This window comes from Mycobacterium sp. NPDC051804 (assembly GCF_044452905.1).
In the GTDB taxonomy this organism is placed as follows: domain Bacteria; phylum Actinomycetota; class Actinomycetes; order Mycobacteriales; family Mycobacteriaceae; genus Mycobacterium.
The window spans coordinates 1-57,671 of the sequence record NZ_JBITCD010000009.1; the positions used below are offsets into that span (position 1 = coordinate 1).

Here is a 57,671-nt window from a genome sequence, read left to right on the forward strand (position 1 = left end):
GCAGCCAGCCGGGCAACCCCTTGCTGCACTGGCACCGGCCACCGCACCGCCACCTTGGCGCCGCGATAGTCCGCCACCGGCGGATAAGGCCGATCGGTGGGCAGGTCCACCCGCTCCGGCAGATCAGCCAACGCAGCCTGCCAGTAAGCCAGCTGGCCGGCGATCCGGCTGTCGGGATCATCGAGATCACCCAGCTGCGCGCGCTGCCACAACGTGTAATCGACATACTGCACCGGCAACGGGGCCCAGCTGGGACCGTGTCCGGCGCACCGTGCGGCATACGCCGCGCCCAAATCGCCCACCAGCGGAGCGATCGACCAGCCGTCCGCGGCAATGTGGTGCACCACCGCCACCAACACATGCTCATCCACACCGAGCGTGAAAAGCGTTGCCCGCAAAGGAATTTCAGCAGCCAGATCAAACGCACGGCGCGCCACCGCGCCGACGGCGTCCTCCAGTCGGCTTTCCGGCCAGTCGATGGCATCAACAACTTGCCACCCCACCTCGATGGCGTCGACCGTCACCACCGACTGCTCCGGAATGCCGCCCGGCGCCAGGAACAGCGTGCGCAAACTCTCGTGACGGGCGACCACATCGCCAATGGCCGCACCCAACGCCGGAACGTTGAGGTTCCCCCTCAACCGCAACGCCACCGCCAGGTTGTCAACCGAGGATGGCCCCTGCAACTGATCGAGGAACCACAACCGGTTCTGGGCAAACGACAACGGCACCACCGCAGGGCGCTCCAGCGGCACCAACGGCTCCAGCCCATCCCCCTCGCCGATGCGCGGCGCCAACTCGACCACGCTGGGCGCCTCGAACAAGGCACGAACCGACAGTCCGGAGTCCAAGCTTGTATTCACCGCGGCGATCAACCGCATCGCCAGCAGCGAGTCGCCACCCAGTTCAAAGAACGACTCGTCGATACCCACCCGCTCCACGCCCAACACCTCGGCGAAGATGCCGGCCAGAATTTCCTCGGTGGGCGTCGAAGGAGCGCGGTATCGGTCGGCGCTGGGGTACTCAGGAGCCGGCAACGACCGCTTGTCGAGCTTGCCGTTGACCGTCAACGGCAACACATCGATCAACACCACCGCGGACGGCACCATATAACTTGGCAACCGCTCACTCAGGGCACCGCGGACCGCACTGAGGTCCACCGCGTCGACTGCCGACTCGGTCAAATACCCTACGAGGCGCTTGTCACCTGGACGGTCCTCGCGGACGATCACCGCCACCTGATCCACTCCGGGCAGGGCGCTGAGCGCGGCTTGGACTTCACCGATCTCGATGCGATGCCCGCGAATCTTGACCTGCTCGTCAGCGCGACCCACGTAACGCAATTGTCCGTCAGAGCCCCACCACACGAGATCCCCGGTGCGGTACATGCGTTGTCCGGGCCCCTCGGAACCGGCGAACGGGCAGGCCACAAATCGTGAGGCAGTCAACGGAGATCGACGCGCGTACCCGACCGCCAGCTGCGGCCCGGCCAGATACAGCTCGCCGACCACCCCCTCCGGTACCGGACGCAACCAGCTGTCCAGCACGAAGAACGCCGCACCCGGCAGCGGCGCGCCGATCGGCACGATCCCCGAACCCGCCTGCAGCGGCGCGCTCAACGCCACCCACATCGTGGCCTCGGTCGGGCCGTACTCGTTGATCATCACCCGACCCGGCGCCCAACGGTCCACCACGTCCGGCGGGCAGGGCTCGCCACCGACTAGCAACGTCACCGTTTCGAGCCCCTGCGGCGACAACATGCCTACCGCCGAAGGGGTTTGACACAACACACTGACCCGCTCATCGATCAATAAGGCGCGCAAGGCCTCGGGGGAAGCGGCCACCGACTCGGGCACCACCGCCAGCCGCCCCCCATGCAGCAGGGCGCCGTAGATCTCCCACCCCGAGATGTCGAAGCTGTACGAATGCCACTGCGACCAAACCTGCCCCGCGGCGGCCCAGTCGCCATGCAACGAACCCATCAGCTGGGTGACGTTGGCGTGAGTGATCGCCACACCCTTGGGCACGCCAGTCGTGCCCGAGGTGTAGATCAGGTAGGCCCAATCATCTGCGGCCGGCGCCGGCATGGGCGTGACCGGGTAGCTTTCGATGGACGCATCGTCGACATCGATGACCACCAACTGACTACCAGACAGTCGCTCAGTCAACCCGGCGGTGGTCAGTGCGGCCATCGGTTCGGCGTCGGCAATCATGAACTCGATGCGCGCCCACGGGTGCGCGGGGTCGATCGGCAGGTACGCCGCGCCGCTCTTGAGGACCCCGAGCATGGCCACGATCGCCTCGGCACAACGGGAGAAAAACAGCACCACGCATCGGCCGGGACCCGCACCAAGCCCGGCCAAGAGGTGCGCCACCCGATTGGATGCCGCATCCAACTCGGCATAGGTCCACGACCGACCCGCGCACGTCAGCGCCACCGCGTCCGGAACAGCAGCCACCTGCGCCGCGAACACCTCCGGAATCGACGCCGCTTCCGTCGCCGGCGCCGTCAACAACCCCCGGTTGCCCCACCCCTCGACTCGGACGTGCTCGCGTTCATCGAGAAAGTCAAGAGACGACAGCGGACGCTCCGGATCGGTCGTCATCGCCAGTAGCAGGCGCGTCAACCGATCCGCCACGTCAAGGACATCAAGCTCCGCAGTCGGATGGCCAGTCCCCAGGGAGCTGAGGTGAAGCTGGTTGCCATCCTTGAAGAAGACCAGTGCGGCCTGATCCCCGAAACCGGCATTGGTCAGGGTCCCGGTGGCCAAGGCGCCATCGAAGTGCCCCATATGCGCCGCGGGAATGATGTTGACGACGACCCGGTTCGGCGCACGGCCGGAGCTGCCCAGATGCGCTCTACTCTCGATCGTCTGCACCGGGAACCGCTGGTGTTGCAGCGCTTCTCTGATTTGGATGTTGACGTGTCGGCAAAAGCCGGCAATCGAGGAATCCGGCGGAGTTTTCAAGACCAGTGGTACCACGCCTGAGATCAGCCCTGGAACTGCTTGCGATTCCGGACGAACGCGCCTGCTCACCGGAAAATCGAGAACGACCTCCGAACGGTCCGTCTCGTACGCACTCACCAGGAGCGCGCAAGCCGCAGTGATCACCGACGACCGGCGTACGCCCAGGTTCCGCGATAATTCGTCGATCCGCTCGAGGAGGTGCGCATCCAGCGGAATCGGTGGAGAAAAGTCGTCGGTTGCGCTTCCAGTCTCGACCGCGTGCGGTGCGGGATAGATCGGCCTTTCGGCAGGCAGGTTACTGGCCCAGTAGGCCTGATCATCGAGATAATCGGTGGATGCTTCGTATTCGGTCTCACACTGCACCAAGTCGTGCAACGAGCCGAAAAACGCTGGGGGAATCTCTCCGCCTGCAGCAAGCGCGGAGTAAACAGCTGCGATTCGATGCAGGACCAAAGTAAGGCCGATGCCGTCGACCGCGATGTGGTGGCAGCATGCGAACAGAAAGTTCTCGTCTGCCCGCGTCTGCATTAGCGCGAACTTGAACAGTGGGCCAGACAGCGGCATCGGCATGCGCCGGATGCTGGATGCCAAGCGATGCACTTCCTCGACACGGTCCAGCGAGCGCAGAAGGTCGTAGCGCTGAAGCTCAACTACCGGGTGATCAACCGGCCGCTGGAAAACTTGGTCGGCCTCTTGGAAAAATTGAGCTCTAAGCGGTTCGGCCTCACGCACTACATGGTGAATCGTCGACTTCAGGACATCGGCATCGATCGGGCCCTCGATACGCAGAAGCCCGCCCAAATGTAACGTTGCGTCCGCGCGACCCGTTTCTTCGGCGAGCCACATCTCGAACTGTCTCCGCGAAAGCGGATAAACTCGGTCATCGAGTACCATCCGATCCCCTCAATTACTCCAAGCCTGGCCCGTTGCTCTAGGAACTCGAACCCTCCATCAGCTTGTTACGCAGATTTTTGGACCACGCGTAGCGCGGTTGCGCGCAAAGCTGTCCGAGCCCCGGCGCGATGAGCTACTCGCGCGCCGGGCGCGGCCTTCGCGAAGACCGGCCACAGGCTGTAACGCTTTTCATTGTTAACCGAGTTGCTCCTTCGAATTTACCGAAACGGGGTTTTGAGCCGTTGGTGTGGTGGAACAGATCGATGTTCTCAACTCTCCAGAATCTACTTGACCAAGTGGAACTGTTCAAAACGATACTGAAGGCGGTACAGGTCGGTCCCGACTTTCAGCAAAGTCGCTGGATGTGGTCTGTCTCACATCGCAATAGTCCTTCCACAAGGGGAATTTTGTCCGGTGTGATTTCTCTCACCTGCGGCGATAAGCCTGTCATTCGCGGTGGTCCCATGCTGCGCCAGGCAAGACCTCTGGGACGGTAGGTACGCTTGTGGCTGGCCGTACTGCGGCGAGCGAACGTCATTTCGCGATCGCGACCCCGCCCCACGACGCCGTCTACCTGCTCTCTGCACTTGCGTTGACTCCTTGAGGGCAGAAACGACGCTAGTCAGGATCGCCAGGAGTTCTAACCTGTATCGCGCGAGCATCGGCGAGTTTGCCGTCGGATTTTAAAAATGGGCCGGTCGGCCCCCGGCGGTCGGCGTGGCATCTTCTGCGCTGTGGTCCTAACTGGCTCGTTTGCCGACGCCATGCGGCGCGCTCGGCGGCACGGACTCGCCTGACGTGCTCTTTCCGCTGGTCATACGATCGGTGGATGACCGGGTCGGATTTTGGTCGTTTAAGCGAGCCTGTCGAACTGTAGTAAATCCGGACTTGGCGTCGCGGCTTCCACACCTTGAGTACGTCGAATCATCGACAGGCATCGGCAGACTGAGACCGAATCGCGACGGCAACCCCCGCCCCTTCGACGGGACAGGACCGTCCGGACCAAGTCAAGAACGACGAGCGGCTTCGGGGGCCCTGGATGACCAAAGTCCTGGTGAAAAAGTAGAGCCTCCATTGCCGGACGCCATAGTGGCCGTGCGGTAGGTACGGGGCGACTCGGGTCTGGACACCGACGCCATCAGATTGGACCATGTCGATGCGCGCATCGGGGTGCCTATAGATGCCTGTTTCGCACCTCATAGCCAATCTCTAGGGCGTTGCGCAGGCTCTCACCTTCCACGGTCCGCCGCACCCGCCGGAGGCGCTGACCTCTACGAGCCAGCGCCGTATCGCCGCCGGAGGAAGTGCCACGGGCTGAGGAGACTGAGCCGTATTTCCGCGATGCTCCAAAACGCCAGCCGACTCAAGCTAAGTTGTTGGTTCGACACACCAGTAACACACCGAAAGCAGTGCCGCATTTCACGAACACCATTCGAAGCAAATGCTTTCGGCTAAAGAAAGCTCCTGATCGAAAGGACACAGGAGATGGATCCCCAGCGAGCACTGGTAGCCGAACACAGGTGCCGTCTGTGCGGCGGTGATCTCCGCGAGGTTCTGGACTTCGGTCGCCAGCCTGTGTCGAACGCATTCGTCGGAGTCGAGAAAGCTTCCGAAGTGCCATTCTTTCGGCTCGCGGTCGGTCTTTGTACAAGCTGCACAATGGTGCAACAGCTCGACGAGATGCCGCCGAACGAGATGTACCGCTCGGACTATCCGTATCGCGCATCCGGTTCTCTGCTAATCAGGAAGCATTTTGAAGGGGTCGCTCGGCGCATCATCGAAACTTGTCCGGGCGGTCGGAGCGGATTCGTCGTTGAGATCGGCAGCAACGACGGCGTAATGCTGAAGACGCTCAGCGAGGCCGGAATCCCACATCTCGGGGTGGACCCCGCTGCCGGCGCAGCGGACGTGGCCCAATCACATGGTGTCAATGTGCGGACTGATTTCTTCAATGCGTCGACTGCGGCCGATATCCGGGCCGAGCACGGGCCGGCACATCTGATATTTTCGGCGAACACGATCAGCCACATTTCGTATCTCGACTCAATTTTTCGCGGGGTCGAATTGTTGCTTACGTCGGACGGACTGTTCGTATTTGAAGATCGCTGGCTGGGCGACATCCTGAAGCAGCTTTACTTTGACCAAATCTACGACGAACACATCTATCTCTTCTCGGTGCGCTCCGTGCAGGCGACAGCTGCTCGTTTCGGTTTTGAGCTAATCGATGTGGAACACCTTCCATTACACGGCGGTTCCATCCGCTATACGGTGGCCCGCACCGGCTCCTGTCAGCCGGCCCCCTCCGTCGCGGAATTCTTAAACCAGGAGCGATTCTTGGGGGTCGCCGAAGAAGCGACTTTTGAACGGTTCTCTGCTGAAGTCGGTCGCATCCGGACGGACCTCGTCGCCCTCCTGCGGGACTTGCGTTCCAACGGCCGACGGGTCGTTGGATACGGGGCCACATCAAGAAGCGCGACAGTCCTGAACTATTGTCAAATCGGACCGGATTTACTTCCAGCGGTATGTGATTCGACCCCGGAGAAACAGGGTTGCCTCACTCCGGGCTCGAGAATTCCGGTATGCCCACCGGAATTTTTCGCCAACCCTTACCCCGACTACGCACTGCTGTTCGCCTGGAACCACGCCGAGGAAATCATGGCCAAGGAACGATTGTTCCACGAGGCGGGCGGACGGTGGATTCTGTACGTACCGCAGGTCCACATCGTGTGACGTAAATAGGTCTAGAGCGATCCTCGATGTCGCGGCCTTCTTGCGCTGGGGCTAACGGAGACTCGGGCTTCTGGTGCTGTTCACTCTTTCGGCAGCCGACGATTTGCGAGGTGCCGCGTGAAATCGGCCAGCGCAGATCAGTCCGACGGGCGGCCCTTCGCCGATGAGCCAGCGCACCGAGATATCGCGAAACCTTCCAGTAAGTTAGCTGCGGCAGCGGTGCTGTCGGCGGGTTTGGTCATCTGTGTAGCGATCTGGCGAGCGCGGGCCAGGTAAGGCGGCGCGAGAATGGTGCGAAGGTCGGCAACCAGTGATTTCTCGGTTGTGTTCAAAAACCGCCGGGAAGCGCCTACTTTCAACCGTTTGATTGCCGCTCCCATGTACGGCTGAGTGTCCGCTATCCAGAGGATCAGCGTGGGGACGCCTGCTCGCAAGCCAGCGGCGGTGGTGCCCGTCCCGCCGTGATGCACGACCGCGCGGCAAGCGGGAAAGGCGGCCGTGTAGTTCATCGCGCGCACCACCTTGACGTGCTCGAGATCAGCGGCGTCGCCAAGGTCTGCGTGCGGTGAGCACACCAACGCGCGCTCGCCCAGCTGCGCGCAAGCCCGACCTATCATGGCGAGCGTGTCGGCGGGAGATTCGACCGGCGAGCTTCCGAAGCCGAAAAAAATCGGGGGTGTTCCCGCTGCAATCCATGACATGACTTCGTCGTCGGCATCCGTAGGCAGATCCAGGGTCAGCGCACCGACGAAGGGGCGCAGGCCTTTCCATTCCGCAGCCAGTCCGGGGAAGAAAACCTCGTCGTAGGACTGAATTTCCAGCGCGGCGATCCGTTGCGATGCGGGAACGGTTGCCTTGGGCAGTCCAAGTTGGCGGCGCTGTGCATCATCAAACTTCTTCAGCGCGCGCCACCAATACAACCACTCGTAGGCCTGCATAGCGGACCGTGCCACAGGCGTAGGCAGGGTCGGAAACAGCTGGCCGTTGGGCCTTAGCGGAAAGGTGTACAGAGTGGCCAACGGAATCTGACAAGCCTCCGCGACGTTGACAGCGGACGGGTAGCCGCCACGAGTGAGTAGTAGGTGTGCCCCGTCCGCAATCGACGCCAGCGTCCTGGCCGTGTTGTGCCAACTGTCAAGAAGTAACTCGTCGTAAGCGCGCCCTGACCTGATGATGTCTTGGATTTTCCAGGGACTTCGGAAGCTGCGGTTGAAGTTCCAGGTCGCTTCAATGACTGCTTGCGTTTCTGCCCCGCAGGCAACTCCCGACAGCCCGACTGCCTCTACGAAGCCCAACAAGTCGGGCGGGACAGCAAGACACACGTCGTGTCCGCGGTTCAACAGTTCGCGACCAAGGGCTGCGCAGGGCTCGACATCGCCACGTGTCCAATTGGTCGCCATCAGGAACTTCATATTGAGCACTATCGTCGCACTAGTTGCGCGCCGCCTGCGATTAATACGCGGGATTCATTGATCAGTCGGCGCCCGGGCCTACGTGTCGTCACCACTCAGGAAAGGCGACCACACAAAGTTGGTGCCTCCCTGAAGGAAGCGGAGGTCAATAAGCGAAATCTCTGCTGACGGTGGAACTATGTGCCGCGTGGCCATGAACGCTCGATGAGCAATTTGATCCCACAGTTAGCAGCAAATGGTATGGTCTGTACCGCTCAAACCGCCGAAGCTTTGGGCAAGGCCCGCGGGAGATCTTGATTTGAGCTGGGAGCTGAATCCGCCCGAGGCGGAAGACATTACGTGGGACGTAATCGTCGTGGGCACCGGCATGGGCGGCAGCCCGCTTGGCTATGCTCTGGCTCAATCGGGCCGCAGGGTGCTCTTTCTCGAGAAGGGGCGCTCAACACTGCCCGGTGTTTCACGAACGATCCGCTCGTCCGTACCGGAAGTGGCCGAACCTCTGGCCTGCCGTTCGACAAATGACTACCACGAAGCTTTGGCGCGGGCCGGACGCTCGACCGACGAGGTCGAAGACATCAGCGGGCGTTCCCCACGGCGGTACTTGCCGGGAATCGGAAGCGGGACTGGAGGATCGTCGGCGCTTTACGGCATGGTCTGCGAGCGATTTTTCAATCGCGATTTCACTCCCCGGCAGAATTTCTGCGATCCCGGCGATTCAACCGTGCCAGATAGCTGGCCGATCACCTACGCCGAGATGAGCCCTTGGTACGCCGCTGCCGAGCGACTCCTAGGGGTCCGCGGCGAACCTGATCCCCTGCGCCCCGAGGCGGCTGACGTCAGTCTGCCTGCGGCGCCACCATTTTCGACATTCAACCAGCCGCTGGTCGACTATCTGACGGGTCGTGGGCTGCATCCCTACCATCTGCCGATGGCCTGTGACTACACCGACGGTTGTCCTACCTGTAACGGTTATCTCTGCGACCGGTCGTGCAAGAACGACGCCGCCCGTAATTTCCTGCTACCAGCCATTGCCGAGCACGGCGCCCATCTGCTGACGGAATGTCGTGCCCTGCGCTTGCACGCCCACCACACGCAAGTTCGCGAGGTCATTTGTCAACATCGGTCCCAAATAGTGACCTTCAAGGCGAAGGTGGTGGTCCTGGCCGCTGGTGCGCTGATCACCCCGATGCTGTTACTGAATTCCCGATCGGGTGATTGGCCGCGCGGGTTGGCCAACGGCTCAGATTGGGTGGGACGCAATCTGATGCGTCATTTGGTTGACTTTTTATTGGTATGGCCGCAACCGGGCTCCAAGATCACAGGGGAAAACAGGCAGATAGGGCTGAACGACTTCTATTTCTGGGAGGGGCAAAAGTACGGCACCGTGCAGTCCGGTGGCACGCTGCCACCCATCGAGGTCCTGACCAACCACCCTGGCCGCATATACAACGCGCTCCGTCTGATGACCCCGGCGGCACGCCCGATCTACGAGCGAATCTTCGGCGGCGCGCTGCAGTTCGCCGCGATCTTGGAAGACCTGCCCTATTTGGACAACCGGGTGCTGCCCTACGAAAGCTCAATCCCAGACGGTCGCCAGCGGTTGCGACTTCAATATCGTCTTCACCCTAGCGAGATCGAACGTCGCACAACGTTTTTGCGGCTCCTGAAAGACCTATTCGAGCCGTTTCGAACCTTCCGTCTGCAGGGCGCTACGGACAACGCCGTCCTCAGCCACGTATGCGGCACGTGCCGCTTCGGGACCGATCCCGAAACTAGTGTGCTGGACCCGTATAACCGAGCGCATGAGCTGGACAACCTCTACGTGGTAGATGCCTCGTTCTTTCCATCCAGCACCGGCATTAACCCCAGCTTGACGATCGCGGCCAACGCTCTGCGGGTAGCCGAGCACGTGAACCACGTGCATTTCGCCAACTGATGACTAACGCACCTATTCGGTGCAAGGCAGCGTCGGTCGAGCGGATCACGTGGCGGTTCCGCCCCACAGCTCCGCGGAGCCTCCCAGCATGCCGGATACTTGTCAGGTAGATCGGCGTATGGACACGCGTGATCGCCACGCAGCGAAAACCTCTGAAGCTGTTGCAGCGCTCTCTATTTCACAACACCAGCCGATCTCGACGACTGGCTGGACAGGCTCAGTCGCGCGATCGTGCGCCACGTCGAATCTGGGCCTTGCTCGCACGAAACCCAGCGACACCGCCGGAAAGCGTTACATGCCGAGATGAAGTTGGTTGCCCGGAATGCCCACCTGCCCGGCCGACTCATGCCACTTCCTTAGTTCAACATCAGTGCCGCATCGACGTGCGCGGCCGCTTTTCACTCGGAGCCTCGTCCTCAAGCTTGCAATCGAAAACAGTCTCACCTGCGGCTCAATCGCCGACCAAAAGAACGGTTCGGCTGACGTTGCTAAGGCCTATCGAAAAGATAGGATCCTGCCTATGAAATTTGTGCTGGCAAGTTATGGAAGTCGTGGCGATGTCGAGCCCTGCATCGCTGTCGGCCATGAGTTGCTGCGCAGGGGGAACGAAGTGCGATTGGCTGTTGCGCCCGACATGGTCCGGTTTGTTGAGTCGGCTGGGCTTTCGACCGTCAGCTATGGGCCGGATGCGCGCGCATGGCAGGACGTGCACCGGTCTTTCATGACGCAGATGGGCCGCCCTTGGAGAGTCAAGGAACTGGGCAGGCTGTATCGCGAGAACATGGCGCTACTAGGTCGGTACCTGGCGGATGCCAACGAGACGCTGATGCTGTTGGCCAAGGACGCCGACGTACTGCTCACAGGCCCTCTCGGCGAGGATGTCGCCGCCAATGTCGCGGAGTATTACGGCGTTCCACTGGCGACGATGCACTTCGTTCCGATGCGGGCCAATGGTCAGCTCGTGGCGCGGTACGTAACTAGATTCGGCGAGTGGGTGCAATGGCGCATGCTGTTTAAGAAGGCCGAGGACAAGCAACGCCGTCAACTTGGCCTGCAAAGGGCAACAGCTCCGTCTCCGCGCAGGATCGTGGAGCGTGGGTCGCTAGAGATACAGGCTTACGACGAAGTTTGGTTCCCTGGGTTGGCAGCCGAATGGGCGGAATCAGATTGCAGGCGTCCCTTCGTCGGCACACTTTCGATGGAATTGCCGACAGACGCCGATGAGGAGATTTTGTCCTGGATTGCCGCGGGGCCGCCCCCGATTTACTTCGGTTTTGGCAGCATACCGGTCGATTTGGTCGAGTCTCCTGCCGAGGTCCTTGCCATGATCACTGATAGCTGCGCGCAGTTAGGCGAGCGAGCATTGGTTTGCTCCGGCTGGAGCGATTTCGGAAAAGTGCCTGACTCGACCACAGTCAAGGTCGTACCCGCGATGAATCATGCGGCGATCTTTCCGATTTGCCGCGCGGTCGTGCACCACGGCGGGTCTGGAACCACAGCCGCGGGTTTGCGCGCCGGTGTCCCCACTCTGATCCTTTCGACCTGGCAGGAGCAGGCGCGCTGGGGGGCTGAGGTCAAACGCCTCAAAGTCGGTACGGCCCGGCGTTTTGCGGACCTCACCCGCGAAACATTACTCGCGGATCTACGCACCATCCTCGCTCCGCAATACGCCACCCGTGCTCGCGAAATCGCCGCCCAGATGGTCAAACCGGCGGAGAGCGTGGCGACCGCAGCTGCTCTGCTGGAGAATGAAGCGCGGCTTAAGTGTGTTCGCTGATACGCAAATGCGTAAAGATAGAGGATCGGGAGAAGCCCGAGATTCCGCCGCAGTTGACCCGTCCTCCTGCGTCGTACTCGGTCAAGCCTGATGCGCGCCCACCCACGGTGAACTGCCTTCTCGCCAGCATTTCGTGGTCGCCGCGCGGCGGCCCGCCGAACTCCAGCGACCGCAGCCGGCCGACTGCACCGCGGGCGTCATCCCTGCCAAATACGCCGGAGAGAGGCAGCGGGTGGCCATCAACCTGGTTCAGCAGCCGTCAGCGTGTTGCGCCTCCGCGACCGTAATGAAAGGCTCCGCATAACACCGAAAGGCCAAGAGCTGCATGAAGTTCGTACTAGCGTGCTATGGGACGCGCGGCGATGTGGAGCCCTGCGCCGCGGTTGGCCGTGAACTGCTGCACCGCGGGCACGAAGTGCACATGGCTGTCGCCCCCGACCAAATTGGGTTCATCGAGTCGGCGGGGCTGAGTGCAACCGCCCTCGGTCCGGATCCGCGAGCGATGCTCGACGCGCACTGGGCGTTTTACAGGACGTTTTTCCGGAACTTCTGGCGAATCCGCGAAGTGAGAAGATTGTCGCGCGAAGCATGGGAACCCAAAGCCCAAGCCTGGGACGAGATGAGCAGGACACTTACCGTGCTTGCGGAGGACGCCGATCTACTATTTACCGGCCTAGTTTTCGAGGAAATCGCTGGCAACGTTGCGGAGCATTACGACATCCCCTTGGCCTCGCTGCATTACTTCCCGATACGACCCAACGGCGAGCTACTCGCGTTCCTGCCGGCGCCTCTATGTCGCTTTATTATGGTGGCGCACGAATGGCTGAACTGGCGCGGGATCAAGAAGCTTGTGAACGCACAGCGCTGCGAACTAGGACTGCCCGAGGCAACACTGCCTTCCGCGCGACAAATCACGGAACGTGGATCATTGGAAATCCAGGCCTATGACAAGGTTTGCTTCCCTGAACTGGCAGATGAGTGGGCGGGATTGAATGGACAGCGGCCCATTGTCGGCGCGCTGACGATGAATCTCCCGACCCATACGGACCAAGAGGTGGCGTCCTGGATCTCCGCGGGAACACCGCCGCTCTTCTTCGTCTTTGGCAGCACCGTGCCGGTGGAATCTACAACCGACACGCTCTCTATGATCGCCTCGGCCTGCGCTCAATTGGGCCAGCGGGCGTTGATTTGCTCCGCTGGAACCGACTTCAGCCAAGTCGCGAATCTAGACCACGTCAAGGTGGTCAGCGCAACCAATTACGCGGCCGCCTTTCCCGCCTGCCGCGCGGTAGTCCACCATGGTGGCGCAGGCACAACGGCAGCGGGTCTGCGTAGTGGGATCCCGCAGTTGATTCTCTCGACGGACCTCGATCAGACTCTCTGGGGTGTTCGCGTAAAGCGACTGAAAGTTGGTTTAGGAAAGCGGTTTTCGACCACCACACTGAGATCGTTAATGGCAGACCTGAACACCATACTGGCGCCGCAGTACGTTTCGCGCGCCCGTGAGATAGCGACCCAGATGACGAACCCGGCCGACAGCGTTGCGGCCGCCGCCGATCTAGTCGAGAGTTTCGCCCGCCTGGGCTCTATGCGCTGATCCGACGCCGGGTCGTTGGACGATCCCGTCAAAATCCACGTACAGCCGTTCGGCGTGTGCGCGTCAGACAGCGATTCCGGTGAAATATTCAGCGAAGATTATTCTTGATCACTCGTGTCTCGTCGCCGGGCGCCCATCGATCGTCGCGTCCATCCGTGGATCGTCACAGCGCTCGGTACTCTTACCCCATGTATCGGTATGGAATGTTTACAGCCCGCCTATCGCGCTGTGTCGTCCTCTGCCACAAAGCCTACGAATCTCAGGCGGGCCGTACGATCCGCGTTGTTGAAGGTTGGTAATGCCGGTCCGCATTCGTTCTGGGGGAGCGTCCCAAAAAGGCTCCGCGTCCATAAGCTCTGCGCGGCCGGATAATCGGCTCGCGCTCATCGACCACGGCTTGTATACGCAGCATCACGCAGTCGGCCGCAACGTGGTCATTCAGGTCGTGTGGCTATATGAACACGATATCGACTTCGATCGGGTGAGAAACTTCCACCAAAACCTCGGCCACGGGCTGCTGGGAAGGCGCATCGAGCGTTCGCCGCTGCCGTTCGGTTGGCATCGATGGGTCTCAGATCACGGGCCCGCTGGCTTTGATATCGAGGAGTGCGCCCGACCACCCGGCGATCTCGGTGAATGGATCGATGAACGTTCGCAAATCACCATTGATCCGGAAAAGGGGCCTGGTTGGCATCTCGGCGTCGTTCCCCTGAAGGACGGCTCTACTGCAGTCAGCCTCGTGGTTTCTCACTACCTGATCGACGGTCTCGGGCTTGCGGTGGTGGTACTTGATGCGCTTTCTGGCAACACTCGCGATCTTCGCTACCCGCCGCCTGAGTCGCGTCGTCGACTACGCGCTATGGCTGAGGACGCACGACGAACAGTGCGGGATGTTCCCGAAGTGGGCCGGGCGCTTGCTTTGGCGGCAAGACTGTCCCGTCAGCGCCGGCGGGACGGTGCAGAATCAGAGCAGTCACCACCGCCCCCCACGCGCCGAGAAGGCTCCGACGCTTTCGTCGTACCAAGCGTCACGATTCGCGTCAATTTGGATGATTGGGATGCCTGTGCGGAGGCTTTGGGCGGAACCAGCAACACCCTGACTGCCGGGTTCGCCGCGAAATTCGCTGAACACCTGGGGCGCCGACGTGCCGGTGACGGAGCCGTCACGCTGCAGCTTCCTGTGAGCGACCGTGTCGAGGGTGATACGCGTGCGAATGCGATGTCAATTGCGCGCGTCAGCATCGACCCGACCGGAGTAACAGCGGATCTTGGTGACACCCGAGCGGCGATCAAACAAGCGCTGGAAGCGCTGCGGAACACACAAGATGAGTCATTGCAGCTCGCTTGGCTTCTCGCGTTTACCCCAAGACGGGCGCTGAGGCGGATGGACGATGCGACCGTCGCTGACCCAGATTATCCTGTGTTCTGTTCTAATCTCGGTGATGTCGGTTCGATGGTGAACCGCCTCGACGGTACTGACGCCGAGTACGGCATCGTACGCGTGACTGCCCAACACGAAACGCGACAGCGGCTCGATCAAACCGGCGGCCAGATGATCTTGCAGTCTCTGCGCATCCCCGGCAGCTTTATCATCAGTGTCGACGCATATCAGCCCGGCGCTGAAAATACGAAGGCCGCCTTGCGCGTTCTGGCTGAGCGCACGCTGGCTGGATTTGGTTTGACTGGCAGGATTGAGTAGCTAATTTTGACAGAGTGCCGAATCGCCCTGTTGGCCAAAGCAATACCGCCATAGCCGGTCGGTCTAACCGTGGTAATTCCTACCGTTTGCTTTGCGTCAAACATGACAGCGACGGAAATGGCGATGAACGGGGACTGGGCTACAGCTCGCCAGTGTCGATGGCTTTCTTGACCTCCTGCGCGTGCGCCACTTGCTCTGCGGTATATCCGATACACAACGCAATTCCGGCAACGAGTACGCCGGACCCTGCCAACCACAGCAAGCCGTAGGTAATGCTCTGGTCCAGCGCATGCAACTGTGCTGAACTCATGTCCATTGCAGGTCCGGTGATTCCGCCAAGGGATTGATTGCGCGAGGTGATCACGGCCTGGACTGCGGCGAAGACTACCGGTCCCCCGAGGGTCGACAGCATCAGCGCAATCGCGGATGTAGGGCCGATGCGGTCATCCCCGACACTCGCGATGGCTGAAAGCATGAGCGGCAGGTTCGCAAGGCCGATGCCAACGGCGCCGACGACGAGCGGCAGCACCAGATTCGGAAAGTATGGGACACCCGTGTGAAGTGTCATGCTGCTTGTTACCACCGCAGCGACCACGAGCAGACAACCAGCGATTACCACCACCCTCGGTTGGAACCGCATCACCAGCCGCGACGAGGCACCCATCCCTATGGCAACGGCAATAACGAACGGGATAAATCCGAGACCGGCGTGGAGAGTGCTGTACTTCAAGACCTGCTGAACATAGAGGGCAACTAGGACGGTCAAGCTGAACAGGATTCCGCCAGCTAAAAAAATGGTCGCGAAAGTAGCCAGTCGATTTCGGTCGAAGAACAAATCAAACGGCACGATCGGGTTTTCTGCTCGCCGCTCAACTACCACAAACGCGGCGAGGGCGCTGATTGCCAGCGCACCCGAACCGAGCGTCGTCGCCGACAACCAGCCCTCCTGCGGGCCTATCGATATGCCGAAAACCGCCGCGATACAAATGAAGGTGGTCAACACGGCACCCGTGGCGTCCAGCTTCATTCGGTGCGTATGGGTTTCCTTCAGCGTGGTGCGTGCCAGCCAGATCACGATCAACCCAAGCGGCACGTTAATGATGAATATGATCCGCCATGACACATCGGTGAGTGCTCCGCCTAGCGTCAAGGCCAGTACGGCACTTATCCCCCCCATCGCTCCAAATATCGCAGTCGCAGCGTTGCGTCCGGGGCCCTTCGGGAATGTTGTCGCTACCAGTGCCAGACACGTCGGCGAAAGGATACCCGCGGCGATGCCCTGCAGTAGCCGGCCTAAAAGGAGGCTGGCCGCATCCCAAGCGATTCCGCACACCGCTGAGGCAATGGTGAACAGCGAGGCTGCGACGATAAACGTGCGCTTCCGTCCGAAGGCGTCGCCGAGACGGCCGCCCAGCAGCATCAAGCCCCCGAAGGTCAGTACGTAGGCCGTGATCACCCACCCTCGCGCGGCATCGGAAAGGCCGAGCTCGTTCTGCATCTTGGGAAGAGCGAAAATTGCTATCGTGCCGTCCATCGCGGCCACCAACCCCATGCCGCTGATAACGGTGACTGCGGCGATGAAGCGGCGACGCGACATCGAGGTCTGCAGAAACCCGCTCGTATCGCTGTGAGGAGCCGGCTCCGAGGGCATTAGATCGCTCTCTTGTTGCGCCCTACGTTCCTGACTTTGCGCTGCCTCATTGCCGGGCGTCATAGCAAACTACGCTACAGCAGTTGCGGAAAGTGCTAGTAGCGAGCCGCTGTTGAATCGTTGTACCTACCGCGCTTGAGCTTTGACGGAGCGAACTGGACCCCACCCCAGCTGTATCCGACCTGGAGGTGAGGTTGGGAATAAGGTGAAGGCGGGTGCAAAATTGGTGACGGGTGCCCCTCAAGCCTCGGAATCGCGTGGTGGTTGACATCCGCGCAACCGCAAGGCCGGCCAGTGCTATAGCGCGCCGAACCACGCCCGGCAACTGCTAACAGCTGTACCGATCACCGGTGAGGAATTTCGAGTGAGCACAATTAGAAATTTCGACTCGCGTTCAGTTTCGGGACGAAGCGATCGTGGATAAGATCGTAATGCGGCGAATAGCGTACCTCACTGATACTCAGCAGTGCGTATCTGCAAATCAGCGAATAATCCCGCGACGAGCATGAATTTCCAGGACGTCGGCGGCGTTGGCCGCGCTTTCACGCGGAGTTGTCATCCAACTGGCAATCTCGCGGGCTCGGCTTACATATTCTGGGGCGAGAATCTGGCGGAGATCCGCAACTAGTGATTCTGAAGTGCTAGATGAAAACCGCCGAGCGGTGCCAACCTTCAATCGTTTCAACTGAAGTCCAGCGATTTGCCCATCAGTTATTGACCACAGGATCAGCGCCGGCACCCCGGCCCGCAGACCGGCGGCCATGGTCCCTAAGCCTCCATGGTGGACTACGGCACGGCATGTACGAAACACAGCCGAAAGATTCACCGCCCTCACGATTTTGACGTGGTCTGCGTGTGGAGCGTGCTTGAAATTACTCCAGCCAGAGCAAACAAGAGCTCTCTCGCCTAATTCCGCGCATGCTGTGCTGATCATAGCGATGGTTTCGTCAGGGCGTTCGGCCGGAATGCTGCCGAATCCGAAATAAATCGGTGGTGTTCCCGCGGCAATAAATGACGCCACATCCTCGTCGCCGTCCGTGGGCGCGTCCATCGTCAGCGCTCCCACAAAGGGGCGTTGGGCTTTCCACTTTTCCCATTCTGCTGCCAAGCCTGGGAAACATAGTTCGTCATATGCTTGGATCTCTAATGACTTCTGTTCCGCAATTCGCCGCGGCGACGGGCCTTTCGCGTTAGGCAGCCCGAGCTGACTTCGCTGCGTGGCCTCGAGGCTCCTTGTTCCCAGCCAATTCATCCAATCGAACATGCGCATTCCGCACCGGGTTACCGTCGGTGGTACGCCGGGGATCCAGTGCCCATTGGGCCTCAGAGGAAACGTATGCAGTGTTGCGAAAGGAATGTTGTAATACTCCGCAACATTGGCAGCTAGTTGCTCATAAATAAGACCGCTTAATAACAGATCGGATCCACGCGCTAGCGAAACCAGCTTGTCGTTCAACTCCGGCCAGTGTTTCTCAACCAACTCGCGAGTTTCGCGCCATGACTTCAGCAGCTCTCCCCTGTCCTTTAAATTACCGGGAAAGCCCTTCCATAGGTTTTGGAGGAAATCCGATTTGAAAACCGTCTGAGAATCTCGCCCATAAGACACCGCCTCAAGCCCATCCGACTCGACTAGTTCGAGCAGATTCGGCGGAACCGCCATGCAGACATCGTGGCCGCGTCGCAACAACTCACGACCGACGGCCGAGCACGGCTCAATATCCCCGCGACTCCCATAGCTGGCGATCACAATCTTCAATGCAAACTACCCCCATAGAATGCCAGCCGACCCCCGCGCCCTATTAAAGGCTGCGCTCCTGATGATAGTGCAGTCACAACTACGGGTGCTTCTGGACTACGCGCTTAACAGCTGCCTGCAAGGCTCCAGTGAACCTTGTCGACTAGTTGAGCGACCCCTCACGACGCCGCAACAAAGCAATCCCTGCGGCGCACGCTACCCGCCCGGGGCCGAGTGCTGACCTGCGACGAACCTAAAGATCAGCGGGTGGATTGAAATCCAGCGCTGCTGGCGACGTTTTGCGCCATCTGGCCCGCGGCCCCGCGGATGCCCAGCGCGAAGCTGCCGAAGTAGCGGGCCATCTGGCGTGGATGCTTGAGGTAATTGGCATAGTTGGATTGCCACCAGTAGTTAATCGACATGTTCTCGCCGGCACCCCAGACGGCATGCCACCAAAAGAGAGGAATGTAGAGCATGTCGCCTGGGCCGAGCTCGACGAGCGCGCGGTCGGCGTCGGCCCAAGCGGGGTACTGAGTCGTATCTGGGGAGGCGACATTGACCCGGGAGATGTTGTTGCCGACGTTCCCGAAGGCAAAGGGATAGACGCGAGCGATTTCACGAGGTGGGCAGAGAACAACTTGTTTTTGCCCGCGGATCTGCGTGAGGAAGTTGTCGGCGTAGTCGTAGTGGAGCCCCGTAAAATTGTTGCCGGCGCCCAGCCAGAGATTCACCGCGGCATATTTGCGCTCGTCAACGAAACGGGGAAAACGAACATCGGACCAGAGCTCAGGAAGAGCGGTCCTGATCGGTAGCTGGACGGCGTAAAGCTGGCCGTCTGAGATAGCCCCGCTTGCGATCAGATCGATGTATTCGGCGAAGGAGATCTCCGAAGTGGTTGCCATTGCTCCGGTTTTCGGGTCGGGGATGTGGGTGCCAGCGCCCGTGACCTTCGACGGCTTAATGGTGCGGGTACCGACTTTCTCGGCGAGGTAGTCGTTTGTCCAACGCTCCAGTACAGGCCAGTCCTCCATCGCGCCCGAGACGATCACCGGGCGCTGCGGAACGATGAAGCGCTCCTCTAGTTCTTGCCGGCTCGGGCGGTCTAATCTCGGGACCTCAAACGTAGCGTTGACGTCGAACAACGGTTTCCCCCTCGCTGGACGGTGACCCTGAACCGCAATCGACGAAACGTATCACACGCTCCGTAGCAAATTTCGAGTTCGTTTCGTTCGAGCGTACAGCGCTCACGACCGGAGCATATCGTTCGACACAAATGGGCCAGGCCTCGCTGGTTCGGCACACGAATTGCTCGGACACAACTGACGCCCGTAACGCAGAAGCGAAATTTTCCGATATCCCGTACGCGCTGGCCACAAGCTGATCTGCGGCGCAGCAAGTAGCGGGTGTGCGGATGGAACGGAAATGCCTGGGTTAGATGAAGGCTCAGGTGGATACAGTCAAAGAATATCGTTACGGGAAGGACCCTCATGATCAACCTTTCGTTGACCAGGCTGGCGGCCGCCTTCGGCGGCCTCGCAGTTACGTTGGCCACTGGAGCCGGGATCGCCTCCGCTGCTCCTGATCTGGGCCCAGCGGTCGACACAACCTGCAGTTACCCGCAGTTGGTGTCCGCGCTCCATGCGCAAAGCCCGGCCACAGGTGCGGCATTCGACCAAGCGCCGATGTTGAAAGCCGGTTTGCAGCAGTTCCTCGCTTCAGGGCCAGCCCAACGGCAACAGATTGCCCAGCAGGTGGCCAGCGCGCCCGACATTCAGCCGTATCTCGGCGATATCCAAGGCGCCTTTGCGACCTGCAACAACTTCTAACCAAGTCAGAAGCGAACTACCTGCGTTTCGTGCGTACGGGTAGATCGTAATTTCTGCCGTTGCGTCGTTTCGGCGCGTGGTTAATTAAACCTGCGTGCATGGATTCGGAGAAAAATCTTTTCGAGGTCGCTGGATGCCCTTCTCTGGCTGAGCCGTCAGTTACGGCGCCATAGGTGGGCAGCAGCGGCCGAGAAGGGACGGTTATGGCCGTTTTGTGATGAAAAGCGTCGCGTTGTTCCGGTCAACGAGTTCCGCAGCCCAGTTGCATTCGGGTGATTACCGATGCATGGAGTCGAGTTGGGTGTGAGGCGGAAGCTGATCTGCTGTGGGCGAAGCATTTCCAACGAAATGTGATCCCGTCAGCATCAAGGGTTGTTCGGCGATGATTTGTGTGGCTTCGTCCGGCCCGGGCGCAGTCGTTCGCAGCGGCGACCCAGGCACCACAGCTGCGGACCTCGTGATGTGCCCCCGTAATTTCTGAGGCAGCCCGAAAAGGCGGGCCTGGGCCCAATGCCCAACGCCTGAAGGTCCTTACAGCGCAGCACTTTACAGACATCCGTCGGCGCTCCTAACGAAGGCCTGCGCACAACCCTGGCACCGCAAAACGTCGCTTGAAGCCGCGACATCGCCGCGCAGACGACCTAAATCTGCGCAAAGGTTGCCGTCTGCGGTAGATACCCGGTGGTCAGCCTCGAACCAGAAGCGACCACGCTGAAGGAAATGGAGCGACTGAAACTGCCAGGGCAGAGCAGTGGTCAACATGGATTCGGGGTGCGATGGGTCGATCCATCACCGTCCAGCGTCTTCAGAAGAGATTGCGTCTGATAGCTTCTTGGCGTCAAAGGGAGGGACTCGATGAGTAAGCCCAAAATGCCTGCCGTTGCGGACTACATCACGTCGCGGTTCGTGCGGCGAATTCGTAGCTGGGATTCGCGCCACAAGTACGTTGATCTAGACGAATCCGCACAACACATCATTCGCAAGGTCGACCCGTACACGTTGACCGCGGGTGACCGCATCGCCGCCCTGTGCACGAGTGTCGATTACATAGTCGACCACGGCATCCCCGGCGCCATTGTGGAGTGCGGAGTGTGGCGCGGCGGAAGCCTGCTGGCGATGGTGTTGCGCCTGCTTGAACGTGGCATTACCGACCGCGACGTTTTCGGGTACGACGTGTGGCAGGGCATGGGACCGTCCGGCTTCCCATATGAGCCCACCGACGAAGACGTGCTCTTCAACGGCGCATCGGTCAAGAATTCCATGAATCCGGGCCGAATTGGCAAGGCCCTCTACGAACAGGTCATGCCGAGAGTGACCCACTTCCAGCCCTCGCGCGATGACGTCTTCGGCCTACTGACGTCTGCCGGATACCCGTCGGAGCGGATCCACCTCGTAGCTGGTCCGGTGGAGGACACTCTTCCTGCACAGGCGCCCGAGACGATAGCCCTATTGCGCCTCGACACCGATCTGTATGAGTCCACCCGCCACGAGCTTGAACACCTCTACCCGCGGATCCCCGTCGGCGGCGTGTTGGTCATCGATGACTACGGGTACTGGAAGGGCGCGCGCAAAGCCGTCGACGACTATTTCGATGGACACCGCATTTTGCTGCATCGTGACGGCCCCTCAGTTCGATTCGCTGTCAAACAGCAGGAGCGCTGATCCGCCACTCGGCAGCCAGCTCTTTATACAGTTGAGCTCGGCGTTGGGCATCAGCGAGGTCGGTGAACTCCTCTCCGGCCAAGAATATTGTTGCGTATGTACTGCACCGTCTGCTCCGCTCGCGGTTCGTCTTGCCGGTGGGCCACCCGGGCCGGATCAGAGGCGAAGTCACGAGCCTGGAGCACTCAGCCAGCCGACAATTAATAGCGGATTCACCGAGTTCGCTATCGGCGGCGGCTCAAAATTGACCCCCTGGCGGCAGGTGAAGATTGACCCCCGGCCGGTGGTGGTTGGTGAATATTCCTCAGTAGTGGTGGCCGCGGCAGGTGTGCGGCCCAGGTACGCGGTCTTTAAGTCGGTAGCTGTCTCCTTGCAGGGTGATGACTTCGGCGTGGTGGACGAGGCGGTCGATCATGGCGGCGGCTACGACGTCGTCGCCGAACACTTCTCCCCAACGGTCGAACGCTTTCTTGGAGGTGACGATCAGCGATGCTCGTTCGTAGCGGGCCGAGACCAGTTGGAAGAACAGGTTGGCAGCTTTGAGTTCGAAGGGGATGCAGCCGACTTCATCGATGACGATGAGCGGGTAGCGGCCCAGTCGGGTGAGTTCTTGCTGGATGCGTCCGAACAGCGAGCGGCGCGAATGGATTTCCATCGCGGTACAGACTTGAAGAGCGTTGAGGAAGGCCGCCGCACACTGTGATGACGACCATGCGACCGGACGGCTATCTGCTGTCGACCTGTTGCGGTGAACCTGAGACAAACCACTCTTGCGACGGCAGTGTCAGTCAAACTTGTGCGTCGGTTTCCTGTTTGGCACACACTCAGCTGGGTGCAAGCGCGCGCTCGGCCAGCAGCCCTACGACCGACGACAAGAGTCGCGAGTAAGCGGCTGTCACGTGGGTCTGGTCGGAGTACACGAGAGTGTTGCCTACGATGACAGGACAGCGATCAGCGGTGCAGAACAGCCCGGTGACGTCCACGTAATGTCCACCGCCAACTCTGATGGCGGCGGATTCAGCCGCAATTCCCGCTTCGTTCACCGCCATCGACCGGGGGGCCGAACAAGCCGTCGTGTCATCGAGGTGGCCGGACAGGCAGATCGCCACCATCGAGTGTGGATCCGGGATCGGACCGAGCACCAGAACCTCAGCCCCGGTGCCACGGAGTTGGCGCACGAGGCGCGTCAGACCGGCCATCCACGCCGGATCATAAGATGCAAAGCCGGGCTGCCATCCGAGTTCGGGACCACCATATCCTCGCCAGACGCTCATCACCACGAGCCGAGGACGCTTGGCGTTCAACTGGGTGATGATTTCGTCGCGCCACTGCTCGCAATTGGTGTACAGCAGGCGACGGACGGGGCCGGTCACGGCCAAGTCCATCGGTGGGCAACCAGATTTGGTCAAAGTCTCCAGCCGCCAACCCTTTTGCGTGGCAACCTCGTCGAACGCTGGACTCCACATGGTGGCATTCGAATCGCCGAGCAGGGCAACCGTCGTGGCGGAGGTGGTGTCGCCCGCCGCGCAGTCCGGCTGTCCCACCTCGAAAAAAGTGCGCAAGCAGCCGTCAATAATCATGTCTTTGGGCTCGTCTGCCGCGTCGGTAAGCGTGGGGTCGAGGTTTGACGGGACTGTCTTGACCTCGGCAGCTGCGGCGACGACCGCTTGGACCTGCGCGAGCGCACCGGATATCGCAGCGTCGTAAGCCTCGATAGTGCGCCCGGTGGGTGGAGACGCAGCAGTGAAGGTCAACGGTGCGGCCGGCGCGCCCCGGCCGACCGGTGGAGGTATCGCCACCGCCACCGCCGCACAAACAGAAACTGCTGCCGCGGTGGCGACCCCGCCGACCGCAAGACTCCTAGCGGGAGATCTGCGCAAAGGTGCGGCGAATCGCAACGGGTTCTCGACCAGGTGCAATGTAATCACCGCCAGCCCGCCCGATACCAGCACCGCTACGAGGCGGCCTGCCAGCCCGAGCGAGTGGCCCATCAGGAGCGGAGCAAACAACAGCACCGGCCAATGCCAGAGGTACCACGAGTACGACACTCGGCCGATGGCTTGCATCGGTGACCACGACAGGACGCGACCACATCCCGTAGCCGATGCGGAGCAGCCGGCACCGATCACCAGTGCCGTGCCGAGCGTAGGTAACAGCGCCGCAGTACCGGGATAGGGAGTAATTTTGCTAAATGCGGTGCACGCCAGCACGATGAGGGCCAACCCTGACCAGCCCGCAATGGCGGCAAATGTTGCCGGTAATCGGTGCCACTGCGTGACTGTAAGGGCCACCAAACCGCCGACCGCTAGCTGCCACGCCCGCGTGGGCAGCGAGAAGAACGCTACCGACGGCACCAGGTATGTGGCCGCAAGCGACATCGCAAACGATACAGCCGCAATGACCGTGAGGACGACAAAGAATGGCCTCGTCGATGACGCGGCATCGCTTTTTGTGCGTCGACGCGCAAGCCGTACTAGCCAGGCCGTGCCAATTATCAGGGCCGGCCAGACAAAATAAAACTGCTCCTCCACGCCCAATGACCAATAGTGTTCGAACGGAGTCGGGAGGCCGGGGTCGAAGTAATTCTGCAGTTGCAGAATGAACCAATAGTTGCTGACATAAAGTGCGCTGGCGATACCGTCACCCATGACGGCCGGAACCTGCAGTGGGGGTAGCAGAAAGCCCGATGCGACCGCAGTGAGAACGCCTACCGTGGCCGAGGCCGGCAATAGCCGGCGGGCACGCGCCCCGTAGAAACGACGTAGCCGGACGGTACCGGCGGTGCTCACTTCGCGCCACAGTAGCCCTGTGATGAGGAAGCCCGAGATGACGAAGAAAACGTCTACGCCGACGAATCCACCACCGACGCCAGGCACCGCAGCGTGGAAGAGAACAACGGCTAACACAGCGACGGCACGCAAGCCCTCGACGTCCGGACGAAACCCCAACTTCGCCGAGCTCGGTCGCTGCGGCCCAGCACTAACACTCAACGCGTCAGCGCCACCCGCGGTGCCGCCACCTTCGGTTGCTGTCCGTTCGGCCACCCGACGCATTGTGACATTCGTCTCGTGGACAGGGAGGAAAACTCGCGCCTTAGTTGCTTTCGCCCTCGCGTTAAGAGGGCGTCAAAGCGCTTGAAAGCAGCCCTCTAGTTCGACGTGTATCGCTGGCATACTGCGAGCGTTGGGATATGCAATTACGTGACCGCGAAGCCGTTTGGAGTTTTCGAGGAACTTCCAATTTGCCCTGCATACACGTGGAGATGTTCAGGCATCATCATCTCATCGTGCTTGCAGTCCACCAAGTACGCGGTTATGTCGCCAGCAATGTAGGGTCGCCATTCCTGCAAGATGAGGGAATCATTCTCATGTTCACTTCGCGCGACGAACAAGGTCATGTCGCCATCGAAAATATCGGGCTCATGGTCCGCAAGGAAGCGCCGATTGAGATGGTGGTTGCGCACCAGAAATTCGAACAACGGCCTGGGAGGGAGAGCCGCCTCGACGACGCTTCCCTCTCGAATTAGCTGTTCTGCCTGCCGATACGTACTGAGTTCTAGCTGTTCTGGAATGCTCGTAGCGCCTGACCTCATGAATTCGTTGAGTACATAAGTTTCGACTTCACCTATGTCTGGAATTCGCTGTCGGCCGTCGCTGAATACCGGGTCCAATAGTACGAGCTGATCGACTACACATCCGCGTCGATTCAGCTCGATCGCGAGCTCATGCGCTATGAAGCCTCCGAACGACCAGCCCAACAGCTTGTAGGGACCGCCAGGATAAGCGGCGTGAAGCCTATCGGCATAGATCCTCGCCATGTCACGAATCGACTCGAGTTCAGCTTCATCACCGCCTCGGATCTGATTGATTCCAATAATCGGGCAATCGAGATAGTCGCCCAATGTCCGATACGCGTAGCTGAGCCCGTTACCTTCGTGAATACAGAACAGCGGAACTCCCGTGCCCTCCTTGAGAATCTCGACTGGCACCACCTCCACCGCGCTGTCATCTTCGCTCAACGCTTTGCTCAGACTTCTCACGGAGGGCGCCCTCAACAGGGTGCGGACTGCAAGATCGGTATTCAATGTCTTGTTGATCTCAGCGATCAGCCGCACCGCCAACAGAGAATCTCCACCCAGATAGAAGAACGAATCCTCGACGCCAACCCGTTCCAAGCCGAGTAGCTGGGCGTAGATGCCGGCCAGGATCTCCTCGGTCAGATTGGCAGGAGCGCGGTATCGTTCGCCATCCGTGTAGTCCGGGGCCGGCAGGGCACGGGTGTCCAGCTTGCCGTTGACCGTCAACGGCAGCGCATCCAGCGCCACCACCGCGGTCGGCACCATGTAGCTCGGCAACAGTTCGGCCAGCGCTGGGCGGATTCCGGCGGGGTCGGCGTTACCGGTGACATAGCCGACCAGTCGCCTGTCGCCGGGGCGGTCCTCGCGGGCGACCACTACGGCCTGATCCACCCCGTCAAGTGAGTTGAGCACCGCCCCGATCTCGCCCAGCTCGATGCGATACCCGCGGACCTTGACCTGCTCGTCAGAACGGCCGACATACCGCAGCTGCCCATCCTCACCCCAGGACACCAGATCTCCGGTGCGATACATACGTTTTCCGGAAGCACCTGACGGGCACGCTACAAACCGCGACGCTGTCAACCCCGCTCGCTGCCAATATCCAACCGCGAGCCCGGCGCCGGCCACGTACAACTCACCGACCATCCCGACAGGTACCGGACGCAACCACCCATCCAGGACGAACAACGCCGCACCCGCCGCCGGCGCACCAAGCGGCACCGCCCCCGACCGCGATGCGAGCGGCGCGCTGATAGCCGCATACACCGAGGACTCTGTCGGACCATAGGCATTGATCATCACCCGCCCTGGCGCGCACCGATCGACTAGCTCAGCCGGACAAGCCTCACCCCCGACGACCAACGTCACTGACCCCAACCTCTCAGGCGAGAGCATCCCCGCCGCCGAAGGCGTCTGGGTGAGCACGGTGACCTGCTCGCTAATCACCAAGTCGTGCAAGTCTTCTGGCGATCGGACCACTTTATCGGGCACCACCACCAGCCGCCCACCACTCAGCAGTGCACCAAAGATCTCCCACATGGAGAAATCGAAGCCGTAGGAGTGGCACTGGGTCCACACCTGGCGCCCAGCCAGGACCGCCGGTGATGACTCCGCCAAGTACGCCACGTTGCAGTGGGTGACGGCCACGCCTTTGGGAACCCCGGTGGTACCCGAGGTGTAGATCAGATACGCGATATCGTCCGGGGACGGTAGCGGCAGCGCGGTGGCGGGCTGCCTGCCAATGGCGGCGTCGTCGATATCTACGACGAAGAGTTCGTCAGACCCAGCAAGCCGCTGGACCAGGCCTTCGGTGGTCAGCACGGCCATCGGGGCGGCATCGATGAGCATGAACTCGATCCGGGCGTCCGGGTGCGCGGGATCGATCGGCACATACGCCGCGCCCGTCTTGAGCACCGCCAGCATCGCGATGATCGCCTCAGCGCTGCGCTCCACCACCAGCGCCACCCGCTCACCCCGACCCGCGCCGTGAGCAATCAACAAGTGCGCCAACCGATTCGACGCCTCATCCAGCTCGCGATACGTCACCGAGTCGCCACCACAACTCACCGCCACCGCCTCCGGAGCCCGGGCGACCTGAGCGTCGAGAAGCGCCGGAATCGACACCGCTGCGGGCGCGGGCATGGTCACTGCCGCGCGGTTGCCGACCTCCTCGAGGCAGGTCCGCTCGCCATGATCGAGCAGATCGATCGACGACAGCGGTCGTAACGGATCGGCGGTCATGGTCACCACCACCCGCTCGAAGCGCTCAATGAGCGCCTCGATGCCGGCCGCGTCGAACACCTCGGTGTCGTATTCGACCCGAACGTTCAGTCCGCGTCCGGGCGCGGCCGCGAGCGTCAGCGGGTAGTGGTTGTACTCGCGACTGCGGAACTCGGTGACTGCCAAGTCGCCGTCTCCGGACACTTCGGCGGTGTTGATGGGGTAGTTCTCGTAGACGAACATGGTGTCAAATAGTTGGTCGTGACCGGTGATTCGGTGAATCTCGCTCAACGGCAGGTGCTGATGCTCCAACGTGGCGTCGTAGGCCACGTGCAGCCGCTCGAGAAGCTCAGCGATTGTGGTTGCCGCGGTCAGCTTCGCGCGCACCGGCACCGTGTTGATCAACAAGCCCACCATTGACTCCGCACCGGCTAGCTCGGCCGGGCGCCCGGAGACCGCGGTACCGAATACGACATCCTGCTGGCCGGTCAGCAAGCTCAGCACCTGCGCGAACGCGGCCTGGAGCACTGTGTTGACAGTGCTGTGGCGCGCCCGCGCCAACTCGGTCAAAGCGCAGGTGGTCTCTTCAGGGAGTCGATATGACGCAACGCCTCGCCGGCCTAGACCTACCCGGCCTGGTGGAGAAACGAGGGTAGGTGCGTCGAACCCGTCTAACACTTGGCCCCAAGCCGTTCGGGCAGCATCTCTGTCCTGGGCGGCTAGCCAGCTCACAAACCGGCGATACGAAGTGACCGGGCGCAGGGGCTGGCGGTAATAGCCGGCGAAGATTTCGCTCAGCAGGACCGGCAGTGACCAGCCATCCATCACGATGTGGTGATTTGTGAGCACCAACCGGTGCCGTTCTGATCCGGTGCGGATCAGCGCGACCCGCAAGGGCGGCTGCCCAGTTAGGTCTCCCACGGCGGCGCGTTCGTCCGCGCACAGCCGCTGAATCTGCTCGTCCGCATCGCCGGCACCGTCGTCGCTCAAATCAACGTAGTGCCAAGGTAATTCGGGCTCAGCCTCGATCACCTGCACCGGCTCGTCGAATCGGTCGCAGAATCGAGCGACCAGGTTCGGGTGCCGCTTGACCATGCTGCGTACTGCCTCGCGCAGCCGCAGCGGCTCGAGTGCACCGGCGAGGGTGATCTCCAGCTGTACCGCATACACGTCCTCGCCGTGGTCTTGTGTGGCGCCGGCGTGAAACAGCAGCCCCTGCTGCAGCGGCGTCAACGGCAACACATCCGCGATGCGGTGCTTCTGCTCGAGCTCGTCGAGCTGAAGTTGACTCAACCGGGCGGGAAGAATATCCGAGGGCGTCAATCCGCCCCCGCCGGCGCGCACCAGCGCAGCGATCCCGCCCAGGGCGTCAAACCACAACCGGCTCAACCGATCCACCTGCGCGTGATCGAGCGCCGATTGCGCCCAGGTCCAATTGGCCTGCAACTGTGGGCCGGTGTCGGTGTCAGCGGTGGCGGCGTTGAGTTCCACGGTGTGCATCAACGGCATCGGAATCGCCGCGGACGCACGTGTGAGCGCCAACCCCTCCGGCGAGATGCGCCACAACTCCTCAGAGACTTCGGCCGCCGCCGCGCCCAGCCGGCCAAGATAGTTGAAACCGATCACCGGATCCGACCCGGCGAGCTCAACGTCAGGGTTCAGGTAACGCAACATGCCGTAGGTCAGACCGTCGGGGTGGGCGCGCAGTTGCTCTTTAGCGTTTTTGATGACCCCGCCCAACATCGGATCACCGGCGATCACCTGTGCCCAGTTCAGTCCCCCGACGCTCAAGGCGACCGGGTACTTGGTGGTGAACCAGCCCACCGTGCGCGACAGGTCCACCCCGGCACCGAGTTCCTCGTCGCGGCCGTGACCCTCCACATCAATACCGACTCGCGCTGGATTTCCAAGGAACTCGGTGACTGCCAACCCGAATGCGATCAACAGAATGTCGTGGATGCCGGCATGAAACGCTGCCGGAACCTGTCCCAGCAGCATGCGTGTCGTGTCAGTGTCCAGCTGCGCCGCAAGGTTTCCGGCGGTGGCGAACGTATCTGCGGGTTGCACCGCAGGCAGTGCGGCTGGCGTGGCGGCCACTTGTCGCCACGCGTCAACCTGGCCAACAACTTCAGGGGCGTGCGCATGCTCGGCGAGCAAGGCCGACCACCGGACGAACGACGTCCCTGCCGCGGGCAGGTTGATCGGCTGCCCACTACGATGCTGGACCCACGCGATATTCAAGTCTTCCAACAGGATCCGCCACGACACCCCATCCACCGCCAAATGGTGAACGATCAACGCCAAATGACCCGTCGCCCTGGCCCACAGTGCGGCCAGCATCGCCCCGGCGGCCGGGTTCAACTGCGACCGCGCCGCTACGACGACTTCGTCATCGAGTGCTTCCGTGGTGTACACGCAGTCGGCGGCCTGCACCGAACCACTCTCGGACACCGTCAGCGCCCAGCCCGCGGCCTCGCCGTCGTCGACGTGTAGCCGCAACATGGCATGGCGATCCAACAGTGCCTGCACCAGCACCACGACGTCGCCCTGGTTGGCGCCTGGCGGGGCCTGCACCACCATGGTCTGGTTGAACTCATCGACCGGACCGTCCACGTTGGCCAGCCAGGCCATGATCGGGGTGATCACCACTGGGCCTGCACCCTCGTCGATCACGTCGGTCGCGGCGTCGAACACCTCGACCACCCGGGCCAGTTGGGCCACGGTCCGCTCGGTGAACACATCACGGGGGCGACACAACAAACCGGCCGCGCGGGCCCGGGCCACCACCTGCATCGACAAAATGCTGTCCCCGCCCAACCCGAAGAACGAGTCGTCCACCCCGACCCGCCCCAACCCGAGAACTTGGGCGTAGATGCCGGCCAGAATCTCCTCGACCGCACTGTCCGGCGCGCGGTAGCGGTCCACGTTCTGGTATTCCGGTGCCGGCAGGGCCCGTTGGTCCAGCTTGCCGTTGACCGTCAGCGGCAGCGCGTCGAGCACCACGACCGCGGCGGGCACCATATAGCCGGGTAACCGTCTGCCCAACTGCGCCCGCAGAGTGGCCGGATCCGCGGTGCCGGTGACGTAGCCGACCAGCCTGGTGTCACCAGGGCGGTCCTCACGCATGATCACCGCCGCCTGATCCACCCCCGCGCAATCGGCCAGAGCGGTTTGGACCTCGCCCAACTCGATGCGGTACCCGCGGATCTTGACCTGATCATCACCACGTCCCAGATATCGCAACTGCCCATCAGGGCCCCACGTCACCAAATCCCCGGTGCGATACATCCGTTGTCCAGGCGCCCCGTACGGACACGGAACAAACCGCGACCCCGTCAACGACGAACGCCGCCAGTAGCCCACGCCCACCCCGGTGCCGGCCACATACAACTCCCCAACCACCCCCGGCGGTGTCGGACGCAACCAGGAATCGAGGACGAACAACCCCGCCCCGGGCGCCGGCGCACCAATCGGCACCACTCCCGCGCACGGACTCAGCGGCGCGCTGATCGCCGCGTACACCGTCGCCTCGGTCGGACCGTAGGCGTTGATCATGGTGCGACCCGATGCCCACCGCTCCACCAACTCCGTCGGGCACGCCTCCCCGGCCACCACCAACGCCGCGGACTCCAACCCCACCGGCGACAGCATCGCCGCTGCCGACGGCGTCAAGCTCACCACATCCACCCGTTCGGCAATCAACAAGGCGCGCAACTCGTCTGGTGTCCGGGCCGCCTCGTCGGGCACGACGACCAACCGGCCCCCCGACAGCAACGCCGCCAAGATCTCCCACACCGACACATCGAAGGCCAACGAGTGCCACTGCGACCACACCTGTCCGGCGAGTCGCGGGTTGTCGTCCAACGAGTCGAGCAGCCCAACGACGTTGGAGTGGGTGACCGCCACCCCCTTCGGGGTTCCGGTGGTCCCCGAGGTGTAGATCAGATAGGCGACATCTTCAGGCGCCGGGCCCACCGGCGTTGCAGTAACCGGCTGTGCGTCGATGCCGGGGTCACCGATATCGATCACCCGCAGCTCCTCATGGCCGGCCAGCCGCTCAGCGAGTGCGGCAGTGGTGAGCGCGGCCACCGGGGCGGCATCAGCAACCATGAACCCGACCCGCGCATCCGGATGCCCCGGGTCGATCGGCACATAGGCCGCCCCGCACTTGAGCACCCCTAGCACCGCGATGACCGCACGCGCCGAGCGTTCGGTCAGCAGCGCCACCCGCTGCCCCGGACCCGCACCGTAGCCAACCAGAAGGTGCGCCAACCGATTCGATGCCTCATCAACCTCGCGGTACGTCATCGAGCTGCCCTGCCAAGTCAGCGCTACCGCATCCGGCGTGCGAGCCACCTGCTCCGCGAACAACACCGGAACCGACACCCCCGCTGGTGCCGTCGCGCTCAACACCGCCCGGTGACCCACCTCATCCAGGCGCGCATAATCGGCGGCATCGAGCACATCGATCGACGACACCCGCCGCGCCGGATCAGCAGTCAACCCCACCAACACCCGACCCAACCGATCGATCAACACCCTGATACTGGCCGCATCGAACACATCAGTGCGGAACTCCACCGCTCCACAGATTCCTGCGGACTCACCGGCCTCGCTGAAACGCTCACCCAAGGAGAACGTGACATCCATCCGCGCGGTACGCGTGTCGACCGGCAACGGTGTGACGCGCAGACCGTCCAGATCGAGCTCATCGACGGGATCGTTGTTCTGCCAGGCCAACATCACCTGCACCAACGGGTGATGACTCAATGACCGGGTCGGATTGAGCCGCTCCACCAACACCTCAAACGGCACATCCTGATGCTCAAACGCGGCCAGGCTACGCGCCCGCACCTGACCTATCAACTCAGCCACGGTGGGGTCACCGGCCACCTCGACCCGCAACACCAACGTGTTGACAAAGAACCCCACCAACTCGTCCAAAGCGGGGTCGCGCCGCCCCGCGATCGGAAAACCCACCGCCACATCAGAAGTCGCGCCCAGCTTGGCCAACAACACCGCCAAAGCGGCCTGCACCACCATGAAGCTGGTCGCATTGTGCTCGCGAGCCGCCCGCGCGATCTGCAGCTGCAGCTGTGCCGGCCAATCCACCGCCACCGTGGCCCCGCAATAATCAGCCACCGCCGGATACGGCCGATCGGTCGGCAGCGCCAACCGCTCAGGTAACCACGCCAACGCCTGCTCCCAGAACGCCATCTGGGAACCGATACGACTGTGGGCATCATTCAAATCGCCGAGCTGCGCGCGCTGCCACAGCGTGTAATCGGCGTACTGCACCGGCAACGGTGCCCACCCTGGCGCCTGACCCGCGCACCGCGCGGCATACGCCACTCCCAGATCAGCCACCAGCGGTCGGATCGACCAACCATCAGCAGCGATGTGGTGCACCACCGCCACCAATACATGCTGCTCGTCGCTGATGCGGAAAAGCTTTGACCGCAACGGAATCTCGGTGGCCAATTCAAACGGCGCACCCACCAACGTGTCGATCTCCTCGCGAAGCCGATCGTCGGTCCAGCCGCCCGCATCAACGACTTCCCAACCGAAGCAGGCACGTTCGGCTGGTACGACTGCCTGCTGGGGAATCCCGTCGGGTGCGGCGAATAGGGTGCGCAGACTTTCGTGCCGGATTACGACGTCGGCCCACGCCGCCCCCCACGCCGCCGCATCCAGGCGCCCGTCGAGCTGCAAAGCCACGGCCATGTTGTACACCGCAGACGGGCCCTGCAACTGATCGATGAACCACAACCGATGCTGCCCAAACGACAACGGCACCACCGCCGGCCGCTCGACCGCCACCAGCGGCGCCATCCCACCGCCACCGGCATCGATATGTCGCGCCAACCCGGCCACCGTGGGTGCCTCGAACAAGGTGCGCACTCCAAGACGGGCATCCAGACCCTTGTTGACTGCAGCGACGACCCGCATCGCCGACAGCGAATCCCCACCGAGATCGAAGAACGAGTCGTCGACCCCGACCCGCTCCACTCCCAACACCTGCGCGTAGATGCCGACCAAGACTTCCTCAACCGCATTGGCGGGGGCTCGATACCGGTCGGCGTCGGCATATTCCGGTGCCGGTAGCGCATTGGTGTCGAGCTTGCCGTTGACGGTCAGCGGCAACGTGTCCAACGCCACGACAGCGGCCGGCACCATATAGGCGGGCAACCGCTCACTAAGCGCTCGGCGGATCGTGGCCGGGTCGGCCGTGCCAGTGATGTAGCCGACCACGCGCTTGTCGCCGGGGCGGTCTTCACGCGTGATCACCACCGCCTGCTCCACGCCGACGCAACCAGCCAGCGCGGCTTGGACTTCACCCAACTCGATGCGATACCCGCGGATCTTGACCTGCTCATCCGCCCGACCCAGATACCGCAGCTGCCCATCAGCACCCCAGGACACCAGATCCCCGGTGCGATACATCCGCTGTTCGGGCGCCCCGAATGGACACGCCACAAACCGCGACCCCGTCAACCCGGCCCGGCCCATATAGCCGACGCCCACCCCGGCACCAGCCACATACAACTCCCCGACCACCCCGATCGGCACCGGACGCAGCCGCCCATCGAGCACCAGCAGTGCCGCCCCTGCGACCGGCGAACCGATCGGCGCCACCCCCGACCCCGCCACGAGCGGCGCGCTCATCGCCGCATACACCGTCGCCTCGGTCGGACCGTAAGCGTTGATCATCACCCGCCCCGACGCCCACCGATCCACCAACCCGGCGGGGCAGGTCTCACCACCGAGCAACAACGTCACCGAGTCCAAACCCTTTGAAGGCAAGGCCGCCGCCGCCGAGGGGGTCTGGGTGAGCACGCTGACACTTTCAGCGACCAGCAAGGCGTGAAGGTCCTCCGGTGAGGCGGCCACTCCTTCGGGCACCACCACCAGCCGCCCACCGTGCAGCAGCGCGCCCCAGATCTCCCACACGGAAAAGTCGAATGCATACGAGTGACACTGCGTCCACACCTGCCGCGGCGGCAGGATGGGGTGCACACCGAACATCTGGGTCACGTTGCGGTGAGTGATCCCAACACCTTTGGGGACACCGGTGGTGCCTGAGGTGTAGATCACGTAGGCGATATCGTCTGGCGACGGCCCCGGCTGCGCGGCGCTGGACTGGGTCTCAATGGTTGGGTCGTTGACGTCGATGACGAATACGTCGTGCCGGTCCAGCCGCGCGCACAAGTCTGAGGTGGTAATCGCCGCGATCGGCGACGCATCGGCCAGCATGAATCCGATCCGTATATCCGGGTGGGCCGGGTCGATCGGCACGTACGTCGCGCCCGTCTTCAGCACCCCCAGCATGGCCACGATCGCTTCAGCGCACCGTGAAAACAGCAGCGCCACAGACTGTCCCGGACCTGCCCCGATCCCCGTCAGCAGATGCGCCCACCGATTCGATGCCTCATCGAGTTCCCGGTAGGTCACCGAGCGGCCCCCGCACCTGATCGCCACCATCTCCGGGGTGCGGGCAGCTTGGGCGGAAAACAGCACGGGTATCGACACGGACGTAGGTGCCGGCGCAGTCATCACCGCCTGATTGCCCCAGTCTTGCAGCCGGGCGTACTCATGCACGTCATGCAGATCGATCGACGACAGCCGCCGGCCAGCGTCCGCGGTCATCGCCACCACCACGCGCTCTAACCGCTCAACCAGCGCCTCGATGCTGGTCTCATCGAACACGTCGGTGCGGAACTCCACTTCTCCACCGATACCGGCCGGCCCGCCAGCCCCGTTGAAACGTTCGGTCAGCGAAAGCGCTAAATCCATACGGGCAGTTCGGGTGTCGACCGGGAGCGGTGTGATCTCCACATTACCCAAGGACATCCCGGCAGAGGCGGTGTCCTTCTGCCCGGCGAAGTTCTCCCAGGCCAGTATCACCTGAACCAACGGGTGATGAGACAGGGATCTGGTCGGGTTGAGCCGCTCCACCAATACCTCGAACGGCACATCCTGATGTTCGAGAGCGGTCAGGGTACGCTCACGCACCTGACCCATCAGTTCGCTGACCGTCGAATCCCCGGACAGCTCGACGCGCAACACCAGTGTGTTGACGAAGGACCCCACCGGCGCATTCAACGCCGGGTCACTACGCCCGGCGATCGGAAATCCCACTGCCACATCAGAACCGGCGCTGAGCTTGGCCAACAGCACCGCCAGCGCGGCCTGCACCACCATGAAACTCGTCGCGTTGTGCTCACGAGCCAACCACACCACCTGCTGGTGCAACTCTGCGGGCCACTCGACGGCGACCGTTGCTCCGCGGTAATCCGCCATGGCCGGATATGGCCGATCGCTGGGCAAAATCAGCCGCTCGGGCAGCCCCGCCAGGGTGTGCTCCCAAAACTCCAGTTGTGTTCCGATCCGGCTGTGGGGATCGTCGAGATCACCCAATTGCTCCCGCTGCCACAACGTGTAATCGATGTACTGCACCGGCAGCGGCGTCCATTCGGGAGCCCGTCCCGTACATCGGGCGGAATAGGCGGTTCCCAAATCGACCACCAGCGGAGTAATCGACCAACCATCGGCAGCAATGTGGTGCACCACCGCCACCAATACATGCTCATCGTCGTTGATACGGAACAGCTTTGCCCGCATGGGGATCTGGGTGGACAGATCAAACGGGCGACGTGCCGCGGTGTCGACAGCCTCCTGAAGACGGGAGACCGTCCAGCCGTTGGCATCAACAATGTCCCAGCCGAAGTCGGCACGCTCGACAGGCGCCACCAGCTGCTGGGGAATTCCTTCGCGTGCCACAAAAAGCGTTCGCAGGCTTTCGTGGCGGCCCACCACATCAACTAGCGCCGTGCCCAACGCCGCAACATTCAGATGTCCGCTCAACCGCAGCGCCACCGCCATGTTGTAAACCGCAGAGGGACCCTGCAACTGATCGAGGAACCATAGCCGGCTTTGGGCAAACGACAACGGCACCACCGCCGGTCGGTCCATCGCCACGAGCGGCTCCAGCCCACCCGAATTGGCTCCAACTCGAAACACCAACTGCGCGACAGTCGGTGCTTCGAAGACATCGCGCACCCCGAGACCGGCACCCAGAACCCTGTTGATTGCGGCGACCAGACGCATCGCCAGCAGCGAGTCCCCGCCCATATCGAAGAACGAGTCATCGACCCCGACCCGCTCCAACCCGAGGACCTCGGCATATGAACCTGCGAGGACCTCCTCGATGGCGCTAGCCGGGCCGCGATACCCGGCACCGTCGGTGTAGTCCGGCGCCGGCAACGCACGTTTGTCGAGCTTGCCGTTGACGGTCAACGGCAACGCGTCGATCGCCACCACCGCGGCCGGCACCATATAGTTCGGGAGTCGATCCGCCAGTTTCGCGCGCGTGACGGCCGGATCGGCCGTTCCGGTGATGTAACCGACCAGGCGTCGGCCGCCGGTGCGGTCCTCGCGGACCATCACCGCCGCGCGCTCGACCCCATCACAACCCACCAACGTTGATTCGATCTCACCGAGTTCGATGCGGTGCCCGCGAATCTTGACCTGCTCGTCGACGCGACCCAGATAAAACAGTTGGCCATCGACGCCCCAGCGCACCAGGTCCCCGGTGCGATACATCCGTGACCCGGGCGCTCCGTATGGACAGGCGACAAACCGCGACCCACTCAACCCCGGCCGACGCCAATATCCAACGCCCACACCGGTACCGGCCACATACAACTCACCGACCACACCGATGGGTGCGGAACGCAGCCAGTTGTCCAGGACGAAAAACGCCGCCCCCGGCAACGGCGCACCGATCGGCACCACTCCCGAGCCCGCCGTCAATGGCTTACTCAACGCCACCCACATCGTCGTCTCGGTCGGGCCGTACTCGTTGATCATCACCCGATCCGGCGCCCACCGATCCACCAGCTCAGCCGGGCACACTTCCCCGCCCACCAACAGCGTCACCGCATCCAAACCCTCTGGCGACAGCATCGCTGCGGCCGACGGGGTCTGACACAGGATGTCGACGTGTTCATCAATCAGCAGAGAGTGGAACGCCTCCGGCGTCGCCGCCATCGCTTCGGGCACCACCGCAAGCTGACTCCCGTGCAGCAAGGCACCGAAGATCTCCCAACCCGAGATATCAAAGCTGTAGGAGTGCCACTGCGCCCAGACTCGTTCCGGCACAGTCAAACCCGCATCCATCGTTTGGATCATCTGGGTGACGTTGTGGTGCGTAATGGCCACGCCCTTCGGGGTTCCGGTGGTGCCCGAGGTGTAGATCAGGTAGGCGATATCGTCGGGCTCCGGGCTCGGCAGAGGGGCGCTGGGTTGACTGTCTACCAACGAGTCGGCGATATCGACGACCAACAGATCCTGCCCGACAAGTCGTGACTGCAGGGCTGTGGTGGTCAGTGCCGCGATCGGTGCGGCGTCGGCGAACACGAATTCGATTCGCGCGTCGGGGTGTGCCGGATCGATCGGCACATAGGCCGCCCCGGTCTTCAGAACACCGACGATCGCAATGATGGCTTCAGCGGAACGCTCCGCCAACACCGCCACTCGTTCACCGGGGCCCGCACCATGGGTAACCATCAAGTGCGCCAACCGATTCGCGGCCTCGTCCACTTCGCTGTAACTCCACGATCGGTGTCCGGCACTGATCGCCACCGCTTCCGGGGCACGCGCCACCTGCGTGGCGAACATCGCGGGGATGGACCGCCTCGGCGGCGTCGGGCGGGTGAGCGCCAGCCGATTGCCGACCTCATGGAGACGCGTGTGCTCAACCTCGGCGAGCACATCAATCGATGACAGCCGCCGGTAGGGGTCCGCGGTCATGGCGGCCAATACCTTGTGCAGCCTTTCGACCAACCTTCCGATGCCGTCCACATCGAACACCTCGGTGTCGTACTCAACGCGAAGGCTCAGTTCGCGGCCAGGCGCGGCCGCCACCGTCAGCGGGTAATGGTTGTACTCGCGGTGAGTGATCTCGGTGATGGCCAAGTCGTGCTCGCCGGACAATGCAGCGGTGTCGATCGGATAGTTCTCGTAAATGAACAGGGTGTCGAATAACTGGTCGTGGCCAGTGAGCCGGTGAACCTCGCTCAGCGCCAGATGCTGATGCTCCAGCGTGTTGTGGTGGTCGGCCTGCAAATGCTCGAGCAACCCGACGGTGGTCGTGGCCGTTGCCAGGGTCGCGCGTACCGGGACCGTATTGATCAGCAAGCCGACCATCGACTCCGCACCGGCCAACTCGGCCGGGCGTCCAGAAACTGCGGTGCCGAACACCACATCTTGCTGGCCGGTCAACGAGCACAACAGTTGCGCGAACGCAGCCTGCAGCACCGTATTCAGTGTGGTGCGGTGCGTCCGGGCCAGCCCGACCAGCGTCCCGGTGTGCTCCTCGGAGAACCTGTACGACGTCGTTCCCCGTCGCCCCCGGCCGAGCCGGTCGGGTGAACCCACCAGCGTGGGTGTGTCGAACCGGGCCAAGACCTCGCCCCAGGCAGTCCGAGCGGCATTTAGGTCCCGCTGAGCCAGCCAGCTGACAAAGCTACGGTATTCACCGGCAGGAGGCAGCGGCTGGCGATAATAGCCGGCGATGATCTCCCGCAACAGGATTGGCGTCGACCAGCCATCCATCACGATGTGGTGGTTGGTCAAAACGAACCTGTGCAGCTCAGGGCCAGTGCGGATCAACGCCGCCCGGAAGGACGGCTGGTCAGCCAGATCTCCGATCGCGGCACGTTCGACGGCGCACACCTGTCCGATCTGTTCGTCGACATCGGCGCTAGCGCTCAGGTCCACGAAGTGCCAAGGCAATTGAGGCTCGACTTCGATGACCTGCACTGGCTCGACGAACTCTGCGCAGAACCGAGCCGCCAGATGCGGATGCCGCTTGACCACCATGTGAACTGCATCGCGCAGCCGCAGCGGCTCCAGTGGTCCGGCGACGGTCATCTGAAGCTGTACCGCATAGACATCGTCGTCGTGCGCGGTGCCAGCGTGAAACAGCAGCCCCTGCTGCAGCGGCGTCAAGGGCAACACATCTGAGACTTCGTATTGCCGGCACAGATCGTCGAGTTGCTGTTGACCCAACCGGGTCGGCAGGAAATCGCTGGGTGTCGACCCGCCTCCGCCGTATCGCACCAGCACGCAGATCCCGCCCAGTGCCTCAAACCACAACCGGCTCAACCGATCTACCTGAGCATGATTCAGCGCCGATTGCGCCCACATCCAATTCGCCTGCAGCCGTGGGCCGTCCTCGGTGTCGGCGGTGGCCGCGTTGAGCTCTAAAGTGTGCGCCAACGGCATAGGGATCGCCGCGGCCGCACCGACCCGCGCCGAACCCTCAGCGCTGAGCCGCCACCATTCGTCGGAAACATCGCGCGCCGATGCGCCCAACCTGCCCAGATAGTTGAACCCGATGACCGGATCGGCCCCGTCCAACTCGACCTCAGAACTGAGATAACGCAGCAAGCCGTAGGTCAGACCGTCTGGCAGGGCGCGCAGCTGTTCCTTCGCATTCTTGATGGCGGTGCCCAACTCCGGTGCACCGGCGGTAACCTGCGCCCATTCCAACCGACCGACACTGAGCGCCACCGGGTACTTAGTGGTGAACCAGCCCACTGTGCGCGATAGGTCCACTCCGTCGCCGATGTCCTCACACCGGCCGTGGCCCTCCACATCAATACCGATCGGCACCGGGTTGTCGAGAAACTCCGCGCACGCCAATCCAAATGCGATCAACAGAATGTCCTGCACGCCTGCGTGAAACGCCGTAGGCACCTCCGCGAGCAGCATCCGAGTGGTCTCGGTGTCCATTTGCACTGACAGCTGCCCAGCACTCGCATAGGTGTCCACCGCCGGTTGGACCGCCGGTAGTACGGCCGGGACTGCCGCCACCTGTCGCCACGTCTCGGCCCGGGCGACGACTCCCGGCGTGCGGGCATATTCGGCCAGCAGTGTTGACCACCGAGCAAACGACGTTCCACCCGCCGGAAGTTCAATTGGCTGCCCGTTGCGATGCTGGGCCCAAGCGATGTTGAGATCCTCCAACAGGATTCGCCACGACACGCCATCAACCGCGAGATGGTGAACGACCAAGACCAGCTGTCCGGAGGGGGCTACCCACGCTGCGGCCAGCATCGTCCCGGCGGCCGGGTTCAACCGCGACCGCGCCGCCACTAGGACCTCGTCATGGAGCGCGTCGACGGTGTGCACGCAGTCACACGCCTTCACCGACCCCACCTCGGGCACATGCAGCGACCATCCCCCGGCGTTATCGTCTTCGACACGCAGGCGCAACATGGCATGCCGATCCACCAAGGCCTGCAAGACCACCACCACATCGGCCTCGCTGATTCCAGCCGGGGCCTGGACCACCATGGTCTGGTTGAACTGATCGGTTGGCCCATGCAGGCTGTGCAGCCAGCCCATGATCGGGGTGGCCACCACCGTGCCGAGGTCTTGATCGATGACGTCGGTCGGGCCGTCAGACACCTCGACCACCCGGGCCAGTCGGGCCACGGTCTGTTCGACGAACACATCGCGCGGGCGACACACCAGACCCGCCGCCCGCGCCCGCGAAGCCACCTGCATCGACAAGATACTGTCCCCACCCAGTTCGAAGAACGAGTCTTCGACCCCGACTCGTTCCACCCCGAGGACATGGGCGAAGATGCCGGCCAGGATCTTTTGGACCGCGCTTTCGGGCGGGCGATAACGATTGGTGTGGGTGTATTCCGGAGCCGGAAGCGCACGAGTGTCGAGTTTGGTGTTCGGAGTCAGCGGCAACGCGTCGATCACCATCACTGCGACCGGCACCATGTAGCTGGGCAGCCGCTCGCCGAGCTGCGCGCGGAGGGATGCCGGGTCGGCGGTGCCGGTGACATAACCCACGAGGCGTTTGTCACCGGGGCGGTCCTCACGGGCGATCACGACCGCCTGCTCCACCCCCTCGCAGCCTGCCAACGCGGCCTGCACCTCACCCAACTCGATGCGGTAGCCGCGGAGCTTGACCTGCTCATCAGCCCGGCCCAGATAGCGCAGCTGCCCGTCCGCACCCCAGGACGCCAGATCCCCGGTGCGATACATCCTTTGTCCTGGCGCTCCCGCTCCAACGAACGGGCAAGCGACAAACCGTGACCCGGTCAAACCAGCCCTGTGCCAATACCCGACGCCCACACCGGTTCCCGCCACATACAGCTCGCCCACCATACCGGCAGGCACCGGACGCAACCAGATGTCTAGCACAGCAAAAGCCAAGTGCGCCAACGGCATCCCGATCGGAGAAAACCTGTTCTCGGCATCGGCGGCGACGATCTCACGCACCGAGGCATGCACCGTCGTCTCGGTGATGCCATACATATTCAGCAGCCGCGGCAACCCCGGATGTCGATCCCACCAAGCGGCAAGACGTTGCGGTTCCAGCGCTTCACCGCCGAACACCACCGTCTCCAACATGAGGTGGTCAGCCTCGGCGGCGGCCTCATCAGCGGCCTGCAGGGCATAAAACGCCGACGGCGTCTGACTCAACACACTGATCTGCTCGGCGACCAACAGCGCGTGCAACTCCTCCGGAGAGCGCACCACCGCATCGGGCACCACCACCAACCGGCCCCCAGAAAGCAGCGCACCGAAAATCTCCCACACCGAGAAATCGAACGCCAACGAATGACACTGCGACCAAACCCGTTCAGGCGCCACCTCGGCTTTTAACACCTCTAGCAACCGGGTCACGTTGCGATGCGCCACCGCAACGCCTTTGGGGGTTCCGGTGGTGCCCGAAGTGTAGATCAAATACGCGATATCGTCGGGCGCCGGACCGGGCAGCGCGGTGCCGGGGTAGGTGTCGATGACGGGGTCGTTGATATCGACGACCGACAGGTCTTGTCCGGCCAGTCGCGGTCGCAGCTCGGTTGTACTGATCACGTTCGTCGTGTCGGCGTCGACGAGGACGAACTCGATCCGCGCATCGGGGTGTGCCGGGTCGATCGGCACATAGGCCGCCCCCGTCTTCAGGACGCCCAACATCGCGATGATGGCCTCGGTTGAGCGTTCCACTAGCAGCGCCACCCGCTCACCGGGGCATACTCCGCGAGCAACCAGCATGTGCGCCAACCGATTCGACGCGTCGTCGAGGTCCCGGTAAGTGATCGAGTGGCCCTCGTAAGTGATTGCCACCGCATCGGGAGTGAGGACGACTTGCGCGGCGAACAGTGTCGTTATCGACGCCGAGATCGGAGCCGATGTCGTCAATACGGCGTGGTTGCCGACCTCTTCGAAGCGCGTGCGCTCGCTATCGTCGAGCAAATCGATCGCCGACAGTGGCCGTGATACATCGGCAGTGATCGCGTCCAGCGATCGCTCGAAGCGACTGAGCAGCGCCTGGACGCTCGCGCAGTCGAATACCTCGGTGTCGTATTCAACGCGAAGGCTCAGTTCGGTTCCCGGTGCGGCCGCCACTGTCAGCGGATAGTGGTTGTGCTCGCGGGTGTAAAACTCAGTGATTGCCAACTCGTGCTCACCCGACAAGGCGGCGATGTCGACCGGATAGTTCTCGTAGACGAACAGTGTGTCGAACAACTGGTCGTGCCCCGTGAGGCGGTGGATCTCCGGAAGCGCCAAGTGCTGGTGTTCCAGCGTGCGATGGTGGGCGGCCTGCAGCTGTTCGAGCAAGTCGGCAGTAGTGGTGGTCGGTGTCAGCGTCGCACGCACCGGCACGGTGTTGATCAACAACCCCACCATCGACTCCGCACCCACCAACTCGGCAGGCCTACCAGAGACAGCCGTGCCGAACACCACATCCTGCTGGCCGGTCAGCGAGCTCAGCAGCTGCGCCCAGCCCGCCTGCAACACCGTGTTGACGGTGGTCTGACGCGAGCGGGCAAAATCGGTCAGCGCTTTCGTAGTCTGCGCGCAGAGTTGTTGGGCGGCAACGCCTCTGGGGCCCAGCGCCGTCCGACCCGGCGGCGCCACCAGGGCGGGGGCGTCGACTCCGGCCAACACCTCACCCCATGCCGCGCGAGCGGCACCTGCGTCGCGCTGTGCCAACCAGCTGACAAACCTTCGATAGGGTACGGCCGGCAACAGGGGCTTGCGGTAATAGCCGGCGATGATTTCGCCCAGCAGGATCGGCATCGACCAGCCGTCCATCACGATGTGGTGGACGGTCAGCACGAACCGGTGCTGATCAGATCCGATGCGTATCAACGCCGCTCGGAAGGGTGACTGGTCCGCCAGACCGGCCACTGCCGCGCACTCAGCGGCGCAGACATGCTGCAGCTTCTGCTCGAAATCGGCTGCCCTTGAGTCTATTTCGTGCCAGAGCAGTGCGGGATCAGCCTCGATGATTTGTACCGGCTCGTCGAACCGGTCGCTGAACCGCGCGGCCAGATTGGGGTGGCGCCTGAGCACGGTGTGCACTGCATCCCGCAGCCGCTGCGGGTCCAGCGGTCCAACGATGGTGACCTGCAGCTGCAGTGCGTACATGTCGTCGTTGTGGCCTTGTTCGGTGCCGGCGTGGAAGAGCAGCCCCTGCTGCAGCGGCGTCAACGGCAACACATCAGCGACGGGGTACTGCTGCTGAAGCTCGTCGAGTTGCTGCTGGCTCAGCCGGGCCGGGGCAATGTCAGAGGGTGTCAGCCCGCCGCCACCGGCACGTACCACCGCGCAGATCCCATCCAGTGCCTCAAACCACAATTGACTCAACCGATTGACTTGCGTGCGATCGAGTGCAGATTGCGCCCACATCCAATTCGCCTGCAGCCGAGGGCCAATGTCGGTATCGGCGGTGGCGGCGTTGAGCTCCACCGTGTGGGTGAGCGGCATCGAAATCGCCGTTGCCGGGCCGGCCAGTTCCACGCCATTCGGACCGAGCCGCCACAGCTCATCGGAAACCTCGGCCGCGCCTGCGCCCAGCCGGCCCAGATAGTTGAATCCGATCACAGGGTCGGCGTTCTCAAGCTCTGCATCGATGTTCAGATAGCGCAGCACCCCGTAACTCAAGCCGTCGGGCAACGAGTGGAGATGTTCTTTGGCGCTCTTGACGAGCGCTCCCAGCGCGGGCTCACCAGCGGCGACCTGCGTCCAGTCCAGCCCGCCGACAGTCAACACCACCGGGTACTTGGTGGTGAACCAGCCGACGGTGCGAGTTAGGTCCACTTCGGCGGCCAGCTCCTCGTGGCGGCCGTGGCCCTCCACATCGATACCCACCTGCGCACCGCCAGCGCCGAGAAACTCGGTGACCGCCAACCCGAACGCGATCAACAAAATGTCGTGGACACCGGTGTGAAACGCCGCCGGTACCTCACCGAGAAGCATCCGAGTCGTCTCGACATCCAACTGCGCCGACAAGTGCCCCGCCGTGGCGAAGGTGTCCGCCACCGGCTGCACGGCCGGCAATAGCGCAGGGGTGGCGATCACCTGCCGCCATGCCTCGACCTGGCCAATTGCTTCGGGCGCGTAGGCATACTCCGCTAGTAGCGTCGACCACCGAGCAAACGACGTTCCGCCAGAGGGCAGTGCGATCGGCTGTCCGCTGCGATGCTGGGCCCAGGCAATGTTCAGATCCTCCAACAGGATTCGCCACGACACACCGTCGACAGCAAGATGATGAATGACCACCGACAATTGACCGGTGACACCGGCCCACACCGCCGCCAGCATCACCCCGGCAGCCGGGTTCAGCCGCGACCGCGCCGCCACCACCGCCTCGTCGTCGAGTTTCTCCACGGTGCGTACGCAGTCGGCGGCCTGCACCGAGCCGGCGTCGGGCACGTCCAACGCCCACCCACCGGCGCCGTCGGCGGCGACGCACAGCCGGAGCATGGCGTGCCGATCCAGCAACGCCTGCAACAGCATCACGACGTCGACCTCGCTCACCCCGGCCGGGGCTTGCACGACGACGGTCTGGTTGTACTGCTCGATCGGGCCGTCTACGCCCTGCAACCAGCGCATGATCGGGGTAGCCACTACCGCCCCAATGCCTTGGTCGAACGGGCGATCGGTGCTGTCGACCACCTCGACGATCCGGGCCAGCCGCGCCACGCTCTGTTCGACGAAGATGTCGGGCGGTCGACACCTCAACCCGGCCGCCCGCGCGCGCGACACCACCTGCAAGGACAAAATGCTGTCCCCGCCGAGTTCGAAGAACGACTCGTCGACCCCGACCCGCTGCAACCCGAGGACTTGGGCGTAGATGTCGGCCAAGACCTCCTCGACCGCGTTCGCCGGGGCGCGGTACCGGTCCACATCCTGATATTCCGGTGCCGGCAAGGCGCGCTTGTCCAGCTTGCCGTTCACGCTCAACGGCAGCGCATCGAGCAGCACCACCGCGGCGGGCACCATGTAGGTAGGCAGTTGCTCCATCAACATCGCGCGCGCCACGGCCGGGTCGGCGGTGCCCGTCACGTAGCCAATGAGGCGCTTGGCGCCAGGGCGGTCTTCACGGGCGATCACCACCGCCTGATCCACTCCATCCAAACGGCTCAAGGCGGCTTGGATTTCGCCCAACTCGATACGGTAACCGCGGACCTTGATCTGATCATCAACCCGGCCTACATACCGCAGCTGCCCATCAGAGCCCCAGCGCACCACATCCCCGGTGCGATACATCCTTTGTCCTGGCGTTCCCAACGGGCAGGCCACAAACCGTGACCCGGTCAACCCGCCGCGCCGCCAATACCCCCCGCTCACACCCCGACCGGCGACATACAACTCGCCCGCCACGCCGACCGGCACCGGCCGCAGCCACCGGTCCAACACAAAGAACGCTGCCCCCGAAACCGGAACACCGATCGGCGGCACCCCCGAGCCGGCCGCCAACGGAGTACTGATCGCCACATCCACCGTGGTCTCAGTCGGGCCGTACACGTTGACCATCACCCGACCCGGCGCCCACCGATCGACCACCTCAGCGGGACACGGCTCCGCACCCACTACCAGCGCCACCGACTCCAACTCCTCATGGGACAGAATCCCGGCGGCCGAAGCGGTCTGGCTCAACACACTGACCTGTTCGCGAACAAGCAACGCGTGCAGGTCTTCTGGGGAACGCCCCACGTCTTCGGGCACCACCACCAAGCGGCCGCCACCCAACAGCGCGCCGAAAATCTCCTGCACGGAGGCGTCAAACGCCAACGAATGCCACTGCGACCACACCCCGGCCGCCGGCAACGGCGCATGCAAGGACTCCATCAACGCCGTCACATTGCCGTGGGTGACCGCTACGCTCTTCGGCATACCGGTGGTACCTGAGGTGTAAATGAGGTAGGCGATGTCTGCGGCCGCTGGCATTGGAAGCGCGGCGGTGGGTTGGGCGTCAAGGGTGGGGTCACCGATATCGACGACCAGCAGCCCTTGCCCGGCCAGCCTTGGGCGCAGCTCGGCGGTGGTGATCGCGGCGATCGGCGCGGCATCGTCGAGCACGAATTTGGTTCGCGCCGGAGGATGCCCCACATCGATCGGCACATACGCAGCTCCCGATTTGAGCACGCCCAGCATGGCCACCACCGCAGCATCCGTACGCGGTACCAGCAGGGCCACCCGTTCACCTGATCCCACTCCATAGCTAATCAACAAGTGCGCCAATTGATTTGACGCCTCGTCAAGCTCGCGATACGTCATCGAGCGGCCGTCGAAGCTCAAGGCCAGCGCTTGCGGGGCATGGGCTACCTGCGTGGCGAACACCTCGGGGATCGACACCCCGCTCGCCGGCTGGCTCAACACCGCGTGATTGCCCCACCCGTGCAAGGCAAGGTGCTCAGCATCGTCGAGAACATCGACCGACGACAGCCGCCGTGATGGATCGTCGGTCAACACGGCCAATACCCGCTCAAAGCGCTCGATCAGCGTCTCGATGCTGGCGGCATCGAACACATCGGTGCGATACTCGACCGATCCGCCGATCCCGGCGAACTCACCGGCCTCGGTCCAGCGTTCGGTTAGGAAGAACGTCAAATCCATTCTGGCAGTCCGGGTATCGACTGGTAACCGAGTGACCTCCACATCAGCTAGGACTAGACCGGCGGGATCGTCGTTCTGCCATGCCAGTGTCACCTGCACCAAGGGGTGGTGAGTCAAAGACCGCGTCGGGTTGAGCCGCTCCACCAGCACCTCGAACGGCGCATCCTGGTGCTCGAACGCAGCCAAGCTGCGGGCGCGCACCTGCCCCATTAATTCGTCGACGGTGGGATCACCAGCCAGGTCGACCCGCAGTACCAAAGCGTTGACGAAAAAGCCCACCAATTCGTCGAGGGCGGGGTCGCGACGTCCGGCGACCGGAAAGGCAACCGCCACATCGTCACTGCCGCTGAGCTTCGACAACAACACCGCAAGAGCGGCCTGGACCACCATGAAACTGGTCGCGTTATGCCGGCGGGCCATCCGCGCTACCTGGTGGTGCATCCGCGCGGACAAGTTGACTTCGATGCTGGCCCCACGGTTCTCGGCTACCGGCGGATACGGCCGATCGGTGGGCAGATCCAGCCGTTCAGGCAGCCCGGCCAGAGCGCGCTCCCAATAGGCCAGCTGTATCCCGATACGACTATCGGGATCATCGACATCACCGAGCTGCTCAGCCTGCCACAACGTGTAATCGACGTACTGCACCGGCAACGGCGCCCATTGGGTTGGCTGGCCAGCGCGTCGCGCGGCATAGGCGATGGCTAAGTCGCGTACCAGCGGGGTGATCGACCAACCATCAGCAGCGATGTGGTGCACCACCGCGACCAACACATTCTCCATATCACTGACACGGAAAAGCTTCGCCCGCAACGGAATCCGGGCGGCCAGATCGAACGGCTCACGCACTGTGGTGTCAATGGCCACACCTAGTCGGCCCTCTGGCCAACTAGCGGCGTCAACGACATCCCATCCGAAGTCGGCCCGCTTGCTCGATATGACCACCTGATGGGGGATCCCGTCCTCCACGGCGAACAAAGTGCGAAGGCTTTCATGACGGGCCACCACATCGCCCAGTGCCGCCTCCAACGCCTCGGCGTCGAGACGCCCGCTCAGCCGCAACGCTACCGCCATGTTGTAAACCGCCGACGGGCCCTGCAACTGGTCGATGACCCACAACCGGTTCTGGGCGAACGACAACGGCACCAGAGCTGGTCGCTCGATCGCCACCAACGGTGCCAACCCGCCACCATCAGTACCGATGCGGGGCGCCAGCTCGGCTACCGACGGCGCCTCGAACACGGCGCGCACCGAAAGATGGCTATTCAGACTGGCGTTGACCGCGGCGACCAAGCGCATAACTGACAGCGAATCCCCACCCAATTCGAAGAACGAGTCATCAGCCCCGACCCGCTCCACCCCCAACACGTGGGCGAAAATGCCGGCCAAAATCTCCTCAATAGCACTGGCCGGCTTACGAGACTGCTCAGCGGCGATGTAGTCCGGGGCCGGAAGAGCGCGGATGTCGAGTTTGCCGTTCACCGTCAACGGCAACGCATCCAGCACCACCACCGCGGTCGGCACCATGTAGCCCGGCAGCCGCTCAGCAAGCGCGGGACGCAAACCGGCCGGGTCCGCGGTTCCGGTGATATAGCCGACCAGTCGCTTGAATCCGGGGCGGTCCTCACGGGCGATCACGACTGCCTGCTCCACGCCATCGAGTGCATTCAGTGCAGTTTGGATCTCACCCAACTCGATGCGATACCCGCGGATCTTGACCTGCTCATCGACACGACCCACATAGCGCAACTGCCCGTCGGCACCCCACCACACCAGATCCCCTGTGCGATACATCCGTTGGCCGGGCTGCCCGAACGGACACGCCACAAACCGTGATCCAGTCAAGCCGGTGCGACGCACATAGCCGACGCTCACCCCGGCGCCAGCGACGTACAGTTCCCCGATTACGCCGGCCGGCACCGCACGCAACCAGTCGTTCAGGACGAACAACGCAACACGGGGCACCGGAGCACCGATCGGCACCACATCCGATCCCGCCGTCAACCGCGCACTGATCGCCGCATACACCGTGGTCTCGGTCGGGCCGTAGCCGTTGATCATCACCCGACCCGGTGCCCATCGATCCACCACCTCGACCGGGCAGGCCTCGCCGGCCACCATCAACGCCGTCGATTCCAGACCCTGCGCCAGCAACATCCCCAGCGCTGAGGGTGTCTGGCTCAACACGCTGACCTGCTCGTCGATCAGCAAGGCGCGCAACATCTCCGGAGAGGCGGCAACTGATTCGGGTACCACCACCAGCCGGCCCCCACGCAACAGCGCTCCGTAGATCTCCCACACCGAGAAGTCGAAGGCATATGAATGGCACTGCGACCACACCTCGCCGGGTATCAGCTCGGCGCTCGGCGCCGCGAGCAGCTGGGTCACGTTGCGATGCGCAACCGCCACCCCCTTGGGCACACCAGTGGTCCCCGAGGTGTAGATCAGGTAGGCGATGTCGTCGGGAGACGGCACCGGCAACGCCGCAATGGATTCAGCTACGATGCGCGGATCGTCGACATCGATGACCAACACCTCACAGCCATCCAACCGATCAACCAACCCCGCAGTCGTCAACGCGGCCACGGGCGCGGCGTCATCGATCATGAATCGGATCCGCGACTCCGGGTGCGCCGGATCGATCGGCAGATACGCCGCCCCCGATTTGAGCACCCCCAACATCGCCACAATTGCCTCAGCGCAACGCGAAAACAGCAGTGCCACAAATCGACCCGGACCCGCGCCCAATCCAGCCAACAGATGCGCCACCCGATTCGACGCCGCATCCAGCTCGGCATAGGTCATGAAACGGCCCTGGCAGCTCAGGGACACGGCCTGCGGGTTTCGGGCCACCTGCGCAGCGAACACCGCCGGAACCGACACAGCGGTGGCTGCCTGACGGGTCAACACCGCCCGATTTCCCCAGGCCTCCAAGCCCGCGCGCTCGCTGCCGTCGAGTAGCTCGATTGATGACAGTCGCCGAGCCGGATCAGCAGTCATTGCCATCAACAGCCGCCCCAACCGGCCCGCCAGGTCAGAGACGTCGAAACGCGACCATGGCTGCCCTACACCCACCGTGCTAAGGAAAAGGTCGTTGCCGGCGGTGGAGAAGAAAAGTCCAAATCCGTCGACCACGGCGCCGTTGGTCAAAGACGCGGATGCTTCGGCACCGCCGAATGGCATCGCAAACCGAGCCGGAAGGAAATTGACCGTCACCCTGGCGGCTGATTGCTCGAAGCCGTTCAGGCGCGTTCTCCGTTCAAGGGTATGCACCGGAAAGCGCTGATGCCGCAAGGCTTCTCGAATTTGGGTGTCCACATGTCTGCTGAATCCGACAACGTGGGTATCTGGCGACACTCTTAGCACCAGCGGAACCGTTCCAGCCATCATCCCGGGAAGAGTCTTCGACTCCGGACGCACTCGTCGGCTGACCGGGAAATCCAGGACGACCTGCGAGCCCGCAGCACACCACCCCCGTACCAGCAGCGCACATGCCGCTGTGATGACCGAAGACCGGGGCACGTTTTCTACACGGCAAAATTCGTCTACGCGGTCAAGGATGACCGAATCGAGTGCGACCGATTCCGACTGCAGATATGAGCCGTGCTCGTGCGCGCCGTCGGCCAACCGAAAAGGCGGTTCGCTTTCCGCCGGAAGGTTCTGAGTCCAGTAAGCGCGATCATTTCCGAAATCGACGGACTCTTCGTATGCCGCTTCGCAGTCAACCAACTCCTGCAACGAGCCGAGAAAGCCGGCAGGGACCGGTGAACCGGAAACAATCGCCGAATAGACGGTCGCCACGCGCTGCGCAATGAGCGCAATGCCCGATCCGTCGACGACGATGTGGTGGCAGCAAGTGAACAGATAGAACTCGTCGGGCCGCACCTGAAACAGCGCGAACTTGAACAGCGGGCCGGATAGCGGCATCGGCGTGCGTTGAATCGCCGCTGCGACCGCACGGACTTCCTGCACCGGATCGCTGGTACCACTCAGGTCGTGGAACGCCAGCTCGATATCCGGGTGTTGGATGACCCGTTGCACGACCTGGCCATCCACCTCGGAAATGGCGGCCCGGATGGGTTCGGCCTCGGTTACCGCTCGCCGGATCGCCCACTCCAGGGCGTCCCGTTGTAGCCCGCCGTCAATTCTGACGAACAGGCCAAGCTGCCACTCCGTACCGAGTTGGCCCGTTTCCTGCGCAAGCCATATGTCGAGTTGGCCGCGCGTCAGCGGAAGCGCCTGGTTGTCCAACTCCATCGGCCCCCAACCCACCGGCTCAGTTATCAGAAGCCGAGTCCGCTAGCAGCTTCTCGCGCAAACACTTCTGCCGGATATCGGGCGCAGCCGCCGCCCCACAGCGTCGCAACGGCACACGGCTATGAGCCTGACCGCCGACCGACATGCGCGGATGATACCGCCGCCACCAGCGAACGTGGCCGGAATTGCTGCCGATTGGTGAGCTGCTCGCGGAACGCGTCCGCTGACAGCGCCTGAATCACGGCGCCTGAGCGTCGATGGCCTTCCGGGCTTCCTGCGCGCGCGCGACGTCCTCGGCGGTGTACCGGATGAACAATGCTGCCACGCCGAGAAGGACGACAACTCCACTCAGCCACAGCATGCCGTACGTATAGCCGTGGTCCAGTGCGTTGAGCTGCGCGGGGTTCATGTATTTCGCGGGCCCGGTGGTGCCACCCAGCTGTAGGGTCCGCGACGTGATGATGGCCTGGATGACGGCCAGCACCACCGGTCCGCCGAGGCCCTGCAATATCACTGCTATCGCCGAAGTAGGACCGATCCGGTCGACACCGACGGTGGTGATCACCGACAGCACGAGGGGGACGGAGATCATGCCGATACCGATACCGCCGACCGCAATTGGCAGCGCCAAATCCGGAAAGTAGGGTGTGCCGCGATTAAGCGTCGAGCCGTACAGCACGCCGCCGAGCAACAGGATGCAGCCGGCGATCACCACCACGCGCGGCGCGAACCGCATCACCAGCCGCGAGGAAACGCCCATCCCGACGGCGGCCCCAACCGCAAACGGAATGAAGCTGACCCCCGCGCGCAGCGTGCTGTAGCCCACGATGTCCTGCACATATACCGTCACCACGAGGATCAGGGTTGTCATCACCCCGCCGGTGAGAAACAGGGCCGCAAACGTAGCCAGTCGGTTGCGGTCGACGAATAAATCGAACGGCACGACCGGGTTCTCCGCCCTGCGCTCCACCACGGCGAACGCTACGAAAGCTGATAGGGCAGCCACGCCTGAACAGATCGTCGCGGGTGACAGCCAACCCCACTCTGGCCCCATCGAGAATCCGAGAACCACCGCGGTGAAGCCCAACGTGGTCAGCAAAGCCCCGGCGGCGTCGAGCTTCATCCGCTCCTTCTGGGTTTCGCGCAGCGCGGTGCGGGCCAGGAACAGCGCCAGCAGCCCGATCGGCGCCGCCACAGAAACCGCCAACCGCCACGACACATCGGTGAGAATCCCGCCCACCACGAGGCCCATCACCGAGCCGATGCTGACCATCGCGCCGAATACCGCCGTCGCGGTGTTCCGTAACTGCCCCTTCGGGAAGGTGGTCGCCACCAGCGCTAGACATGTCGGTGCCAGGATTGCGACACTCACGCCCTTCAGCAGCCGACCTACGATGAGGACGGCCTCATTCCAGGCAACCCCGCACATCACCGAGGAAAAGGTGGACAGGGCGACCCCGATGATGAAGGCGCGCTTGCGCCCAATGGTGTCACCCAGACGGCCGCCCACCAGCATTAGTCCGTTAGCCGCCAGCAGAGTGGCGAATATGACCCAGCTTCGTCCAGCGCTCGTCAATTCCATATCGTTCTGAACCTCGGGAAGCGCCACGATTCCGATGGTGAGCTCCATCGCCGCCATCAGCTCCATGCTGCCGAGCGCGACCATCGCTGCGATGTACCGGCGAGGCGGGAGCCGAGTCGCGGAGTTCTTGCGATGGCGTGGCGTGTTCGACTGGGCGGGCGTCGGTATCCGAAGTTTTGCCGCCTGCGTCGTCCGGTGAGATTCTGCCCGCTCGGCGTCGTGGCGAGCCGTCATTCCGGAGTACCCCCTGCAAGGACGTGCGCTGCGCGGCCGTCGTTTCGACAATCCTCGGGTCGGCGGCCTGCGCCATCTGTTAAGGCTGTCTTCCAAATCCCGCCCGGCCGAGCATACCGACAGCTACTGGAGCGCCGGGGTAAACCGTGCGATCCGCGGCGGAGAGCAGCCAACTGCAGCCTGCTCGATCGGGCGACCCGCGGGTTCACATTTTCACCGATCAATCGAGCGAACAGATGAAATACTCGCTACGTGCTGAAGGCCACCTATGGAAGCGATGCGCTTGCGCAGCTGTCCCCACTGGCAAAGCCCTCCGTGGCGGCGAAAGCTGACCCGTGACAGTTCGTATACGGCCTGCCTCCAAGCGCCGCACAATCAACGGTGATGTGCGGCCGGACAACTGGCTGACGGCGGTGGATCACGCGTTGTTCGTGGGGCAGCGTGCCACCGATTGGAAGCCAGTTATGCAAGTCGTCTGGGTTTATGAGCACCCCGTCGACTTCGACGGTCTGAGGCGCTTCCACCGCAATCTCGGACACGGGTTGTTGGGTCGGCTGATAGAGCGTTCGCCGCTGCCGTTTGCCCGGTCGCAGTGGGTCTTGGATCGCGGGCCGTCGGATGTCGATATTGCCGAGCACGCCCGCCCACGTTCTGAAGTCAGCGACTGGGCCGATGAACGCACGCAGGTTCTTGTCGATCCGGAATTGGGGCCCGGCTGGCACCTCGGCGTCCTTCCCCTCACGGACGGCTCGACCGCTATCAGCCTTGTCATTTCCCACCACGTGGCCGACGGCCTCGGGCTTGTCGTTGCACTAGTCGATGCGGCGCACGACAACCAGCGCGACCTCGGCTATGCACCGCCGCGTTCACGTAGTCGATTGGGTGCGGTGGCGCAGGATGCGGGCCGAACAGCGCGGGACGCGCCTGCGGTTGCCCGGGCTCTTGTCGCGGCGGCACAACAGGCCCGTCGTAGTCGGCAGGATGCTGCCCAATCGCCGGCGTCGCGTCCAATCGCCGTGCGTGGCGGCAACAGCGACCACCAAGTGGTCATCCCGGCTGTCACCATATGCGTCGGCTTGGATGAATGGGATGCCCGTGCGCAGGCTCTGGGTGGGACAAGTAAGACGCTTGTCGCGGGCTTGGTTGCGAAGTTCGCGGAGCTCATTGGGCGCCGACGTGCCGGTGATGGCGCCGTCACTCTGCGACTTCCCATAAGTACCCGCGCCGACGGTGACGATCGGGCGAACGCAGTTTCGTATATGGCCGTCACTGTCGACCCGACACCGGTGACGACGGATCTGACAGAGGTGCGTGCGGCCATCAACCAAGCCCTCAGAACGCTGCGCGACACGCCCGATGAGTCGTTGGAACTCGCGTCGCTGACGCCGTTCATACCGAAGCGGGCACTCAAGCGGATGAACAATGCGGCGGTGGCCGACCCGGAAATGCCGGTGTTCTGTTCGAATCTCGGCGATTTCGGCACGGTGGTCTGCCGACTCGATGGCACCGATGCTGAGTACGTCACCGGACGATTGACCACCCAACACGCAACACGAGACTACTTCGAGCGAATAGGCGGCATGATGACTGTGCAGTCGTGGCGCCTGCCCGACCACATCGTCATCAACATCGGCAGCTACCAGCCGGGCGCAGAAAACACAAAGCCGCGCTTGCGCGAGCTGGCTTGGCGCCTGCTGACTGAGTTCGGCCTGTCTGGCGAGGTCGAATAACGGATCGTGACGAACGCAGTATCAGCGCTAGGACCAGCAGTAGGCGTTCATGTCGCATAACAGCACAGGGCCTTCAATAGGATTGATGCGCAAATTGATTGGGAGGAATCATGCCTGAGAACGCAGCCCCAAAAACAGGCGACGTGCGGACGATGTACGAGGCGTACCCGTATCCGAGTCCCACGGTTGGAGATTCACTGATTCCAGACGTCGCGAATAGCCTGTTCACGGTTTTCGGCGAACAGGATGACTTGGCGGGCAAGACAATACTCGACGCCGGTTGCGGCACTGGTCAGCGCCTCCTTGCAGTGGCCCGGCGCTATCCTAAAGCTCAGTTCGTGGGGCTGGACATGACCGCGGCCTCACTCGCGGTCGCTGAAGCTCTCAGGGAAAAGCACGGAATTCGGAACGTCGAATTCTGCAGATCCGAAATGCTGGATTTCAGTCCAGGATCCCCATTCGACCTCATTCTTTCGATCGGTGTCGTACATCACTTGGAAGATCCGAGTCGCGGGATACAGTTCCTATCGTCTCTGCTCAGCGACAAAGGAATTCTGATCCTCTGGCTGTATCACTCACTGGGGGAACATCAAAGATTGCTCGATCGGCAAACCCTCTTGACGCTTTGGAATAGTTCGGAGGGATTCGACGCTGGTTTGCAAGTGCTGCGTGACTTGGGAGTGAATCTCGAGGTCAAGCAATACGGTAGCTCCGCGGCGCAGGCAAAATCCGAGGTGAGCCAGGTCAGTATCGATGTGGACGCCTACCTCCATCCCATCGTGAATGCATACCGGTTCGAAGAGATCATTGGCGTGCTCCAAGATTGCACAGAACTCGATTGGGCCTCCGTCAACAACGTCAACTTGCTCGATTCGAGCAAGTTGATCGACCTCAACGAAGTAGAAGCGGGTGACATGCGTTACCTGTGCCAGACGACAGAAGACTTGTTCGCAGTCGAGTCGCTAAGGCAGCGGTTTCGGGCTCTGAAGCCGTTGGAGAAGCTGCGAGTGCTGGAAAATCAGCTCAAGCCAACGGGTTTCACCGTCCTAGGCGGTCGAGGTGGCTCTGATCAGCATCTGTCAGCGAGAGTGCGGGCGAACGCAGTTCCCCTCTAGAGGACTCAGCGAGCCTCATCAACTTCATTACGTCCCCGATCGAAAGTCGGTCCAAGGGCCCTGCGCCCGCGGGCTTTCGCGACGACTTGATAGACCAGCTTCTTGATAGTCGGCCGGAAGGGCACCCGGTTGGAATACACGCGGTCCACGCCCATGGACACCAGCGCGCGGTAATTCTCGGACGCCACACGGAAATCGTGTTCGGCCACTCGATACTCTTCGAAAACCCGATCCAGTACAGACTCGTCCCAGGGCTCATCCCGCGCCGCCGCGAGCATCGCTTCGTATACCGCGGAGATCCAGTCTGCGCCAAAGCGTTCTTTGACTGGGCCGCAATGTCTTTGGTGCCAAAGGTCCGGCGTGAGGAATTCCTCGATCGCCTGCTCATCTCGAGGGTGGAGGTCAACCGCGAGGGTAGTGGAGATTCGCCTTAATTCCCGGCGCCAGTCGTGGAGGAGGTTGGCGTAACTGACGAACACACGCGGCAGGCCGCGCGTGCCTCTCTCAGCCAAGAGAGAGTATTTCAACCACACGGCACTGGTGAGCTCCGGCGACATCGGACCGGCCGCCGCCTGCGACGCGATGACCTCGTGCGGATCGCGCACTGGAATGACGGCCGCGACGTCGAGTCCGCTCAGACGCGCCGCCTCGAACCACATGTCGGACAGATTCGTGATATACGAATCCTTGATCACCACAATCGGCGCATCAGGCAGCCCATTGAGAAACGTTCCCATCTTGGCGATGCAAGCGGCCTTTTCGTCGGCGTCGAACCCGTTGTCTTCCAACAAGCGCAATGAGAAGTCGAACCCCGCGCTGCCCTGCTGGCGAAGGATTGTTTCGTTGAGACTGAGGGTTTCACGAGGTTCCCAATAACCACGCGGATTGTTCCAGTCGGCCCGCCTCATCCCCGCCGGAAGCGTGCCGCCAGACAGCGAGAGGACCCGCGTCAGCGCCGATGATCCGGAACGGCCGACGCCTAGTACGAACAGGACGACCCGACGGGACTCAGCCCGCGAGCTGGAGAAATCCTCCAGAACATCGGTTGCGGCTGCACTTTCGGAGGGCTTAGTTGTCCGGAGATAATCCATCCCACCGCTTCCGCATACGATTCCGGTCCTCCCCCATTG

20 protein-coding genes and 1 pseudogene are annotated in these 57,671 nt (G+C 62.6%); 10 read left to right on the forward strand and 11 right to left on the reverse strand.

The window, feature by feature from the left end; all coding sequences use genetic code 11:
* Both ACIA48_RS29970 and ACIA48_RS29975 read right to left on the reverse strand, forming a co-directional pair.
* The coding region (locus ACIA48_RS29970; RefSeq protein WP_396739925.1) for an amino acid adenylation domain-containing protein at positions 1-3,863 on the reverse strand (3,863 nt) is incomplete at its 3' end.
* 65 nt (positions 3,864-3,928) lie between these two features.
* On the reverse strand, positions 3,929-4,081 hold the full coding sequence (locus ACIA48_RS29975; RefSeq protein ID WP_396739955.1) for an MbtH family NRPS accessory protein: 153 nt from the start codon (positions 4,079-4,081) through the stop codon (positions 3,929-3,931).
* Between the two features lie 1,267 nt (positions 4,082-5,348).
* Here ACIA48_RS29975 and ACIA48_RS29980 point away from each other — a divergent pair.
* A complete protein-coding gene (locus ACIA48_RS29980; RefSeq protein WP_396739927.1) occupies positions 5,349-6,593 on the forward strand; it encodes a methyltransferase domain-containing protein in 1,245 nt (414 codons plus the stop codon).
* Between the two features lie 137 nt (positions 6,594-6,730).
* Here the strand turns inward: ACIA48_RS29980 and ACIA48_RS29985 are convergent, their stop codons facing one another.
* Positions 6,731-8,005 (reverse strand): glycosyltransferase, encoded by a 1,275-nt coding sequence (locus tag ACIA48_RS29985; RefSeq protein ID WP_396739929.1) that lies wholly within the window; start codon positions 8,003-8,005, stop codon positions 6,731-6,733.
* Between the two features lie 235 nt (positions 8,006-8,240).
* On the opposite strand from ACIA48_RS29985, the gene ACIA48_RS29990 reads away from it, so the two are divergent.
* From ACIA48_RS29990 to ACIA48_RS30005, 4 genes are all read left to right on the forward strand, one after another.
* Entirely contained in the window at positions 8,241-9,941 is a 1,701-nt protein-coding gene (locus ACIA48_RS29990) for a GMC oxidoreductase (RefSeq protein ID WP_396739931.1), read from the forward strand.
* A 520-nt stretch (positions 9,942-10,461) separates the two neighbouring features.
* Positions 10,462-11,718 carry a glycosyltransferase gene (locus ACIA48_RS29995; protein ID WP_396739933.1) on the forward strand — a complete coding sequence of 419 codons (1,257 nt, stop codon included), beginning with the start codon at positions 10,462-10,464 and terminating at the stop codon, positions 11,716-11,718.
* Positions 11,719-12,043: 325 nt separating this feature from the next.
* Positions 12,044-13,315, forward strand: coding sequence for a glycosyltransferase (locus tag ACIA48_RS30000; RefSeq protein ID WP_396739935.1), 1,272 nt, complete (start codon positions 12,044-12,046; stop codon positions 13,313-13,315).
* A 298-nt stretch (positions 13,316-13,613) separates the two neighbouring features.
* Positions 13,614-15,014: a hypothetical protein gene (locus tag ACIA48_RS30005; protein ID WP_396739937.1), complete on the forward strand. Its 1,401-nt coding sequence runs from the start codon at positions 13,614-13,616 to the stop codon at positions 15,012-15,014.
* Between the two features lie 139 nt (positions 15,015-15,153).
* Here ACIA48_RS30005 and ACIA48_RS30010 read toward each other — a convergent pair whose 3' ends face one another.
* The 3 genes from ACIA48_RS30010 to ACIA48_RS30020 form a co-directional block, all read right to left on the reverse strand.
* A complete protein-coding gene (locus ACIA48_RS30010) occupies positions 15,154-16,728 on the reverse strand; it encodes an MFS transporter (RefSeq protein WP_396739939.1) in 1,575 nt (524 codons plus the stop codon).
* Between the two features lie 418 nt (positions 16,729-17,146).
* On the reverse strand, positions 17,147-18,421 hold the full coding sequence (locus ACIA48_RS30015; RefSeq protein ID WP_396739941.1) for a glycosyltransferase: 1,275 nt from the start codon (positions 18,419-18,421) through the stop codon (positions 17,147-17,149).
* 239 nt (positions 18,422-18,660) lie between these two features.
* Positions 18,661-19,542, reverse strand: a complete 882-nt coding sequence (locus ACIA48_RS30020; protein ID WP_396739943.1) for a cupin-like domain-containing protein — start codon at positions 19,540-19,542, stop codon at positions 18,661-18,663.
* A 345-nt stretch (positions 19,543-19,887) separates the two neighbouring features.
* Here ACIA48_RS30020 and ACIA48_RS30025 point away from each other — a divergent pair, with 345 nt between their 5' ends.
* Positions 19,888-20,226, forward strand: coding sequence for a hemophore-related protein (locus ACIA48_RS30025; protein WP_396739944.1), 339 nt, complete (start codon positions 19,888-19,890; stop codon positions 20,224-20,226).
* A gap of 855 nt (positions 20,227-21,081) precedes the next feature.
* Complete coding sequence (locus ACIA48_RS30030) at positions 21,082-21,888, forward strand: TylF/MycF/NovP-related O-methyltransferase (RefSeq protein ID WP_396739946.1); 807 nt, start codon at positions 21,082-21,084, stop codon at positions 21,886-21,888.
* 303 nt (positions 21,889-22,191) lie between these two features.
* On the opposite strand, the pseudogene ACIA48_RS30035 reads toward ACIA48_RS30030, so the two are convergent.
* From ACIA48_RS30035 to ACIA48_RS30050, 4 genes and pseudogenes are all read right to left on the reverse strand, one after another.
* A pseudogene (locus ACIA48_RS30035) lies at positions 22,192-22,513 on the reverse strand (ATP-binding protein); the annotation flags it as partial.
* A 199-nt stretch (positions 22,514-22,712) separates the two neighbouring features.
* A complete protein-coding gene (locus ACIA48_RS30040) occupies positions 22,713-24,941 on the reverse strand; it encodes an acyltransferase family protein (RefSeq protein WP_396739948.1) in 2,229 nt (742 codons plus the stop codon).
* A 143-nt stretch (positions 24,942-25,084) separates the two neighbouring features.
* A complete protein-coding gene (locus tag ACIA48_RS30045) occupies positions 25,085-51,880 on the reverse strand; it encodes a non-ribosomal peptide synthase/polyketide synthase (protein WP_396739949.1) in 26,796 nt (8,931 codons plus the stop codon).
* 238 nt (positions 51,881-52,118) lie between these two features.
* Positions 52,119-53,546: an MFS transporter gene (locus tag ACIA48_RS30050; RefSeq protein WP_396739957.1), complete on the reverse strand. Its 1,428-nt coding sequence runs from the start codon at positions 53,544-53,546 to the stop codon at positions 52,119-52,121.
* A 485-nt stretch (positions 53,547-54,031) separates the two neighbouring features.
* On the opposite strand from ACIA48_RS30050, the gene ACIA48_RS30055 reads away from it, so the two are divergent.
* The 3 genes from ACIA48_RS30055 to ACIA48_RS30065 all read left to right on the forward strand — a co-directional run bounded on the left by ACIA48_RS30055 (position 54,032) and on the right by ACIA48_RS30065 (position 56,541).
* On the forward strand, positions 54,032-55,426 hold the full coding sequence (locus ACIA48_RS30055) for a hypothetical protein (protein WP_396739951.1): 1,395 nt from the start codon (positions 54,032-54,034) through the stop codon (positions 55,424-55,426).
* Positions 55,427-55,519: 93 nt separating this feature from the next.
* Positions 55,520-55,627 (forward strand): hypothetical protein, encoded by a 108-nt coding sequence (locus ACIA48_RS30060; protein WP_396739959.1) that lies wholly within the window; start codon positions 55,520-55,522, stop codon positions 55,625-55,627.
* On the forward strand, positions 55,579-56,541 hold the full coding sequence (locus tag ACIA48_RS30065) for a class I SAM-dependent methyltransferase (RefSeq protein WP_396739961.1): 963 nt from the start codon (positions 55,579-55,581) through the stop codon (positions 56,539-56,541). The genes ACIA48_RS30060 and ACIA48_RS30065 overlap by 49 nt, the downstream gene beginning before the upstream one ends.
* A gap of 5 nt (positions 56,542-56,546) precedes the next feature.
* On the opposite strand, the gene ACIA48_RS30070 is transcribed toward ACIA48_RS30065, so the two are convergent.
* Positions 56,547-57,632: a sulfotransferase family protein gene (locus ACIA48_RS30070; RefSeq protein ID WP_396739953.1), complete on the reverse strand. Its 1,086-nt coding sequence runs from the start codon at positions 57,630-57,632 to the stop codon at positions 56,547-56,549.
* Positions 57,633-57,671: the final 39 nt, after the last annotated feature.

Excerpts from the sequence above, each read along its gene's own strand:
- ACIA48_RS30005 (WP_396739937.1), top strand. The coding sequence starts at position 13,614 with ATGCCGGTCCGCATTCGTTCTGGGGGAGCGTCCCAAAAAGGCTCCGCG.
- ACIA48_RS30040 (WP_396739948.1), bottom strand. The coding sequence starts at position 24,941 with ATGCGTCGGGTGGCCGAACGGACAGCAACCGAAGGTGGCGGCACCGCG.
- ACIA48_RS30050 (WP_396739957.1), bottom strand. The coding sequence starts at position 53,546 with ATGGTCGCGCTCGGCAGCATGGAGCTGATGGCGGCGATGGAGCTCACC.
- ACIA48_RS30025 (WP_396739944.1), top strand. The coding sequence starts at position 19,888 with ATGATCAACCTTTCGTTGACCAGGCTGGCGGCCGCCTTCGGCGGCCTC.
- ACIA48_RS30000 (WP_396739935.1), top strand. The coding sequence starts at position 12,044 with ATGAAGTTCGTACTAGCGTGCTATGGGACGCGCGGCGATGTGGAGCCC.
- ACIA48_RS30030 (WP_396739946.1), top strand. The coding sequence starts at position 21,082 with ATGAGTAAGCCCAAAATGCCTGCCGTTGCGGACTACATCACGTCGCGG.
- ACIA48_RS30065 (WP_396739961.1), top strand. The coding sequence starts at position 55,579 with ATGTACGAGGCGTACCCGTATCCGAGTCCCACGGTTGGAGATTCACTG.
- ACIA48_RS29980 (WP_396739927.1), top strand. The coding sequence starts at position 5,349 with ATGGATCCCCAGCGAGCACTGGTAGCCGAACACAGGTGCCGTCTGTGC.
- ACIA48_RS30010 (WP_396739939.1), bottom strand. The coding sequence starts at position 16,728 with ATGACGCCCGGCAATGAGGCAGCGCAAAGTCAGGAACGTAGGGCGCAA.
- ACIA48_RS29990 (WP_396739931.1), top strand. The coding sequence starts at position 8,241 with ATGGTATGGTCTGTACCGCTCAAACCGCCGAAGCTTTGGGCAAGGCCC.
- ACIA48_RS29985 (WP_396739929.1), bottom strand. The coding sequence starts at position 8,005 with ATGAAGTTCCTGATGGCGACCAATTGGACACGTGGCGATGTCGAGCCC.
- ACIA48_RS30045 (WP_396739949.1), bottom strand. The coding sequence starts at position 51,880 with ATGGAGTTGGACAACCAGGCGCTTCCGCTGACGCGCGGCCAACTCGAC.
- ACIA48_RS30070 (WP_396739953.1), bottom strand. The coding sequence starts at position 57,632 with ATGGATTATCTCCGGACAACTAAGCCCTCCGAAAGTGCAGCCGCAACC.
- ACIA48_RS29995 (WP_396739933.1), top strand. The coding sequence starts at position 10,462 with ATGAAATTTGTGCTGGCAAGTTATGGAAGTCGTGGCGATGTCGAGCCC.